This window comes from Rhizobium leguminosarum (assembly GCF_010668065.1).
GTDB classification, from domain to species: domain Bacteria; phylum Pseudomonadota; class Alphaproteobacteria; order Rhizobiales; family Rhizobiaceae; genus Rhizobium; species Rhizobium leguminosarum_S.
The window spans coordinates 446,298-502,992 of sequence record NZ_WUEN01000004.1; the positions used below are offsets into that span (position 1 = coordinate 446,298).

53 protein-coding genes (1 of these 53 running past the window's edge) are annotated in these 56,695 nt (G+C 61.3%); 22 read left to right on the forward strand and 31 right to left on the reverse strand.

Translation table 11 applies throughout. The features are described from left to right. Positions 1-117: 117 nt before the first annotated feature. The 3 genes from GR198_RS14340 to GR198_RS14350 all read right to left on the reverse strand — a co-directional run bounded on the left by GR198_RS14340 (position 118) and on the right by GR198_RS14350 (position 2,780). Positions 118-1,488, reverse strand: coding sequence for an NAD-dependent succinate-semialdehyde dehydrogenase (locus tag GR198_RS14340; protein ID WP_164022430.1), 1,371 nt, complete (start codon positions 1,486-1,488; stop codon positions 118-120). A gap of 88 nt (positions 1,489-1,576) precedes the next feature. Then, positions 1,577-2,317: an SDR family oxidoreductase gene (locus tag GR198_RS14345; RefSeq protein ID WP_164022429.1), complete on the reverse strand. Its 741-nt coding sequence runs from the start codon at positions 2,315-2,317 to the stop codon at positions 1,577-1,579. Positions 2,318-2,357: 40 nt separating this feature from the next. Further along, positions 2,358-2,780 (reverse strand): GlcG/HbpS family heme-binding protein, encoded by a 423-nt coding sequence (locus tag GR198_RS14350; RefSeq protein WP_164022428.1) that lies wholly within the window; start codon positions 2,778-2,780, stop codon positions 2,358-2,360. A gap of 213 nt (positions 2,781-2,993) precedes the next feature. Between GR198_RS14350 and GR198_RS14355 the strand changes: the two genes are divergently transcribed. Beyond that, on the forward strand, positions 2,994-4,805 hold the full coding sequence (locus tag GR198_RS14355) for an FAD-dependent oxidoreductase (protein WP_246705761.1): 1,812 nt from the start codon (positions 2,994-2,996) through the stop codon (positions 4,803-4,805). Positions 4,806-4,847: 42 nt separating this feature from the next. Here GR198_RS14355 and GR198_RS14360 read toward each other — a convergent pair whose 3' ends face one another. Both GR198_RS14360 and GR198_RS14365 read right to left on the reverse strand, forming a co-directional pair. Continuing rightward, positions 4,848-7,700, reverse strand: coding sequence for an ATP-binding protein (locus GR198_RS14360; RefSeq protein WP_164022427.1), 2,853 nt, complete (start codon positions 7,698-7,700; stop codon positions 4,848-4,850). A 219-nt stretch (positions 7,701-7,919) separates the two neighbouring features. Further along, positions 7,920-9,029 (reverse strand): NADH:flavin oxidoreductase/NADH oxidase, encoded by a 1,110-nt coding sequence (locus tag GR198_RS14365; protein ID WP_164022426.1) that lies wholly within the window; start codon positions 9,027-9,029, stop codon positions 7,920-7,922. 380 nt (positions 9,030-9,409) lie between these two features. Between GR198_RS14365 and GR198_RS14370 the strand changes: the two genes are divergently transcribed. The 4 genes from GR198_RS14370 to GR198_RS14385 all read left to right on the forward strand — a co-directional run bounded on the left by GR198_RS14370 (position 9,410) and on the right by GR198_RS14385 (position 13,322). Then, positions 9,410-10,909 carry a winged helix-turn-helix domain-containing protein gene (locus GR198_RS14370; protein WP_246705760.1) on the forward strand — a complete coding sequence of 500 codons (1,500 nt, stop codon included), beginning with the start codon at positions 9,410-9,412 and terminating at the stop codon, positions 10,907-10,909. A 340-nt stretch (positions 10,910-11,249) separates the two neighbouring features. Beyond that, complete coding sequence (locus GR198_RS14375; RefSeq protein ID WP_164022424.1) at positions 11,250-12,005, forward strand: alpha/beta fold hydrolase; 756 nt, start codon at positions 11,250-11,252, stop codon at positions 12,003-12,005. A 108-nt stretch (positions 12,006-12,113) separates the two neighbouring features. Beyond that, complete coding sequence (locus tag GR198_RS14380; protein ID WP_164069148.1) at positions 12,114-12,914, forward strand: type 1 glutamine amidotransferase domain-containing protein; 801 nt, start codon at positions 12,114-12,116, stop codon at positions 12,912-12,914. 108 nt (positions 12,915-13,022) lie between these two features. After that, complete coding sequence (locus GR198_RS14385) at positions 13,023-13,322, forward strand: putative quinol monooxygenase (protein ID WP_100001988.1); 300 nt, start codon at positions 13,023-13,025, stop codon at positions 13,320-13,322. Positions 13,323-13,531: 209 nt separating this feature from the next. Here the strand turns inward: GR198_RS14385 and GR198_RS14390 are convergent, their stop codons facing one another. Both GR198_RS14390 and GR198_RS14395 read right to left on the reverse strand, forming a co-directional pair. Then, positions 13,532-14,617, reverse strand: a complete 1,086-nt coding sequence (locus tag GR198_RS14390; protein WP_164069149.1) for an aldo/keto reductase — start codon at positions 14,615-14,617, stop codon at positions 13,532-13,534. 26 nt (positions 14,618-14,643) lie between these two features. Next, the gene (locus tag GR198_RS14395; protein ID WP_164069150.1) at positions 14,644-15,630 is read right to left on the reverse strand and encodes an MBL fold metallo-hydrolase; all 987 of its coding nucleotides are present in this window, start codon (positions 15,628-15,630) and stop codon (positions 14,644-14,646) included. A 48-nt stretch (positions 15,631-15,678) separates the two neighbouring features. Between GR198_RS14395 and GR198_RS14400 the strand changes: the two genes are divergently transcribed. After that, positions 15,679-16,656, forward strand: a complete 978-nt coding sequence (locus GR198_RS14400) for a LysR family transcriptional regulator (protein WP_164069151.1) — start codon at positions 15,679-15,681, stop codon at positions 16,654-16,656. Positions 16,657-16,906: 250 nt separating this feature from the next. Here the strand turns inward: GR198_RS14400 and GR198_RS14405 are convergent, their stop codons facing one another. The 5 genes from GR198_RS14405 to GR198_RS14425 all read right to left on the reverse strand — a co-directional run bounded on the left by GR198_RS14405 (position 16,907) and on the right by GR198_RS14425 (position 23,491). Beyond that, positions 16,907-19,039, reverse strand: a complete 2,133-nt coding sequence (locus GR198_RS14405) for a beta-galactosidase (RefSeq protein WP_164069152.1) — start codon at positions 19,037-19,039, stop codon at positions 16,907-16,909. Between the two features lie 17 nt (positions 19,040-19,056). Continuing rightward, positions 19,057-20,202, reverse strand: coding sequence for an ABC transporter ATP-binding protein (locus GR198_RS14410; protein ID WP_164069153.1), 1,146 nt, complete (start codon positions 20,200-20,202; stop codon positions 19,057-19,059). 58 nt (positions 20,203-20,260) lie between these two features. Further along, positions 20,261-21,112, reverse strand: a complete 852-nt coding sequence (locus GR198_RS14415) for a carbohydrate ABC transporter permease (protein ID WP_164069154.1) — start codon at positions 21,110-21,112, stop codon at positions 20,261-20,263. Beyond that, positions 21,112-21,996, reverse strand: a complete 885-nt coding sequence (locus GR198_RS14420; RefSeq protein WP_164069155.1) for a carbohydrate ABC transporter permease — start codon at positions 21,994-21,996, stop codon at positions 21,112-21,114. The genes GR198_RS14415 and GR198_RS14420 overlap by 1 nt, the downstream gene beginning before the upstream one ends. 223 nt (positions 21,997-22,219) lie before the next feature. Then, the gene (locus tag GR198_RS14425) at positions 22,220-23,491 is read right to left on the reverse strand and encodes an ABC transporter substrate-binding protein (protein WP_164022417.1); all 1,272 of its coding nucleotides are present in this window, start codon (positions 23,489-23,491) and stop codon (positions 22,220-22,222) included. Positions 23,492-23,690: 199 nt separating this feature from the next. On the opposite strand from GR198_RS14425, the gene GR198_RS14430 reads away from it, so the two are divergent. The 3 genes from GR198_RS14430 to GR198_RS14440 all read left to right on the forward strand — a co-directional run bounded on the left by GR198_RS14430 (position 23,691) and on the right by GR198_RS14440 (position 26,512). Continuing rightward, a complete protein-coding gene (locus GR198_RS14430; RefSeq protein ID WP_164069156.1) occupies positions 23,691-24,908 on the forward strand; it encodes an ROK family protein in 1,218 nt (405 codons plus the stop codon). Positions 24,909-25,340: 432 nt separating this feature from the next. Next, positions 25,341-25,727 carry a cupin domain-containing protein gene (locus GR198_RS14435; protein ID WP_029870443.1) on the forward strand — a complete coding sequence of 129 codons (387 nt, stop codon included), beginning with the start codon at positions 25,341-25,343 and terminating at the stop codon, positions 25,725-25,727. 257 nt (positions 25,728-25,984) lie between these two features. After that, positions 25,985-26,512, forward strand: a complete 528-nt coding sequence (locus GR198_RS14440; RefSeq protein WP_164069157.1) for a cupin domain-containing protein — start codon at positions 25,985-25,987, stop codon at positions 26,510-26,512. 76 nt (positions 26,513-26,588) lie between these two features. Here GR198_RS14440 and GR198_RS14445 read toward each other — a convergent pair whose 3' ends face one another. The 3 genes from GR198_RS14445 to GR198_RS14455 form a co-directional block, all read right to left on the reverse strand. Continuing rightward, positions 26,589-27,326, reverse strand: a complete 738-nt coding sequence (locus tag GR198_RS14445) for a phosphotransferase family protein (protein ID WP_164069158.1) — start codon at positions 27,324-27,326, stop codon at positions 26,589-26,591. A gap of 240 nt (positions 27,327-27,566) precedes the next feature. Next, complete coding sequence (locus tag GR198_RS14450; protein WP_029870439.1) at positions 27,567-28,148, reverse strand: TIGR00730 family Rossman fold protein; 582 nt, start codon at positions 28,146-28,148, stop codon at positions 27,567-27,569. Between the two features lie 36 nt (positions 28,149-28,184). Continuing rightward, complete coding sequence (locus tag GR198_RS14455) at positions 28,185-28,820, reverse strand: FMN-dependent NADH-azoreductase (RefSeq protein ID WP_029870438.1); 636 nt, start codon at positions 28,818-28,820, stop codon at positions 28,185-28,187. A 205-nt stretch (positions 28,821-29,025) separates the two neighbouring features. Between GR198_RS14455 and pdxR the strand changes: the two genes are divergently transcribed. The 5 genes from pdxR to GR198_RS14480 all read left to right on the forward strand — a co-directional run bounded on the left by pdxR (position 29,026) and on the right by GR198_RS14480 (position 32,792). Next, positions 29,026-30,447: a MocR-like pyridoxine biosynthesis transcription factor PdxR gene (gene pdxR / locus GR198_RS14460; protein ID WP_029870437.1), complete on the forward strand. Its 1,422-nt coding sequence runs from the start codon at positions 29,026-29,028 to the stop codon at positions 30,445-30,447. A 103-nt stretch (positions 30,448-30,550) separates the two neighbouring features. Next, positions 30,551-31,006 (forward strand): carboxymuconolactone decarboxylase family protein, encoded by a 456-nt coding sequence (locus GR198_RS14465; protein ID WP_029870436.1) that lies wholly within the window; start codon positions 30,551-30,553, stop codon positions 31,004-31,006. A gap of 94 nt (positions 31,007-31,100) precedes the next feature. Continuing rightward, entirely contained in the window at positions 31,101-31,421 is a 321-nt protein-coding gene (locus tag GR198_RS14470) for a DMT family transporter (protein WP_029870435.1), read from the forward strand. Between the two features lie 473 nt (positions 31,422-31,894). Further along, positions 31,895-32,206: a hypothetical protein gene (locus GR198_RS14475; RefSeq protein WP_155248886.1), complete on the forward strand. Its 312-nt coding sequence runs from the start codon at positions 31,895-31,897 to the stop codon at positions 32,204-32,206. Continuing rightward, positions 32,178-32,792 (forward strand): 3'-5' exonuclease, encoded by a 615-nt coding sequence (locus GR198_RS14480; protein ID WP_029870432.1) that lies wholly within the window; start codon positions 32,178-32,180, stop codon positions 32,790-32,792. The genes GR198_RS14475 and GR198_RS14480 overlap by 29 nt, the downstream gene beginning before the upstream one ends. Positions 32,793-32,819: 27 nt before the next feature. On the opposite strand, the gene GR198_RS14485 is transcribed toward GR198_RS14480, so the two are convergent. After that, positions 32,820-33,683: a DMT family transporter gene (locus GR198_RS14485; protein ID WP_029870431.1), complete on the reverse strand. Its 864-nt coding sequence runs from the start codon at positions 33,681-33,683 to the stop codon at positions 32,820-32,822. 90 nt (positions 33,684-33,773) lie between these two features. Between GR198_RS14485 and GR198_RS14490 the strand changes: the two genes are divergently transcribed. After that, positions 33,774-35,183 carry an aminotransferase-like domain-containing protein gene (locus GR198_RS14490; RefSeq protein ID WP_029870430.1) on the forward strand — a complete coding sequence of 470 codons (1,410 nt, stop codon included), beginning with the start codon at positions 33,774-33,776 and terminating at the stop codon, positions 35,181-35,183. 267 nt (positions 35,184-35,450) lie between these two features. Here the strand turns inward: GR198_RS14490 and GR198_RS14495 are convergent, their stop codons facing one another. Continuing rightward, the gene (locus GR198_RS14495) at positions 35,451-35,852 is read right to left on the reverse strand and encodes a response regulator (RefSeq protein WP_003560657.1); all 402 of its coding nucleotides are present in this window, start codon (positions 35,850-35,852) and stop codon (positions 35,451-35,453) included. A 10-nt stretch (positions 35,853-35,862) separates the two neighbouring features. After that, positions 35,863-37,608, reverse strand: a complete 1,746-nt coding sequence (locus GR198_RS14500; protein WP_050573635.1) for a sensor histidine kinase — start codon at positions 37,606-37,608, stop codon at positions 35,863-35,865. An 87-nt stretch (positions 37,609-37,695) separates the two neighbouring features. Between GR198_RS14500 and GR198_RS14505 the strand changes: the two genes are divergently transcribed. After that, positions 37,696-38,232: a GNAT family N-acetyltransferase gene (locus GR198_RS14505; RefSeq protein ID WP_029870428.1), complete on the forward strand. Its 537-nt coding sequence runs from the start codon at positions 37,696-37,698 to the stop codon at positions 38,230-38,232. A gap of 155 nt (positions 38,233-38,387) precedes the next feature. Then, the gene (locus GR198_RS14510; RefSeq protein WP_029870427.1) at positions 38,388-39,260 is read left to right on the forward strand and encodes a hypothetical protein; all 873 of its coding nucleotides are present in this window, start codon (positions 38,388-38,390) and stop codon (positions 39,258-39,260) included. 68 nt (positions 39,261-39,328) lie between these two features. Here the strand turns inward: GR198_RS14510 and GR198_RS14515 are convergent, their stop codons facing one another. The 3 genes from GR198_RS14515 to GR198_RS14525 form a co-directional block, all read right to left on the reverse strand. Then, on the reverse strand, positions 39,329-40,243 hold the full coding sequence (locus GR198_RS14515; RefSeq protein ID WP_029870426.1) for a phosphotriesterase family protein: 915 nt from the start codon (positions 40,241-40,243) through the stop codon (positions 39,329-39,331). A 216-nt stretch (positions 40,244-40,459) separates the two neighbouring features. Then, on the reverse strand, positions 40,460-41,116 hold the full coding sequence (locus tag GR198_RS14520; RefSeq protein WP_029870425.1) for a Vgb family protein: 657 nt from the start codon (positions 41,114-41,116) through the stop codon (positions 40,460-40,462). 49 nt (positions 41,117-41,165) lie between these two features. After that, entirely contained in the window at positions 41,166-42,386 is a 1,221-nt protein-coding gene (locus GR198_RS14525; protein ID WP_029870424.1) for a hypothetical protein, read from the reverse strand. Between the two features lie 119 nt (positions 42,387-42,505). On the opposite strand from GR198_RS14525, the gene GR198_RS14530 reads away from it, so the two are divergent. Together GR198_RS14530 and GR198_RS14535 are read left to right on the forward strand one after the other, a co-directional pair. After that, the gene (locus tag GR198_RS14530) at positions 42,506-43,315 is read left to right on the forward strand and encodes a DUF899 domain-containing protein (protein ID WP_029870423.1); all 810 of its coding nucleotides are present in this window, start codon (positions 42,506-42,508) and stop codon (positions 43,313-43,315) included. Positions 43,316-43,320: 5 nt separating this feature from the next. Continuing rightward, positions 43,321-43,671 carry a hypothetical protein gene (locus tag GR198_RS14535; RefSeq protein WP_029870422.1) on the forward strand — a complete coding sequence of 117 codons (351 nt, stop codon included), beginning with the start codon at positions 43,321-43,323 and terminating at the stop codon, positions 43,669-43,671. Positions 43,672-43,947: 276 nt separating this feature from the next. Here GR198_RS14535 and GR198_RS14540 read toward each other — a convergent pair whose 3' ends face one another. From GR198_RS14540 to GR198_RS14575, 8 genes are all read right to left on the reverse strand, one after another. After that, positions 43,948-44,589 carry a metallophosphoesterase family protein gene (locus GR198_RS14540; protein WP_029870421.1) on the reverse strand — a complete coding sequence of 214 codons (642 nt, stop codon included), beginning with the start codon at positions 44,587-44,589 and terminating at the stop codon, positions 43,948-43,950. Positions 44,590-44,764: 175 nt separating this feature from the next. Then, positions 44,765-45,718, reverse strand: a complete 954-nt coding sequence (locus GR198_RS14545; RefSeq protein ID WP_029870419.1) for an ADP-ribosylglycohydrolase family protein — start codon at positions 45,716-45,718, stop codon at positions 44,765-44,767. Positions 45,719-46,011: 293 nt separating this feature from the next. Further along, complete coding sequence (locus GR198_RS14550; protein WP_164069159.1) at positions 46,012-46,842, reverse strand: inositol monophosphatase family protein; 831 nt, start codon at positions 46,840-46,842, stop codon at positions 46,012-46,014. Beyond that, positions 46,839-47,669 (reverse strand): glycerophosphodiester phosphodiesterase family protein, encoded by an 831-nt coding sequence (locus tag GR198_RS14555; RefSeq protein ID WP_029870417.1) that lies wholly within the window; start codon positions 47,667-47,669, stop codon positions 46,839-46,841. The genes GR198_RS14550 and GR198_RS14555 overlap by 4 nt, the downstream gene beginning before the upstream one ends. Before the next feature lie 10 nt (positions 47,670-47,679). Further along, entirely contained in the window at positions 47,680-48,786 is a 1,107-nt protein-coding gene (locus GR198_RS14560; RefSeq protein ID WP_029870416.1) for an ABC transporter ATP-binding protein, read from the reverse strand. 2 nt (positions 48,787-48,788) lie between these two features. Continuing rightward, on the reverse strand, positions 48,789-49,706 hold the full coding sequence (locus GR198_RS14565; RefSeq protein ID WP_029870415.1) for an ABC transporter permease subunit: 918 nt from the start codon (positions 49,704-49,706) through the stop codon (positions 48,789-48,791). A gap of 4 nt (positions 49,707-49,710) precedes the next feature. Next, positions 49,711-50,601, reverse strand: coding sequence for a carbohydrate ABC transporter permease (locus tag GR198_RS14570; RefSeq protein ID WP_029870414.1), 891 nt, complete (start codon positions 50,599-50,601; stop codon positions 49,711-49,713). Positions 50,602-50,673: 72 nt separating this feature from the next. Next, a complete protein-coding gene (locus GR198_RS14575; RefSeq protein WP_029870413.1) occupies positions 50,674-51,981 on the reverse strand; it encodes an extracellular solute-binding protein in 1,308 nt (435 codons plus the stop codon). Between the two features lie 209 nt (positions 51,982-52,190). On the opposite strand from GR198_RS14575, the gene GR198_RS14580 reads away from it, so the two are divergent. Together GR198_RS14580 and GR198_RS14585 are read left to right on the forward strand one after the other, a co-directional pair. After that, entirely contained in the window at positions 52,191-53,342 is a 1,152-nt protein-coding gene (locus GR198_RS14580; protein WP_029870412.1) for an ROK family transcriptional regulator, read from the forward strand. A gap of 180 nt (positions 53,343-53,522) precedes the next feature. Further along, the gene (locus GR198_RS14585) at positions 53,523-54,401 is read left to right on the forward strand and encodes a transglutaminase-like domain-containing protein (RefSeq protein ID WP_029870411.1); all 879 of its coding nucleotides are present in this window, start codon (positions 53,523-53,525) and stop codon (positions 54,399-54,401) included. A gap of 64 nt (positions 54,402-54,465) precedes the next feature. On the opposite strand, the gene GR198_RS14590 is transcribed toward GR198_RS14585, so the two are convergent. Then, positions 54,466-55,248 carry a class I SAM-dependent methyltransferase gene (locus tag GR198_RS14590; protein ID WP_029870410.1) on the reverse strand — a complete coding sequence of 261 codons (783 nt, stop codon included), beginning with the start codon at positions 55,246-55,248 and terminating at the stop codon, positions 54,466-54,468. 223 nt (positions 55,249-55,471) lie between these two features. Here GR198_RS14590 and GR198_RS14595 point away from each other — a divergent pair, with 223 nt between their 5' ends. Further along, positions 55,472-56,494 (forward strand): LLM class flavin-dependent oxidoreductase, encoded by a 1,023-nt coding sequence (locus GR198_RS14595; protein WP_029870409.1) that lies wholly within the window; start codon positions 55,472-55,474, stop codon positions 56,492-56,494. Between the two features lie 40 nt (positions 56,495-56,534). Here the strand turns inward: GR198_RS14595 and GR198_RS14600 are convergent, their stop codons facing one another. Further along, positions 56,535-56,695, reverse strand: partial view of a potassium channel family protein gene (locus GR198_RS14600; protein ID WP_029870408.1) — the end only. 289 nt of this gene lie beyond the right edge of the window; 161 of the gene's 450 nt are visible here — the last part of the coding sequence; its start codon lies beyond the right edge, outside the window — the gene reads right to left on this strand; its stop codon occupies positions 56,535-56,537.

Below are 56,695 nucleotides of genomic sequence, written 5' to 3' on the forward strand. Positions count from 1 at the left end.
GTCCGATATCGTAAGACGGCCATAGTCTGCTCCTTCGGTTTTGACCGCACACTCAGAGTGCGATGAGCCGGCTGCGGCCCATCGTGACAGTGGTGCCTGTATGTGATGCGCTCGGCCTCAGTGCGCGACGAGCACCATCTTCTGGTTCACCAGTTCTTTAATGCCGGCGCCCGCGAGTTCGCGACCGTAGCCGGATTTCTTGACCCCGCCGAATGGAAGCTCCGGTCCGGTGAAGGAGGACGTATTGATCCAGACTGAGCCTGTTTCCACCTGCGAAGCGAGGGACTTGGCGCGCTCGACGTCCGCCGTGAAGATCGCCCCGGAAAGCCCGAAGTTCGAGTCGTTCGCGATCCTGACCACGTCGTCATCGCTCTTGATCACGTGCACCTGCGCGACGGGACCGAAGAACTCCTCGAAGTACGCCGGGTTGTCCCTTGTCACATGGGTGAGGATCGTTGGCTGATAATACGCGCCCGGCCCCTCGACCATTGACCCGCCGACCAGGACCCTGGCCCCGGCTTTGACGGCGCGCTCGACCTGCCCAGCAATATCGTCGCGAGCTCCGATCGAAGACATCGGCCCGAGTCCGACCGTCTCATCCATGGGGTCGCCGATCTTGGTGCTCGTGAACTTCTCCGCGAGCTTATTGACGAATTCGTCGGCGATCTTCTCATGGATGAGGAAGCGTTTCGCACCATTGCAGACCTGACCGCAGCCGCGCAGCCTGGCCTCGACGCCGGCGGCGACGGCCTTGTCCACGTCGGCGTCGTCGAGGACGACGAACACGTCGCTGCCGCCGAGTTCCATCACGGACTTCTTGAGGTTCTTGCCCGCGTTGGCCGCCACGATACTACCCGCGCCCTCGGAGCCAGTAAGAGCCACACCTTGAACCCGATCGTCAGCAATGAGTCTCGAAATCTGGTCGCCCGTCGCGAAGAGGTTCGTCCAGGCGCCTTCAGGCGCGCCCGCCTCGGTGAGCAGTTCTTCGAACGCGATCGCCGCCTGCGGAACCATGCTGGCGTGTTTCGCGAGCACGGGATTGCCAATCGCGAGATTGGGACCGGCCACGCGGATCAACTGGTAGAAGGGAAAATTCCAGGGCTCGACAGCGACTACGACACCGATCGGATGATATTCCAGCCAAGCGTCGCCCTTCGACGTCGCCACCTTCTCACGGGCGAGAAGGGACTCGGCGTTTCCGGCATAGTACTGGGCGATGTCGGCGGTGATCCGCACCTCGGTGCGGGCTTCGTTGATCCGCTTTCCCATTTCCAGGGTGAGTATGCGCGCCAGTTCCTCCAGGCGCTCATGCGCCAGGTTGGCAAAGCGGTTCAGAACCTTTAGTCGGGGACCCCTGTCGCCCTTGCACCACGGTGACTTGTAGAGGGAATGGGCTAGATTGAGCGACTTCTCGATCTCGTCGTCGCTATGGTTATTGAATGTCTTGAGGACCTTGCCCGTTGCCGGGTTTACGCTCTGATAAGCCATCTCATAGTCTCCTTTCGAGGTCAGGGCCGGAAACGGCCGGTCTTGGGAATATTCGACGCGTGCTCGCGCACCGGGTCCGATCCGTCGATCAGAATTCCTGTGCCGTCGGACGCAGCACGATCTCGTTGATGTCCACGTCGGCGGGTTGCTCGATTGCAAAGGTGATTGCCCTGGCAATGGAACTGGCGGGGATCGCCGACTTGTAGAATTCCATGACCGCGCCCTGCGATGTTCCACTGGTCGTGTGCTTGAGATCGCTCTCGACGGCACCCGGTTCGATTGATGTCACCCTGATCTTGCTTCCGACCTCCTGGCGCAGCCCCTCCGAGATCGCCCTGACGGCGAACTTGGTGCCAGAGTAGACTGTGCCGCCCGGTGCGAAGACCTTGACGCCCGCGACGGAGCTGATGTTGATGATGTGGCCCGCTTCCTGTTTGATGAACATCGGCAGGACTGCGGCGATACCGTACAGGGTACCCCTGAGGTTGACGTCGATCATCGCATCCCATTCGTCGGTGTTCACTTCCGCCATGGGGCGGATCGGCATCAGCCCGGCATTGTTGATCAGGACGTCCAGCCTTCCAAAATCGGACGCCACCGCATCCACAACCGATTTGAACTGGTCCTTGTTGGCCACATCCAGCTCATAGCCCTTTGCATTCCCGCCGGAGGAGGAAATCCTGGACGCGACTTCGTCGAGTTTGCCGCGCCGCCGTGCGGCGACCGCAATTTTTGCTCCTTTCGAGGCAAGCATCTGGGCGGTCTCTGCGCCAAGGCCGGTGCCGCCGCCGGTGATCAAAACGACTTTCCCTTCGATATTGGTCGTCATCTTTTCTGCTCCTTTGCTGAACTGTCGCTCTGCGTGTGCGCTAGAGATGGTCCATCGCGGACACGGCGGCTTGAGCCACTACTATGTCCTGCTCCACCGACCCGGCGCTTGCCCCAACGGCGCCGATCAATCGTCCCTCTTTGGCGACAGGGAGCCCGCCGCCGAAGATGATAACGTTGCCGTCATTGCTCTGGTCGATGCCGAAGAGCGGCTCGCCGGGTTGGGCCAGTGTTGCCAGGTAGTCCGTCCTCTTGTCGAAGAGACGCGCCGTGACTGCCTTCTTGATAGCCAGGTCGATGCTGCCGATCAGCGCATCGTCCTGCCGAACGAAGGCGACCAAGTGTCCTCCGGCATCGACCACGGCAACATTGTAGGCGATGCCAAACTCCACAGCCTTTGCTTCCGCCGCTGATAGCATCAGTTTGGCGTCGTCCAGAGTGAGTGTAGCGATAAGCCTGGTCATCTTGGATCCTCGAAACTCGATGGCAGCGGTTCGTTCGAGCGATCGTTCGTACCCACGGGACAGGCAGGAGCGCCGCACGATGCTCGTTTGAATTGGATAGAGGCTAGCATCTGGTCTCGGTGACGCGCGCTAAATGCCGCCAATGCGCGAGAAATCTGGCATATCATCGAACCCGCTTGTCCAACCGAGGCCGTCATACCGTCGTTTCCGCAGATGCCCAGAGGCGTATCCCTGTTCCCGGAAATTCGCGGTGATAAGCGCTGCTTAACAGGCTACAGTGAGCCGGCCCGGCTACACTCTTTTCCTGCGCGTCGCAGCGTGGGACGGATCGAGGTTACTCCAATGGCCGATAGAGGCGACTTCAGCACGCTCAGTAGCCCGACTTCCGTTGAGCTGCATGAAATCCCCGGGGAGGCATTTCCCTGCCTCACTCCCGATATGGTGGCGCGCATCGCCCCGTTCGGGCAGAAGGATCGGTTCGATGGTGGCGCGTACCTGTACGAAGTGGGCGATCGCGAGGTAGACTTCTTTGTCATTCTCAGCGGATCCGTCGATGTGTTCGAGAGCGACGGGCATGGCGGGCATGCGCTTATTGCCACGCATCGCGAAAACCAGTTCACCGGGGAATTGCATCACCTGAGTGGGCGTGCAGTCATTGTCTGCGGGAAAGCTGTCGTTCCCACCTCCGTCATCCGTCTTTCCCGCCCCGCGCTGCTGAATCTGGTCACCGCCGAACCGGATATCGGTGAAATCATCCTGCGCTCGTTCATTCTCAGGCGGGCTAGGCTGCTCGAACATGCCGAGGGCGGCACCGTCGTGGTGGGAAGTTGCCGCGCCGGCGCCACGGTCCGCATCCAGACGTTTCTGGAGAGGAACGGCTATCCTTATCGCTGCCTCGACACCGATTTCGACGACGACGCGCGAGTGGCCATGGCCACCTTCCATGCCGACGCCGACAGCCTGCCGATCGTTGTCCTCAACGGAGCCAGGGTACTTAGCCGGCCTGCCAATCGCGACCTTGCTGAGGCGCTCGGCATCACGGAGCGGCTGGATCCTGCGCATGTGTACGATGTAGTTGTCGTCGGCGCGGGGCCGTCCGGTCTCGCCGCCGCGGTCTATGCCGCATCCGAGGGCCTGGACACACTGGTCGTCGAGGCGGTCGGGCCGGGCGGCCAGGCAGGCACGAGTTCACGGATCGAGAACTACCTCGGATTTCCGATGGGTATCTCGGGACAGGATCTTGCCCGGCGAGCGCAGATACAGGCGCAAAGGTTCGGCGCGCGGTTTGCCGTCGCTGATGCTGCCGGGCGCCTGGAGTGCGCCTGCTATCCGTTTGCGGTGCATCTGGAAGGCGGCAATGCGGTGCTTGGCCGATCCGTCGTCGTTGCGACCGGCGCACGGTATCGAAGACTGGACATCGCAGAGGCCGAGCATTTCGAAGGCAAGGGAATTCATTACGCGGCCACCTCGATCGAGGCGCAGCTTTGTGAAGGCGCCGATGTCGCGGTGGTGGGCGGCGGAAATTCCGCTGGGCAAGCGGCGATCTTCCTTTCCTCGCGAGCCCGGCGCGTCCATCTCCTCGTCCGGGCCGATGGTCTTTCGACGACCATGTCAGACTATCTGGTCGGCCGCATCGTGCAGTCCCCGCGGATCACCCTGCATGCCCGCAGCGAGATCACCTCGCTTGTCGGCGAGAACTACCTTTCATCGGTGAAATGGCGACAACGCGGGGAATATGAATTCGAACATGCGATGTCGAACCTCTTTCTCATGATCGGGGCTGTTCCGAACACTGACTGGCTCAACGGTTGCGTCGAACTCGATGATCGCGGTTTCATCCTGGCCGGCTATGACCATGCTGGTGCCCCGAACGGTTCGCCCTATGCAACCAGCGTCCCAGGGATATTCGCGGTTGGCGACGTCCGTGCCAGATCCGTCAAGCGCGTTGCCTCCAGCGTCGGCGAGGGATCGGTCGTGGTCCACTCGATCCACGGCTGGCTGGCGAAGAATCCGATCGGCCTCTAAGCCACGGGGAGGTTGGCGGCCGTTTGAGGATGCACGTTGCAACTACGAGCCGGGGACTCGTCCAAAACCCCGCAACTCCGACAGAATATCTCCGGCTCTCTGCAAGTCGGGAGTATCGAAACCATCGATGAACCGGCCGTATACGGGCTCGATGACGCTCTTGGCGTCATCAATCTGCAAACGGTCTCTGAGCAGAACTGCTAGGTCGGTCGCACTGCGAATGTGCCATCCCCACGCACCGTTGTCCTCCGCGGCCTGGACCGATTGCCGAAGGGTGCGGAGCGCGTCGTCGTCCCGTCCAATCGATCGTTCCTTGATAGCCCTGAGACGTAGCAGTTCAGGAACCATCGAACGCTGGGGTCCTATCTCGAACAAATAGTCGAGAATCCGTACGCCCTCATCAACGTGTCCGATTGCATAGAGGGCGCGTATCAGGAGCGCATAATACGCATGCCGTCCCAACTGCCGAAGGCCGGTACGAAGTTCGTCGAACGCCGACATAGGCCCATCGGGATCATGTCGTGCTCCGGAAAGTACGTAAAGTGCTTCGGCGTAGCAGTTTGCGACGGGGATCCACGTCGGCATCCCGTGGCGATAAATCGTATCCTTCAGTTGCTCGACGTACTGCGTAGCCAGAGACCATTCCTGACATTCGCTTAGAGTAAAAAGCCCCCCGTGGGTGTAGCACGAGATGAGGGTCCAACCATGATGTAGTTCCAGGGCTTCGCGTGCGCAAATCTTTACTGTGTTCAGCCCCGTTCCGGGTCTGACAGAGCCCAGCCACTGAAGTGCGCCCAGTGTCGTTTCGCTCCTAATTTTCGGGTCTAGGTCAAAGCGAGAAGCAGTCCCATCGGGAAAGCGCCGCACCTCCTGGCTCAACCGCTCCATCCTGGCGATCGCGGGTGGGTATTGGCAGTGAATGATTTCCAATTCTGTAAGAAGAATCTCATGCTCCCACTGTGCCGGGCGATTTTTCGAGTTCGTTGCGACGCGTTTCAACTCCTTGAGGATTTTCCGGACCTCTGTCTGGTTGCCAGGCAGGAGCCGATATCTCGCCAGAGCGCCCAGTGCCTGGCACTCGGCATTGGTATCGCCGATCAGACGCGAAAGCCTGATGGCAGTTTCAATGGTCTTGATGGCTTCCCCAGCATCGGCTGACAGGTAGCTGTTTACGGCCGCAAGCCCCACGACCAGCTTGAGTTTCAACGACATGTCGGCGCAGCCCGTGCGATCAAACTCGGCGAGCGCATGTTCGCAGTTCCTCCGGGCCTCTTCGCTCAACGACAACTCATGCCATAGTGGTATGCCGGATGCGACCAGTTGCATGCCGAGGAGCGGATCTCCGTGACGAAAGAGCGCCCAGCCAATGGCCGAACGCAAATCGTCCGCATGACTGGCGTAGGCCGCATACCATTGTCGCGCTGGAAGTCTTGACTGATCGGCGTTCGCTCGGGCGAAGTTTCCCAGCATGAGACGAGCATGGGCCCCCGACACAGCGGGCATTTCCCCGGAGGTTTCCAGCAGATTCCCTGCGAACGCGCGAGTACTGTCGAGAAGGCGGTATCGCATTTCGCCTGCTATCTGCTCAACGCTCAGCATCGACTTAGCACGGAGCCCGGCGACGGCATCAAAAACGTCGGTCGGATCTAGGCAGTGATGAGCGACAACACTGACAACCGCATCCAAATCGAACGTACCCATGAAGATCGATATGGCGCGCAAAACGGCCGCCTCGCTCTTTGTGAGCAGCTCGTAGCTCCACTGCATGGTCGCGAGCAGGGTTTGTTGGCGAGGCGGTCCCTCCTGGTCACGGTCAACCAGTGTGTTGAACTGCTCGCCAAGCTCACCGAGTACTTCCGGAGCACTTAGGCCTGTCAGCCGGGACGAAATTAGCTCGATAGCGAGAGGCGACCCGTCGAGCCGTCTGCATATCTCGGCGACTGCAGAGGCATCTCCATCTTCCAATGTGTATTTCCCCTTCTCGGACGCTCGTTCGATGAGAAGTTGGGCTGCAGAGTAGCGAAGAACTTGTTCCGCCGTGTAGGTGCGGCGAGGCGGAGGAACTTCCAGCGGAGCGAGCCAGAACACCTCCTCTCGCTTCGCACGGAGAACTTGCCGGCTGGTCGCGACGATCTTGACATCCCTAGTGTTCGCGAGGATGACATCGCAAAGATGCGCGACGGCATTGAGTACATGCTCACAGGTATCCAATAGAAGCAGGGTCTTCCTTCGAGCGAGGATCGATGAGATCGCCTCGAGCCGATCCTGACTGCCGGAACTGATGCCGAGCGCCGTAGCAATTGAAGGGATGACGAATTCCTCGCTTGCCGCCCGAGCGAGATCGATGAAGGTGACGAGGCCGCCCTCATCGTCCTCCAGTGGTTGCACCGTCGCGATTGCAACTGTTGTCTTTCCAATGCCCCCGGGACCGACGATCGTCGTCAGTCGGTTGGCAGTGATCCTGCCTCGCAGTTCAGCGATTTCGGCATCCCGCCCGACAACGGTGCCCAATTCGGGAAAGCGTGTATTTGCCACGACAGGCAGATCCGCGATGCGCGGCATGTCTCCAACATCTACATGATCGCTCAGCCAATAACCGCGGCCCACGAAGGTGCGGATGTAGTCACCTCCGGGAGAATATTCCCTAAGTGCCCGCCTGAGCGAAGCGATTGTCACTTTCAGATTGGCTTCATGAACGAAGATGCCGGGCCACGCCGCGTTGTAGAGATCTTCCTTACTGACAACTTCGCCCTTGTTCCCGGCCAGCGTCGCGAGCATCTCCATGGCGCGACCGCCAAGCTGAACCTCTTCGGTACCGCAAAACAAGCGGCGATGCTCCCCGTGGAGACGAAAGGGGCCAAATGCGACTACATTGTCCGGCTCCGTCGAAGCCATTGTTCTCCCGTCGCGCATGATCGGCTCACAACGGCATCCAGGTCAATCACACTGGTGGTTGCGGCAATTTCAGGTGAGCACTTAGGGGCGTGTCATCGACGCCAAAATTGGACGGACGTACCCCAAGTTCGATGTAGTATGTCACAGCCATCGCCTGCCGACAAACATCACCCACAAGAATGCGCATTACGTCGACCGACGTCCTTAAGGCGCCGCAGATTACTCGTTCGCAAACAGGTCTCTGAAACGGCTGGGTTGGGAGCGCAGATATTGCGCAGCAACGCGCACCTTGCCGCCAAGCTCCGCTGCGGCATGCCATGGCCAGTTCGGGTCGAAGATGATTGTCCTACCGAGCGCCACCATGTCCGCGTCGCCCGTTCCAACAATAGCTTCGGCCTGATCGAAGCCTGTTATAAGTCCAACGGCGATGACCGGCATCTTGACCTCATTCTTGACAGTACGGGCAAACGGGACCTGATATCCTGGTCCGACCGGGATGCGCTGACCAGGATGCAAGCCGCCGCTGGAGACGTGAATGGCGTCGCAACCGCGCCGCTGCAGCTCGGCAGCGAATTGAAGTGTCTGCTCCAGGTCCCAGCCGCCATCAACCCAATCCGTGGCGGACACCCTGATCGAGACCGGCATCTCGGAAGGCACCTCCGAGCGGACGGCATCAAATACTTCAAGGGGAAAACGCATCCGATTAGCCAGGGATCCTCCGTACTCATCGCCACGGCGATTGCTCAACGGAGAGAGGAACTGGTGGAGGAGATATCCGTGAGCGGCATGGACCTGCACCAAATCCAAGCCAAGCTTGGCGGTGCGTCTTGCGGCGGTCGCGAATGCATCACGAACACGCTTCAAACCCTCCTTATCCAAGGATTCGGGGGGGAACGTCCCTTTACTACTGTACCTAAGCTCCGACGGAGCAACAGTCTGCCAGCCCAGTGCTTCGGTCGGTGGTATCTGTCCTCCGCCCTTCCAGGGAACTTCAGTCGATGCCTTCCGGCCGGCATGGCTGAGCTGTATCCCAATCGGCATGTCCGTCCAGCGACGTATGCTCTCAAGAACAAGTCCCATCGCCGCATAGCACTGCTCGTTCCACAAGCCGAGGTCGGCGTAGGTTATGCGGCCTTCCGGCACAACCGCGCTTGCCTCGATGGTCAGCAATGCGGCGCCCGACAATGCGAGCTTCCCAAGATGAATGAGATGCCAATCATTCATACAGCCATCCTCCGCAGAGTACTGGCACATCGGGGCGATTACGATGCGATTGACGAGATTTAGGCCCCTGATTTTGATGGGTTGAAAAAGAGCTGCTGTGGACATTAGCTTTACTCCATGTCCTTGGCGCACAATCTCGAGAAGCTTGACGTACGTTCAGGCAAGGCTCGAACGCAGAGCGGTTCGCTCGTATCGATTAACCACTAACGGCCGCATGATTGAAACTTACGCCTGAAGGGCGTCCCCAGCGCGCAAATTGTGGTCAAAGTCCGTGAAATTTCGGCCACCAGGACAAGGATCGTGCCGCGTCGCGAAAGAAGCCGCCCTACTATTTACCGGATTTTACCCTCCGTTGGCGGCCGGCTCCTGTAATATCAACGATGAACAGATGTGCATTTCACTGCTCCACCGAGGGCTTGCCATTGAGGGCAACTGAAATGGGATATCACGAGAGAGATGGCTGCTTCAGCTTTGGACCATATCGCTTGGACCCGGCTGCCAGGGTTCTTCTGCGAGGCAACGATCTGATTCCAATTGGAAGCCGCGCCTTCGACATCCTTGTTGCGCTCGTCCAGAACCACGGACAGGTTCTCTCGCACGCGGAACTCATGGCGTTCGCGTGGCCCGGCCTCAATGTCGAAGCCTCCAACATCAGAGTGCAGATGACACACCTCAGGCGAGAGATCGGCTGTGGCGAAAACGGTGATCGCTATATCGTCAGCATAGCGGGTCGCGGCTACAGCTTCGTCGCTCCGGTCACCTGGAAAGAGGCGCAGGAGTCGACGCAGGCCTGGAATGCACCGTTGAGCTATGGTCAGCCACCCTACGCGGTTCCTCGCATCGCAAAGACATTCCCGCCTCGCTTGAGCCATCCCGTCGGCCGGGACGAAAATATATCCAAGCTTTCGCAGATGGTGTCTGAACGCCGTTTTGTCACCATTGTAGGTACGGGAGGGATTGGGAAGACGACCCTTGCCGTCTTGGTCGCCCCTGACCTTCCCATGTTCGATCAAGTGCGTTTTGTCGATCTCAGCACCGTCGACGATGAAGCGGCTGTGTTAAGAACGATTGCCTTGGCCCTAGACATCGCCATTTCAGGGAATGATGTAGTCGAGGACGTCGTCAGCCACCTATCCACACAACATGCCCTCGTGATTCTGGACAATTGCGAACATGTTATCGACATCGCCGCTGATATCGTCGCTTCGCTATTGGGGCGGACGGCCAAGGTGCATATTCTCGCCACGAGTCGAGAAGCCCTTCGCTTGCCCGGCGAGGCCGTATACCTTCTGCGGCCGCTTGGCGTTCCTCCGCACACAGGGCACTTGACTGTGGAGCAGGCGTTACTTTGGCCCGCGATACAGCTTTTCGTGAGGCGTGCAGTTGATAGCGGTTATCTGGAGCCATTCGTCGACGGACAGGCAGCGACAATCGCGGCGATTTGCAGGAGATTGGACGGCAATCCGCTTGCGATTGAACTGGTGGCAAGCCGCATGGGACGATATGGCCTCGACCGGGTCGCGGAAATGTTGGACAACCAACTCGCCTTGAGATGGAGCGGTGGCCGACGCGCAGCCCCGCGGCACCAGACAGCGGAAGCGATGATGGATTGGAGTTATGCGCTTCTGTCCGACGTGGATCAACGGGTATTCAGGGCGCTGTCAGTATTCTCGGGCGAGTTCTCGCTGGATGCTGCCGTCGCCCTGATGGAGGACGACGACTTCGAGCAAAAAGATATTGTTGGATCGATCGGCAATCTAATCGACAAGTCCCTCCTTTCCCTGGCACCAGGAACCGGACCCGCACAACTCAAGCTGTCGGGCATCGCCAAGACCTATGCGGTGTTCAAACTCGCTGCTTTCGGAGAGTGCCCGCTTGTCGAACAGCGGCAGTCTCTCTACCGTGCCCAGTCTCCCCAACCGTGTCGTCCGAACATGGCTTTCTCCTCGGATAGCGGACTGTCAATGCAGATCCAGGCGTCTTGAACTTGCTCACGACTTCGAAGGCCGAGGCGCAGAAGGGTTACCTTTATACCACTGAGATCGATTGGCGATGGATTGGCGAACATTCCCTGTCCGATGCGTGTTTCCGACGTTCCACAGACTGGCCCGTTTCCTCGTGCAAATGGCTCTGCACGGCGCTCGACGGGACAGGCCCGGCCCCCTTCAGCAAGATTGCGTAGGGGGATGGCACTGAGCGGAAAGCCTGATAGCACCTGGCTTCACAGTCGCCGCCACGTCACAATCGCGGAATTTAGCGACAATTAACGTGCGTGGGTGGCCTTGCCGGATGAGTATACAGGGATCGTTCATCGGAGAGCATAACATGTCCCGAATCCTTCGAGTTATCTGTTCCGTCTTGGTGGCTCTCGCATCCACCTCCTCTTTCGCAATTGCGGCCGATCCCCGGGCCAAGACCGTCGTCCTCGTTCACGGCGCGTTCGCGGACGGATCGTCCTGGCAGAAGGTCATCCCACTCTTGCAAGATGCCGGGTTGAAGGTGCTCGCCGTCCAAAATCCGTTGGAGTCCCTGGAGGGCGACGTGGCTTTCACCAAGCGGGCAATCCGCGATGCCGAAGGCCCCGTCGTGCTTGTCGGGCATTCGTGGGGCGGTGTCGTCATCACCGAGGCGGGTAGTGACCCGAAGGTCAAATCATTAGTCTATGTGGCTGCCTACGCTCCTGATGCTGGGCAATCGCTGGTCGACGTCGCTTCCAAATATCCGGACCAGGAAAGCCGCACGACATACGTCAAGGACGAGGATGGGTACCTCAAGATAACCGATGACGGCATTTCGAAGTACTTTGCGGCGGGCCTGTCCCCGGAGGAAAAGGAACTCGTTGCAGTCGTACAAGGCCGATTCCACGTGCGCGCCACCACCGCGCCCGTCAGGCATCCCGCCTGGCGCGACAAACCGTCATTCATGGTTGTGGCGACGGACGACCAGATCATCTCCCCCGCGTTGCAGAGGGACCAGGTGAAGACCGCGAACGCCGAAATGGTCGAAGTGCCGTCTGGCCATGTCGCAATGCTGTCCCATCCTGGGGATGTTGCGGAGATCATTGTGAAGGCGGCCCGATAGATCGGGTAGGACGAGGACGTTTCTCCGTAGGGAATAACTCTTGGTGGGCTCTGACATCGTGACCCACCGGACTACGGCACCCAATTCACATCGAGTGAGGAGCATACTATGAGCAAGGGAAAAGTTCTTGTCGTCGGGTCAAATGCTACCCGGATTGAAATTCAGGGGGGCGATACGGGTCCGACCGGCCAATATCTCAACGAAACAGTGGTACCAGCCATGGCACTTGTTGACGCGGGATACGCGATTGTGCTGGCCACGCCCAACGGCACAAAGCCGCACATAGACCCCGTGTCTGACGTGGCGCAGCATTTCGACGACAACGACGCGGCTTATAGGCACGGCCGGGCTTTCTTCGACGACTATCCGGCGATGAACGACGTCAGGACATTGCGATCGGTAATGGTGGGCGGTCTCGATAGCTATGCGGGCGTCTTCGTGCCAGGCGGTCAAGCCCCGGTGGTCGATCTTATGCAGGACGCAGACCTCGGAGAGATCCTGCGCCACTTTCATTCCCGTCAAAAACCGACGGCCTTACTCTGCCACGGCCCCATAGCCTCTCTCGCCGCATTGCCGCGCGCAAAAGAGTATCGGGCTGCATTGATTGCCGGCGACGTTTCCAAGTCATCTGAACTCGCCAAGGGCTGGCAGTATGCGGGTTACAAGATGACGGTTTTCTCCGGGAGCGAGGAGAAACCAATCGAAGAGCAGGTCCTTCACGGTAAGCTCTATTTCACAATGCCCGATGCATTGGGGATGGCCGGCGGCGAGGTCACGACGAATCCCGTCGACTTCTCCCCCCATGTGATCGTGGACCGCGAGCTCATCACTGGCCAGAACCCGCGATCCGATCATCCCCTTGCGGCTAAGCTTGTCGAGGCACTCGACCGGGCGATTGTCTCTGCCTGATCTGATCAGAAGCTGCATTGAGGACGATGAAGCGTCGATAGTGCAGCTTCAACGCTCCGCAACTCGTGTCCACGAGTTCTCCCCTCGTGTATTCGCAGGAGTCATGGAATGACGCAGACCCCGACGAAAATCACTGCCATCCTCACTGCCCACCTTGGCAAGGCTGCAGAGCTACGAACATTGCTTGTGGGTATGGCACCGCTTTGCCGGGCTGAGCCTGGCAATCTGCGCTGGGATGTCTGGCGCGACCGAACACATGGCGAGCGCTATGTACTCGATGAACTCTATAAGGACGCCGCCGCCGTCGAGGCACACCGCATGACGTCCCACTATCAGTCTTACCTGGCCAAGATCCCCGAACTCGCGGAGCGAACAGCGTGGATACTAGAGGCGGTGGAAGTCGTATAGCGCGATCCGGCCTGAAGGAGCGGCGTCTCCTTTGGAATCAGTGGATGCAATACCAAACGGCCGGGCAGACACGCAGAAATCGCAATCGAGCCGTCCGGCCCTGTCTCTGGCGACGTCTGTTTTTGGGCAGCGGCCAAGCTTAGCTCTAAGGCCGGAATGAGGGCGCAAAGCAGCCCTATCGAACGGAACGTCTCGACGGGACCCCGACATCATTCTTCAAGCCGGTTCCTGGCTTTCGCCTGCGCATCGCGGATCAGACCCGAGTACAGTTGCTCCTTGCCGGGATACCATGGCATCGTGCTTATGGAGGAGAAGCCTGGGATAGCTTCCATGTGGGTAAACATACGTCGGCGCATCGCTTCGTCGGGAAGTGGGCCGTGCATCGCCTGAAGATTGTCACTCATGTGGTCCGGGTTGGAAGTACCACACAGGACACAGGTTACGGCGGGATGGGCCATGACCCACTTCAGAAAGAACTGCGTCCAGGTTTTCGCGCCGAACTCGCTTGCGAACTCCGGTAACGGCTGGCCTTCGACGACTTTGAGCAATCTGGCCTTTTCAAGCGGCAGATTGATCAGGATGGCGACACCGTTGTCTGCGGCCGATGGCAGGAGACGCCTTTCGGCATTCCTGTCGAAGATGGAATAGTTGGTCTGCACGAAGTCGACCTCACCGCTTTCGATGAATTTCGTGAGAGCCTCCTGGGCCGAAGCCTCGTGATGCGTGATACCGACGTGCTGAATTTTCCCTTCCTTTTTCCATGAACGAAGGAGCGGAACGACGACCTGCGCATTTGTGATACTGTGACATTGCATCAGGTTGATCGTGTCACGCCATGTCCGCAGCCTCGACTGCCGAAAGCTTTCCTCCGCATGGCTCTCGTCGCCCAGATATTCTCCCGTCGCCCAGATTTTGTTTGTCAGGAAGATTTCGGACGCCTCGGGCATCTCCGCCATGAACTGACCAACGCTGACCTCGGCAGACCCATACAAGGGCGAGGTATCAACGACGCGGCCGCCACCGGCGACATAGCGCCTGAACACCTCCCGCAGGTCGTCGCGCGCTTCACCCGGTCGACGGTCGAATGTCAGGAATGTGCCAAGTCCGAGGGCTGTGAGCCGCTCTCCGGTTTTCGGCACCGTGCGCGTCAGGACGGGCTCCGTTGCCGGCGTCGATGGGAGCGGCGCATCGCCTGTCGTGTCTTGTGCCTTTGTTTCTGCTGCGATCGCTGCGCTCGCGGCAGTCAGCCCCATCGCCCCCAGAAAGCGCCGCCGACCGATTGTCGTTCGGGTCATGAGAAAACCTCCAGTTGGATTTCTGGTCAAAACTGCCAGCCCGCCGGGACCCAGGCGTAACCCATGTCGGTCTTGAGCATTCGTCCCAGCCCCGGGAACGGGTAGTGAAACCCGAGAACGAGGAGCCTATCGGTCGCGGCCATATCGAATATGCGGCGGCGCGACGCGAGCGCGGTATCCTTGTCTCTGTCAGGTCCGGGTCGCCATGGATGGTCGATATTGACGACCGGGTGATAGGCAAGGTCCGTAGTGAGGAGCAGTTGGTCGTTTCCTGAGTGGACCAGGAATGTTGCCATGCCAGGCGTATGTCCGGGCGCAGCTATCGTGGTGAGGCCCGGCACGATTTCCGCACCTGCCTCGTAGAGCTCGATGTCCTTTGCGATCGGCTCGACACTCCGTTTGATCGCTGCTGCAAACCGGTCACGAAAGTCCCTTGATACCGGCATGTAGGAGAGATCGGGATCGTTGCGCACAAAAAAATCCCAGTCTGCCCGGGGTGCGTAGACGGTGGCATTGGGAAACGCTTTTTTGCCTTCGGAAGTGCTGAGATTGCCGACGTGATCAGGATGCGTGTGGGACACCACGATCGTATCGATATCGCCTGCATCGAGACCGATGGCGGCGAGATTGTCGAACACACGCCCCGCATTCGGTCCCATCGTGGCCCCGGCTCCCGCCTCAAGCAATATCAGCCTGTCGCCGACCTCCAGCAGCAGCGTGTTGAGTTGAAGGGTCATGTGATCGGTAGGAAGGAAAGCGCGACGAAGGACCTCCTGCAGCTCAGCCTCCGGAGCATCGTTGGCATAGACCGTCGGTGGGCCGCCGATCACGCCATCGCTCAAAACTGTCGCTTTGATCTGCCCGACCCGAAATCGATAATATCCAACATTACGGGCGTCCGGGCTCTGCACCTGCGCATTGCCTGATCCGGCTGAACCTCCGAGCAGCAGAGCGGCCGTTCCAGCAACCGCTGAAACCATGACCGTTCGCCGGTTCAATGTGAGTCGATCCATTGCTTTTCCTTTCAGTCGACAATCCGCATGTGCGGGTGAGGTATTTAGATGACCTCAAATCACTGCGCTGATAAGACGAGCAAATCTACGCAGCTTGATAAGGTAAGCTTCGCAATGGATCAGTTTCGCTTGGATAGCCTGGATGTTTTTGCGGCGATCGTCAGGTGCGGCGGATTCAGGGCCGCCGCCCTGGAGCGAGGCGTTTCATCATCGGCACTCAGCCAGACAATCAACGCTTTGGAAGAGGCGCTCGGCATCCGCCTGCTCAACAGGACAACAAGAAGCGTTTCGCCGACGGAGGCGGGACAGCGCCTCCTGCAGCGCCTCGGTCCAGCTTTGACGGACATCCGTCTCGCAGTCGATGACCTTAACCAGTTAAAGGAAAACCCGTCCGGCACCCTTCGCATCAATGCGCCAGGCCCCGCAATCGATCACCTGCTCTGCCCGGCAATGTTCACCTTTATGGACACATACCCCGACATCAAGGTCGAGCTCATCAGCGATGCAGCGGTCATCGACATCGTCGAGCAAGGCTTTGACGCGGGCGTTCGGTTCGGAAAGCAACTGGCACAAGATATGATCGCAGTACCGCTGGGGCCATCGCTTCGATACGCGATCGTGGCGTCGCCGGACTATATTGCAAAACATGGCCTGCCTCTGACCCCCAATGATCTCGCCGGCCACAACTGCATTCGACGACGATTTCCCGGCGGCACGCTGGTATCCTGGAAATTTGAAAAGGGCGGAGACGCCCTCGAAGTCTTGCCGGAGGGGCGATTGACGGTGAGTTCAGCACACAACGAATTGCAGGCCGCTGTCGCCGGATGCGGATTGGCCCATATCTTCGAGGACTACGCGACACCTTACCTGACGAACGGCCGGTTGACGGAGGTTCTGACGGACTGGAGCCCCCTTTTGCCAAGCTGGTATCTCTATTACCCGAGCAAAAGACACTCCAGCGCCGCCATGCGAGAAATGGTGAGCTTCTTGCGCTCCTACGATTGGAAGCTGTCCCGGATGCCGTAATTGAACAGTCATGACCTACGCCTGACTCGCTTCTCGACCTGAAAGGACAACGCCGACTTTGAAAGATCGTGATCGGCGTCTGCGCTATGAATGACTCCTTCCGCTGGCAGTCCTCTCCATCATGCTCGGGATCGACCGGAGCATCTACAATGGCACCCGTCAGCGGCCGTGATATGGATCCTCGGCTCAAGGCCGAGGACAACGGAGAATGCAGCAAGCCCTCGCCAAGCTTTCGCCTGGCGAGTGCAACTCACCCCGCGAGCTCGATGATCGCGCAGCCGTAGCCTTCGAGATCGAGCCTACCGGCAACCGGTTTTTCGTCATCGAGGAGATCACGGCCAGCGGGAACGCCGCCGATGGCGGCCGGCTGGTCGGTGTAGTTCTGGATGAACAGCAACTGGCGGTCATCATTCATCCGCATGGTCACCTCGACGCCCTCGGGAAGGTCGCCGATCAGCGGCTCGATGCCGACGGGCGCAAACAGCCGCTCGGCAAGCGCTGCCGTCAGATCCTCGGTGAGATAGGTGCCGACATAGACCACCTGCCCCTTGCCGAGCTTGCGCGACGTCGCCATCGGCTGGCCCTCGGCATAGCGGTTGGACCAGGCCGCAACCACCTCGACATCGCTTGCGATCGCCAGGTTTTCATAGAAATAGCCGCCGACCAGTTCGCGGTTGCCGATCTTGAAGCGGCGTTCGCGGCGACGCGATTCCGCCGGCTTGTTGGGCGGAATGACAAGCCCGCCCGAACGCTCCATCACATCGAAGAGCCCGTTGGCGCCGGGGGCGGCAAGGCGGCCGAAATCCTCGACACGTACGCCTGTGAGCTGCGACAGCGAGGTGCCGGGCGCGGTCTCGCGGATGACGTGGTTGTCTTCGTTGCGCGTGCCGGTGCGCGCGCCGATGACGACGGTGCCGCCCTGCTCGGCGAAGGATTTCAGCCTTTCAGTCCATTCGTCCTTCCACATCACCCAATGGGGCACATAGAGCAGCTTCAGCTTGGAAAGATCGTCCTCGGGATGAATGAAACCGCAGGCAATGCCGCGGTCGTAGCAATATTGGTGCAGCAGGATCGCATCGTCCTGTGGGCTCGGCAGGCCGATTGGGTAGGTCTTGTGGGCTTCCTGATTGTCGAAGTCGGATCCGGCGATGCCGACATCCATACGCACATAGGTGCCGAGGATCCTGGGCGCTAGCGCGGTCATCTCGGTGGCGAAGCGTTTCGCCTCGTCATAGCGATGGCGGGCGACGTCGTCGTGGTCGATGATGCCCATCCAATAGATCTCGGCGCCGAAGTGCGCGGGGCGCCAGCGGAAGAACATCAGACCGTCAGCGCCATGAGCGACAGAGGAAAGTGCCATGCGGCGCAGTTCGCCCGGCTCCGGCGTCAGCGTGCAGAAACCCGGCTGGCTGCCGAAGCCCGATTGCTGCTCGGGAACGATGTAGTTGCCGGAAAAACCACGGCAGATATCGAGGTGCAGCGCCTGGACCTTGGCGTGATTTCCGAGCCGCTGGAACTCGTCATAGAGCATCGGATAGATGTCGTAGCCGACGAAATCGAGATCGGTGGTGAACTGGCCGCGAAAATCGATATCCCTAAGGCCCCCGAGATTGTGGAAGACGAACCAGGAGGGTTTCACGGCGCGCAGGATCTCCACCTGGTCGTGCTGGAAGCGCGCCGTCGAAAAGGCGAGGAAACGGTGATAATCCTGCAGATGGCCGGGGCTAGGGAAGGTTGGGCCGAACTCGATCGGCAACACCACCTGGTCGAAGCTGTCATAGGCCGTCGCCCAGAAATCGCCGCCCCACGCCGTGTTGAGCTTGCCGATCTCGCCATATCTGTCGGCAAGGAACGCCTGGAATTCGGTGAGCGTCGCCTTCGAAAAGCTCTCCGGCATGCTGGTGTTCAGCTCGTTGTCGGTCTGCCAGCCGACGACAAAAGGATTGTCGCGATAATGCTCGGCCATCGCTTTGGTGATGCGCCGGCTGTGTTCGCGAAAGACCGGACTTGCTGTGTCGCAATGCTGGCGCGAGCCATGGCTCATCGGCCGGCCCTTGCCGTCGACCCTTAATATCTCCGGATGCGCCACGGTCAGCCAGCGCGGCGGCGTTGCCGTCGGCGTGCACATGATCGTGTCGATGCCGTAGCGCCCGAGCATGGCGATAGCGCGGTCGAACAGGTCGAAATCGTAGGTGCCGAGCTTCGGCTCGAGAATATGCCAGGCGAATTCGGCCATTCTGACCACGTTGAAGCCGGCCTTCGCCATGCGCTCGGCATCGCGCTCCCAGTAGCTTTCATCGACGTGCTCGGGATAATGCGGGGCGCCGACGAGGAAGCGGTCGGTGTTGACGGGGTTCCATACGGAGAGGGTCTTGTCGGACAAGGTGATGTTTCCTGTGATTATCTGTCGAGGGTCGTCTTGCGGGCGCTGATCGTGCGTCCGCCATCGGGTGAGAAGAGATAGAGTTCGTTGGCATCGAGCTTCAGCGCCACGTTCTGGTCGGCGGCAAAAGGCGCGACGTAGCTCAGCTGCACCGTGATGTTGCCGGTGCCGCTTTCCGAGGCGATGGTCCTCAGATTGCCGGCGTCGACATAGAGAATGGTTTCGCGCCCGAGATGCTCGACCAGTCGGACCGCACCATTGATCGCTCCGCCCTGCGCCCCGTCGGCGACCATCGTTATGTTTTCCGGCCTTACACCCAGCGTCAGGCTGGCGCCCTTCGCCAGCACCGTCGCCTCCGCCAGTTCCACCGTCACCGGCACGAGGCCCGGTGCGGAGACCGTGACATTGCGGCCGGACACTTCGTCGACGGTAACGCCGAGGAAGTTCATCCGCGGGGCGCCGAGGAAGCCCGCAACAAAGAGATTGTCTGGGTTGCGGTAGAGTTCGAGCGGCGAGCCGACCTGCTCGATCACCCCCTGGTTCAAGACGACGATCCGGCTTGCCATGGTCATGGCCTCGACCTGGTCGTGGGTGACATAGACCATGGTGGCGCCGAGCTCGGCGTGCAGGCTGCTGAGCTCGACGCGCATCTGGGTTCGAAGTGCCGCATCGAGATTCGACAGCGGCTCGTCGAAAAGGAAGACGTCGGGCGAACGGGTGATCGCCCGGCCGATCGCCACGCGTTGCCGCTGACCGCCGGAAAGCTGCTTCGGCCGCTTTTCCAGCTGATCGGTGATCCTCAGGATCTTGGCGGCGCGCGCCACGGCCGCCTCGATCTCGGCCTTCGGGCGCTTGGCCATGCGCAAACCGAAGCCCATATTCTCCGCCACCGTCATATGCGGATAGAGCGCGTAGGATTGGAAGACCATGGCAATGCCGCGGTCCCCAGGCTCCTGTTTGCTGACGTCGCGGCCATTGATCAGGATCTGGCCGGAAGAGATCTCCTCCAGGCCGGCGATCGTTTTCAAAAGCGTGGACTTGCCGCAGCCGGAGGGGCCAACCATGACGATGAACTCGCCTTGTGCTACGGAAAGATCGATGCCGCGCAGCGCGTGATAGGCGCCGTAATTCTTGTTGATCTGTCGGAGTTCGAGACTGGTCATGCGTCCTGGCTCTCTGCTGTTGAAATAGGAACTTCCAAGGACCTGTTGTCGAGATCGCTCATCCCTTCACCGCGCCCATGGTCAGGCCTGCGATGAAGTGCCGCTGCATCAGGAAGAACATGACGACGGGCGGCACGGCGACGACGATGGTGCCGGCGGAAATCAGGTTCCAGGCCGAGACCCACTCGCCGCGAAGATTGGCAAGGCCGGCGGTCACAGGTTTGACGGAGTCGCTGACGGTCAGCACCACGGCCCAGAAATAATCGTTCCAGATGAAGGTGAAGATCAGGATGGCGAGTGCGGCAAGCGCCGGCCGCACCAGCGGGATCGCAACATGCCATAGGGTCTGGAAGGGAGAGGCCCCCTCGGCGCGCGCCGCCTGGAACAGTTCATCGGGTAATGCCGCGATGAAATTGCGCATGAACAGCGTCGCAAAGCCGGTCTGGAAGGCCACATGGAAGATGATCAGCGCCGCCGTGGTATCGATCAGGTCGAGCCGGACCATCAGGTCGCGCACCGGGATCATCATGATCTGGTGCGGCAGGAAATTGCCGCCGACGAACAGCGCGAAGATCAGCATGTTGCCGGGAAAGCGGTAGCGCGACAGCACATAGCCGGCGAGCGTGGAGAGCACCAGCACGCCGATCACCGAGGGAATGGTGATCGTCAGGCTGTTGAGGAAGTAGCGAGCCATCGGCGTCTGCGTGAAGACATCAGTATAGTTGCCGATGACGCCGATCCCGGTCGGCCATCCCCACAGATTGCCGCCCATGACATCCTCGGTCGAGCGGAACGAGGTCAGGATGATCGCAAACAGCGGGCAGAGCCAGAGCAGCAGGACGATGACGACGGCGAGCACGTAGAGACGGCGCTGCCAGACGGCGGCATCGGAAATGGGACGAGGATACATCAGCCTCCCCTTTCTTCGGTATGGATGATGCGGCTGAGGTACCAGACGATGAAGGCGGCCATGATCACGAACAGCACCGAGGCGATCGCCGCGCCGTAACCGAAGCGGTAGGAGAAGATCGACTGTTCGAACATCTGGTAGGCGAGAACCGAGGACGAACCGAACGGGCCGCCGTTCGTCATCACCGACACCATGTCGAAGGACCTGAGCGCCCCGACAACGGTGACGGCAATGGCGATGAAGGTGACCTGGGTCAGCTGCGGCAGCACGATGTGCCACAACATGTTCAAGCCCCTCGCCCCATCGACGCGCCCTGCCCCGATCAGCTCTTCGCTCAAATTGTTGAGGCCGGCGAGATAGAGCACCATGCAGAAGGTGATCTGCGGCCAGAGCGCGGCAATCACGATCGCGAAAGTGACGAAATGCTCGTCGGAGAGAACCGCCGGCGCCGTCGCTCCGAATGCCCGGAAGATCAGCGCGAGCAACCCGAACTCCGGCGTATAGACCCAGGTGAAGACGACGCCGACCGTCACCGAGGCAAGCACCAGCGGAATGAAGAACAACGACTTCAGGAAGCGCATGCCGCAGATTTTCTGGTTGACCAGCAGCGCGATGGCGAGCCCGAGAGGGGGTGCCGCCATGAACATCACCAGCCAGATCAGGTTGTTCTTCAGCGACACGTAGAATTGCGGATCGTTATAAAGCTCGACGTAATTGCCGAAGCCGATCCAGACCATCGGGCCAAAGCCATCCCAGTCGTGCAGGCTGATCCAGAGGCTCCTGATGGCCGACAGCAGGATGACCGTGAAGAACAGCCCGATCGCGGGCGCGATGAGCAAAGTCGGGGTGAGCCACCAACGCTGGCGGCGCCATAACATCAACATATCAGGAGCCTCATATTATAGTACGGCGCTTTGCCACCCAGGCGAAGAGTAGGTTGCGGGCGCGCCTCAAGCTGCTGGCAAAGCCCGCCAACCTCTCTTTCGTCATGCTCGGGCTTGTCCCGAGCATCTGCCCACGTCGATGCGCAGCAGATCCTCGGCACAAGGCCGAGGATGACGTCGAGTGAAGGGCACAGCTTGCCAACAAACTGGGCCGACCCGCCCCTTAAATCTTATAGATCCGCTTGCGCGTGCCTTCGAGGCGCGTCAGGATGGCCTTGCGCCGGTCGGGCTTGGCCATGAACTCCTGGAAGCCGACGAGACCTGCCTGCGCCATGTCGGGGTCGCTGTCGCGGTCGTAATATTGCGACGTGCCCTGCACCGTCTTCATCGTCTCGACGGCGATATTGACGAGCGGATCCTTGCTCGGCGGCAGATCGCTGCGCGGCGGCACGTTGCCGGCCGGCTCCAGATAGGCCGCCAGGTTCTCGGGCTTGTAGAAGTAGGCGAGGAATTCGCGTGCGCCCTGCTTGTTCTTGGCCTTGGCGGGAATGTGGATCGAGTTGACCGAGAACTCCTCGTAGTGGCCGACCTTGGCGTCGAGCACCGGGAAGGTCGCATAGGAGAGCTGCGGCAGATCTTCGGCGGTGAAAGCCGAGCGCAGGAAAGCGCCGAGGTTCATCATGCCCGCCTTCTTCTGCGCCAGCAGCGCCGCGGCCTCCTGCCAGCCGAAAGAGGTGTGGTTTTCCGTGAAGAACCCCTTCGAAATCATCGCCTCCCACTGGTCGAAAACCGCCGTCAGCGCGGGATCGAGATAGCTCATCTCGCCGTTCATCAGCGCCATATGCTTGTCGAGGCCGTTGATGCGCAGGTTCATCTGGTCGAACCAGCCGGCCGCCGGCCACAATTCCTTGGTGCCGATCGCGACAGGCGTAATGCCCGCGGCCTTGCATTTGTCGCCATAGGCCATGAATTCTTCGGCCGTCTTTGGCACGGTCAGACCATGCTGCTCGAACACGTCCTTGCGGTAGAACATGCCCCAGAGCGTGCCGCCGGTGGGAAGGCCATATTGCTTGCCCCCGTCGGTGACGGCGCCGGCCGTGGCACCCAGCACGTCCTTGTACTTCTCCTTCTCGAAAAGGTCGGAGATGTCGTCAAACAGGCCGCGCTTGACGAAGGCGCGCATGCGGTTGCCCGAAAACCAGGAGCAAATGTCAGGCGCGCCGGCGACGAGATAGTTGCGAATGGCCGTCTTGTGGGCCTCGTGGTCCATATTGTTGATGACGACGTTGACGCCGGCTTCCTTGCTGAAGCTCGCGGCGATCGCCTTCAGCGCGTCGAGTGCGGCGCCATTGTTTTCGGCAGAGATCATCGTGACCTCTTGGGCCTGCGCGATCGCAGGGATCGGAAAACTACCGGTGACCGCAGCGGCAGACACCATGCCCGCACCCTTCAGGAAGCTCCTGCGGGTGGTTGACGGAAATTTTGAAAATGCCATTGAATTCCTCCCAGTTGATCGATCGACACCGCCTGGCCTAAGCGGCCTCCTCCTTGAAGCGCTCGATCAGGCATTCAACGCGCCGATCCATCCGTCGTCCAAGGCGTATAATCCGCTTGGCTCAGTTGATCGGCGGCCAAACTTATGCATAGATCGAACCAGCCCGCAATAATTAATTTACAAAATTAAGGAATGCATCGTGAAGTTAAAAGGCGACCAGACCACGGCGAGAGCCATGAACCGACGCCTCATCCTCAACCTTCTCCGGCGGGAGGGGCCGAGGAGCCGCGCCGATATCGCCACCGTGATTGGTTTAAGTCCCGCCGCCGTCACCTTCGTCGTCGCCGACCTTTTGGAGGAAGGCATCGTCAGCGAAGGGAAGACCGTGCCCGGCCTCACCGGCCGCCGCCCGATCCCGGTGGATATCAACTACGAGCACGCACTCGCCGTCGGCTTCAAACTGATGGTCGATTCGGTGGAGTGCGTCGCAACCGACCTTGCCACCAACCCCGTCGCCGCCATGCGGGTAAGCCTCGACGGCCACGACCCGCATAAGGTCGCCGACCTGCTGGCGAGCACGGTTCCCGAACTGGTGAAGCTCGCCGGCCGGCCCGACGCCAAGCTCGCCGGCATCGGCATCTCCATGCCCGGCGTCATCAACCACGAACAGACGGCCTGCGTGCGCAGCTACCGATTCAAGTGGGACAATGTCCCCCTCGCCTCGCTAGTCGCCAGCCGCGTCCATGTGCCGGTCTGGCTGGAAGACGACACCAACGCCTATGCCATCGCCCAGCAGCTCTTCGGGCTCGGCCGCCAGCATCGCAACATGGCCGTTCTCGCCATCGGCGTCGGCATCAGCTGCGCGCTTGTCATCGACGGCAAGCTCTATCGCGGCGCAAATGGCGCGGCCGGCAAGTTCGGCCACACTCTCTACGAGGAGAACGGCCGGCTCTGCGAATGCGGCAAGCGCGGCTGTCTGATGGCCTATCACTCCCAAATCTCGATGCTCCGGCGCTGGCGGGAGGCGACCGGCCGCGAGGAACTCGGTCTGCCGGAATTGTCGGGCGCGCTCGCATCAGGCGATGCCACCGCCCTCGCGCTCGTTGCCGATTCCGGCCGCGCCCTCGGCACCGCCCTTGCCAATCTCGTCAACATTACCGATCCCGAAGTCATCGTCGCCGGCGGCGAAGCCGTCTCCCTCGGCGACCCTTTCCTGACGCCGCTACGCGAAGCCCTCGCTGCCCGAACCTTCCGAACCGCCCCGCCCCTCTTGCCTGACTGGGAGGACAATTCCTGGGCCCGGGGTGCCGCGGCCCTTGTCACCCAGAAAATATTCGACTTCGAATCCTCCGGCGGCATCACGGACATTGCCAGCTTGGCGAGTGTCATGACCGCGGGCTCGTCGTCGGCGGCGTAAAGCCGTGAGAGATCGGTGGGATTGCTTGTCGGGTAAGGCGTGCCGTGCAAAGCCCCCCTCTGGCCTGCCGGCCATCTCCCCCACAGGTGGGGAGATTGGCTGGGCTCACTGGCCTCCCCAAACAATGAGCGTCCAGCACGGCGAAACGGTAGACGAGCAGGCAGTTCAAGCCACTTGTCATCTCCCCCCCTGTGGGGGAGATGCCCGGCAGGGCAGAGGGGGGCTCCAGGCCCACCCTGTCGCAAGCAACGTTGGCCCGAACCGATGCCGGCCCAATCTTGGACAGTATCTCACGCAGACCAATCCCGCCGCGCCGCAGATACACTGGCTTACAAAAATGCGGGTTTACCGACACATCCCTGGTTCAATCATCGACTTAAATCCCGATGCGGCCAACCGGTCGGAAATGGTCAATTCAGGAAGGATGACGACATGAAAATGATCCAGGCTATCGCGCTCGCCCTTGTTCTCGGCGGCGCAGCCGCAGCACACGCAGAACAGCCGATACAGCGCACCGATCTCATCAAGAACGATATCGATGTGCCCGGCCACGAGGTCGTTCAGGTGCGCGTCGATTTGGCTCCAGGCGTTCTCGCCCCCAATCACTCGCATCCCGGCGAGGAAGTCGCCTTCGTCATCGAGGGAACCCTGGAATATCAGCTCGAGGGCAGAAAGCCCGTTACCCTAAACGCCGGCCAATCCCTGTTCATCCCCTCGGGTGTCGTTCACTCGGCGAAGAACGTCGGCAACGGCAAGGCGTCGGAATTGGCAACCTACATCGTCCGCAAAGGGGCGCCGCTCGTCGTGCCTGCCAAGTGAGCCGTTCGTAGAAATTTCCGTCCGGATCGGGGGCTGCCGCGGCAGGGATCCTCGGATCAAGGTTCCGCCCTCGCATGGCAACTCCCTTCGCCCCGTTCACGGAGAGAGGGTTAGTGCGAAGGGCTCCCCCGAGCCGAATGGCGACGGACAGCCATGCTTGCGTTGGAGCCACCGTTTCGCCCTTGCGGTCGCCTTCCATTCACGGCAGCATGTCCGTGTCCTCAATCATCTGAACCTCTCAAATCAGGAGGATTGCCATGGCAACGTCGGAGCGCCCCTACTTTGTCGTCCACTGGAGCGAGATCGAACGGCCAGACGACTCGCATTATGACGATGACGACGAGCTGATGAGCATCGGCGCGCCTTTGGGGCGCCATTTCGGCCTGGCGAAATTGGGCATTCATCACGAGCGCTTGCCGCCTGTCCGGCGCACATCCTTTCCGCATGCCGAGAGTGCCGAGGAAGAATTCGTCTATGTCATCGAAGGCGCGCCCGACGTCTGGCTCGATGGCCACCTGCATCGGCTGAAGCCCGGCGACGCCGTCGGATTTCCTGCCGGCACCGGGATCGCCCATAGTTTCCTCAACAACACGCAAGCCGAAGTGCATCTCCTCGTCGTCGGAGAGCGCCACAAGGCCGAAAACCGCATTTTCTATCCACTCCACCCTCATCGCCGACCGCTGCATAATGATTGGTGGGATGACCATCCCACCCATGCCCTCGGTCCGCACGATGGAATGCCGGACCTGGTGCGGGAAGCAAAGGACCGAGGAAGCAGCGGATAGATCAGCCGGGCCGATAGCCGGCCGCAATAGCGCTTCGCGCAAAGCGGAGACCAACGCTTGGCTGGAACTTCGACGGTTATGGGCTCAGGCCAGCCAACCGCAACAGCTCGTCATTTTCGTTTGCAACGCCTTCCGTCAGCCGGGCGGCGGCAATCGGGGGAAGCCAGGCCAGAATGCTGCTGACCTCCGATCCGGTGACCGAGGCGTAAGCTTCGACATAGTCCATCGCCCGGTCCGGCATCGCATGGTGGAACAGCACGTATGTTCGGCAGACGTCGGCCAGAGGATTACCACAGCAGGCGTCGAGCCAGTCGACGATCATGAACCCCTGCCCTGAGCCGTGGATATTCCATGGGTGAAAATCGCCGTGACACACCCTGTCGCCATCCGGAAGCGAATCGAGTTGCGCCTGAAGCCGCTTTCTGGACGCAGCATCCAGCCTCTCGGCTCGCCGAATCCTGGCGGAAAGCCTGGCCATGAGAGACGGCAACCCGTCGCCGGGTTTTTCGTGAAGTCTTCGATGCAGTTGGGCCATGTCTTCAAGCGGCGCTCTTCCTGCCGTCGAGACGAATTGGTCGGCAAAACAGGAGCTGGGCGCGCGATCCATCAACACGCCCCAGCGCCCATCGAATTCACCGACCGCGTGAACCTTTGGCGCCGGCAGCGCGAGCCTCTCAAGGATCGACAGGTTGGCGGCTTCCCTGAATGACGATGCCTTGGAGGCGGCTGGTCTGTACAGCTTCAGCGCCAAGGCCCCATATTCGAAGACCTCGGCCTCTTTACCCGAACCAAGGAGCCGACCGATTTCGGTCATTGCAGAACCTCCATCTGAAGTCAGGACAGCTCGCGGCAGAGCTCTATTCCCCCAATAAAGGCCCAAACCGTGCTGTTGGAGTCATAGAAGTCTTTATGTTTTTGCTGCGGCAAAACTCACATGCCTCGCAGAGTTTAGTGGAGGAATTAAAGCCCCATCAGCATCGCGGCTCGCTGCGGCGTACCTATCGCGTTTGCCCAACAACACCAATAACCGGCCTGCGGCATCGTCGGATGGAAGCTATAGCCATTTCGGCACCTCGACGCGCGTATAGCTGCGCAGCTTGTCGACCAGGGCGCTCGCATCCGTGTCGACAGAGATCGATTGCCTGTGCGCGGACGGCAGGAACTTCGTCTCGACCATATGGTCGATGAAGCCGAGGAAGGCGTCGAAGAACCCGGCGGAGTTTAGGAGCCCCACGGGTTTGTCGATCTCCGAGAGCTGGTTCATGGTCCAGACCTCCATCAGTTCCTCGATCGTGCCGATACCGCCCGGCAGCGCGATGAAGGCATCGGAAAGCTCGACCATGCGTTCCTTGCGGCTGCGTAGCGTGACGACGATCTCATGCCTGGTCAGGCCGGCATGCGATTGCCCGCGCTGATGCAGGCTTTCGGTAATGACGCCATGCACGCTGCCGCCGGCTTCCAGGGCGGCGTCGGCGACGATGCCCATTAGGCCCTTGACCGTTCCGCCATAGACAATGGTTATCCCAGTCTCCCCCAGCGCCCGGCCCAGCGCGCGGGCGCCGTCGGCAAAGGCCTCCGATGCGCCGAAATTGGAGCCGCAGAACACCGCGACGGACTTGATTGAACGCATCGTCATCTGAACCTTCTATCTCCAACAGGCATTCGCATCCATCTATCCGATTCCAAGCTGGAGATGAGCGCAGGGCGAAGAGAAATGCTCCTCCAGCGCCCGATGTGTACTGATTCTGGTTTCCGCTGTGGCATCGGGGCCGGCACCTGTGCCCTGCACGGAGAAGAAGGTCAGGTCATGCAGCCCGATCGTGGCGAGGATGGCTTTCAGATAAGGCGTCAGGAAATCCGGCTGGCGGGCGCGCTCCCCGGAAAACCGCCCGCCCGAGGCGATGGCGATGAAGACGGGGCGGTCGCGTAGCGTGCCGACCTTTCCGGCCGGGCCGATCGTGAAGGTTCGCCGCGCCCGCACGACATGATCGATCCAGGCCTTCAGCGCCGAGGGGACGGTCAGATTGTGCATCGGCGTTCCGATAACCACGAAGTCCGCAGCCTCCAGCTCGCGGATCAGTTCCTCGGACTGGGCCATCGAGCCCTCGCGCGAGACATCCGCCGCCGATGCCTGGGAGATCGCATAGGCCGCGTCGACATGGGCAATCGTGCCATTGCCGATCACCCTCTCGACGACGGTCGCCCCCGGCTCCCTCTGCAGGAGAAAGCCGATAATCTTTCGAGAGAGCCTGTAGCTCTCGGCCGCCTGCCCGCGCGGGCTGCAGCTCACATGCAGGATTGTCTTCATTGACCCACTCCGAGGTTCTGTCCAAATCCCTTCGCCGCGTTGAAAGAGCGCGATCCGATTTGAAGCGTGGAATTGGCAATGGTTTACGAATCTTATGGTCTATCCCCAAGGTCCATAAAGAGAGTTTGCAACTGAGCCATGATTGTGCCGACCGGGCCGATATGGCATCATCAACCGTCCATCCATGTGAGAGGTTGACCAGTCCATGACCGGCGCAAGGCCTGGCAATATCCCGCCGCTGGATCCAGCGGCGGCCACGCCGTTTTACCGGCAGATCTACGATCGCTTCCGCGGCGCCATCGCTAGCGGTGTGCTGAAGCCCGGCGACCGGATACCTTCGGCACGGGCGCTGACCAAGGAGTTGGGTCTCGCCCGGGGCACCATCGAGGCCGCCTATTCCCTGCTTGCCGCCGAAGGTTATATCCAGGCCCGCGGCCAGGCCGGCACCATCGTCACGCCGGATCTCAAACCGCAAATGCCGGCTCCGCGCCCGATCCCGCCGGCCGATAGCGGCATCGCGCCGACGAGTTTTCGTCCCGACTCGATCCTGCCGTTCCAGATGGGCCTACCCGCACTCGATGCCTTTCCCCGCAAGATCTGGGCGCGGCTCGGCGCGCGTGGTGTGCGGGCCATGCTGCCGGCTGACATGGTTCACCCTGCCGTTTCCGGCCTGCCGGCCCTTCGCGCCGAGATCGCCGCCTATCTGCAGGTCTCGCGCGGCATCGACTGTTCGCCATCCCAGGTGTTCGTCACCTCAGGTTATCGCCACACCATCGCGCTGATTGTGCACACCTTGCTGAAGGCTGGCGATCAGGTCTGGCTTGAAAACCCCGGATATCCGCCGACCCGGGAGCTGTTCCGGCATATGCAGATCGAGAGCATTCCAGTGCCGGTCGATCGCGACGGTTTGGTCGTCTCCGACGGCATCAGGCAGGCGCCTCGCGCCAGTGCGGCGGTGGTGACGCCGGCGCACCAGAGCCCGCTCTGCGTCTCGCTCTCCCTGCCGCGGCGCCAGGCGCTGCTGGACTGGGCTGCCGGAAACGAGGCATGGATCATCGAGGACGATTACGACGGCGAATACCGCTATGTCAGCCGTCCCCTGCCGGCCTTGAAGAGCCTGGATCGAGAGGGCCGCGTGCTCTATGCCGGCACCTTCAGCAAGGTGCTGTTTCCGAGCCTCCGGCTTGCCTATCTCGTCGTGCCGGAAGCCGAGGTGGCGCGGTTCGAAGAGATAACCGAGGCGATGGCCGCCGGCAGTCCCGAGCTGACGCAGGCAATCGTCACCGCCTTCATCACCGAGGGTCACTTCGCCAGGCATATCCAACGTATGCGCAGGCTCTATGCCGAGCGCCGCGAGATGACGGCAGCGGGCCTGGAAAGCGTCCTCGCCGGCCATATGCGCATCGATTCACAGCCCGGCGGCATGCACCTGATCCTGCGGTTGTTAGGCGAGCATTCGGACCGCGAGCTCGTGGCGCGTATGCGCAGAGAAGGCCTCTATGCGGAAGCACTGACCGACTGGATGATCGAGGGCGAAGCCGCCCCGGCCCTGCTGCTCAACTTCACCAATATCGACTCTCAGCGCACAGCCGAAACGCTGGCAAGGCGGATTTTAAAACTGCTGTAACCACCCGACATCATGGCCTAACGTAGAATACCATTCATGGACCTTCTGATGTAGGCCAAGATGCACGACGATGAAGTCCTTCAATCAGAAAGGAACAATCGTCATGACCAATCGCATCGACTACGCAAAGGTTTCTCCCGAGGGATACAAAGCTTTTGGCGGCGTCTACGTCACCGTCCAGAAAAGCGGCCTGCTGAAGGACCTGATCAACCTCGTCTATCTCCGGGTGTCTGAGATCAACGGCTGCGCCTTCTGCATCGACATGCATTCTCGCGATCTGCTGAAATCAGGCCTGACGGTGGACAAGCTGGTATTGGTCGCGGTCTGGCGCGATGCCGGCAACCTGTTCAGCCCCCGCGAACGCGCAGCCCTTGCCTGGGCGGAAACGGTCACGCGCGTCGCCGAAACCGGTATTCCCGATGCGGATTATGCCGCCGCTGCTGCCGAATTCGACGACAAGGAACTTGCCGATCTCACCTATGCGATCGGCCTGATGAACGCCTTCAACCGCTTCGGCATCGCCTTCCGCTCGACACCGGCGGCTGTCGCCAAGGCCTAAGATGTCAGGCGGGCGCTCACATATGCGGGCGCCTGCTCCCCTCAGAATAAAGCTCGCCGGCCGCAAGGTTCGGCCCATCAAGGGATTCACAACTATGGCTTGGGCGCTCCTCGGCATCGCCGGCATCCTCGAAATCGGCTTTGCCTTCTTCATGAAATCATCGCTAGGCTTTACCCGGCTGATCCCCACTTTGCTGACCGTCGCAACCGGCCTGTCGAGCGTCTTTCTCCTGTCGATGTCGCTCCGCACCCTGCCTGTCGGCACCGGCTACGCGGTCTGGACCGGCATCGGCGCGGCCGGCACCGCGATCCTCGGCATGGTCGCACTGGGCGACGCCGCTTCACCGATGCGACTCTTCTGCATCACTCTCATTCTGGCCGGCGTGATCGGCCTCAGGCTGGTCTCGGGAAGCTGATCGTCGTGCCGGGTCGAAACCGATCCGAGCGGGCGCGATGTCGTAGGGACCGCCGTCGCAGGCATAGCTCTTGCTGCATCATCGAAGATGTAGCTTCCGGAGGTTTGGTCCGAGCAGCGGTCGATTTGGTCGTTGGCGATGAACCCCGACCAACCGATGAGTCCGCGGCTGGCGACAAAGACCAGTCCGGCCGCAATTCCCAGCGCCTCGAGAACCCGTCGCACCATCCCGCCTGACACTTTCGCTCACTCTTCCACCGTCCGGCCCGCCAGGCGCCGGTAGCGGCCTTTGCCTCGTTCCTGCGGCTTGCGCTGGTCGATGTCAATTCGCAGCCGGCACCGGGCAGTTCCTGTTGCAGGGTGCCACCTACGACAGCACTGCACTGGCCGCCTCGGCCAAAGTCCCGTCATTTGCATAGTCAGGCTGGTTGGATAAACTCCACGCTCGGGACCACTATCCAGGAGGGACAGTTCGTGATTTGGCTCATCGTGTTGCCCTTCGCAGGAGTCTTTATCGCCGCCTTGATCATGAAGCGAGGGATCAGACTTTGGATATCCATCGCAATCGCGAGCTTAGCAATATTGGTTGGGGTGATCTGCCTACACACCTTCGCCGTCGAGCCAAGCTGTCGGATTAATGAACAGGAATGTGTGGGAGCGACGGCGATTGCGTGGCTCATAGCCTTTATTTGGAGTGCTCCATGTGTTGGATTCCTCCTTAAACTTATCGGCCAAATTCGTGAGGGTAATGTCGCCGATGAAAACCGCCATCATATTCGACTGTGAATTTCTTTGCCTGGAAGGCTCACAACGCAGATTTTGGTGCGCGGCCCGCGATCCCGATCCTGTCATTGCGCAGATCGGAGCCGTCAAGCTCGGCCTTGAGGGCGAGTTTCCGATCCTCGATACGTATAAATCCTACGTCCGACCCATCGATCGCTTCGGCGAGAGGTATCCACTCGATCCTTATTTCACCAATCTGACCGGTATCACCGAAGAGGATATCGACGCCCATGGCGTGGCGTTGCAGGATGCCCTTTCCGGCATCGACAGCTTCTCGGGCGGCGCCCGGTTTTGGTCGTGGGGCAAGGACGAGCTGAACATGTTGGCCATTAGCTGCTATGTCGCCGGCATTCAGCCTTCCATCCCGGCCCGCCGCTTCGACAACGCCGTCAAGCTTCTCGTCGCTGCGGGCATGCCGATCGAGGATTTGGCAAAGACGCCCAGCAACAAGCTGGCCGACTACTACAACGTCGACCATCCTCCGCTTCAGGCGCATGATGGGCTCGATGACGCTCTGTCGATATCATACACGCTGCAGCATCTGATGAAGATCGGGAAATTGCAGCCCGAGGTTTTCGACCGAACCTGAGGACAGAGAGAGCTTCACGATCTTCCCCTACCGCGCAAACCTGCGGGCGCCGGCGACGCAGAGGATGACGGCAACGGTCACGGCGAGCATGGCCCAGGTCACGGGCTCGTGCAGCAGGGTTGCCGCAAGCGCCAGGCCGAAGAACGGCTGGAGCAGCTGCAATTGCCCGACGGCGGCGATGCCGCCCTGCGACAGGCCGCGATACCAGAAGATGAAGCCGATCAGCATGGAAAACAGCGAGACATAGGCAAGACCGAGCAGCGCCGGTGCTTCGATGCCGGAGAAGGTTGCCGGCCGATGGAAAAGCGCGACCGCGACCGTCACCGGCAGCGACAGCACGAGCGCCCAGGAAATCACCTGCCACCCGCCGAGCGTGCGTGACAGCCTGCCGCCTTCGGCATAGCCGAGGCCGCAAACGATGACCGCCGCCAGCATCAGCAGATCGCCGACCGGCGAGGCTGTCAGGCCCTGCGTCAATGCGAATCCTGCCACCAACGCGCTGCCGAGAACCGAAAAGACCCAGAATGCCGGCTTCGGCCGTTCTCCGCCACGGATCACGCCGAAGATCGCCGTTGCGAGCGGCAGCAGGCCGATGAAGACGATTGAATGGGCGGATGTGACATGCTGCAGCGCCAACGCCGTCAGCAGGGGGAAGCCGACAACGACGCCGAGCGCAACAACCGCCAAGGAGAGAATATCGCCTCGGCTCGGTCGCTTCTCTCTGAAAGCGATCAGCAGGCCGAGCGCGAGAAAGCCGGCGATCGCCGCGCGCGCCACGGTGAGGAAGACGGGATCGAACTGCATCACCGCCACGCGCGTCGCCGGCAGCGATCCGCTGAAGATCACCACCCCGATAAAACCATTGATCCATCCCGATGCCATGCGGTCCATGATGCGCTGCACTCCTTCATTCTCTGACTCTTATCGGCCAACACGGATGGTCATGACAGTGACAGTCTGATACGATTTTGAGAAACTGTAATGATTCAGAAAGCAATACGGATGAACGAGGGACGCACACGCGTGGAGATGGTCGTTGCAACAATCAGACAGCGCATCGCCGGGCGCAGCCTGACACCGGGCGCAAGACTGCCTTCCGTCCGGGGGCTGGCCGCGACGTTGAAGCTGTCGACTTCGACCGTCGTCGACGCTTATGAGCGGTTGGTCGCCGAAGGCGCGATCCTGGCAAGACCAGGCTCGGGATTCTACGTCGCCAACCAGGCAGCGCCCTTTGCGCTTGCCGAGGCCGGGCCGAAGCTCGACCGCGCGGTCGATCCGTTCTGGATATCGCGGCAATCGCTGGAGGCCGACGAAGCCGACCTGAAGCCCGGCTGCGGCTGGCTGCCGCCTTCCTGGCTGCCGGGGGACGGCATGCGCCGCGGGCTCAGAACACTTGCCCGCGCTGACGGGCCGGCGCTTGCCGACTACGGCTCGCCGCTCGGCTTGCCGCAACTGCGCCAGCTGATTTCGCGGCGGATGGGTGAACGGGGGATCGAAGCCTCCCCGGATCAAATCATGCTGGCCGATTCCGGCACGCAGGCAATCGATCTGCTCTGCCGCTTCCTGCTGGAACCCGGCGACACGGTGCTGGTCGACGATCCTTGCTATTTCAATTTCCATGCGCTGCTGCGCGCCCATCGGGCAAAGATTGTCAGCGTGCCCTACACCGCGTCCGGTCCCGATATCGAACTGTTTGCGCAAGTCGTCGCCGATGAGCGTCCACGGCTCTACATCACCAACTCCGCCATCCACAATCCGACCGGCGCAACCTTGTCTCCCGTTACGGCTCACAGGGTTCTAAAACTCGCCGACCAGTTCGACCTGACCATCATCGAGGACGATATCTTCGCCGATTTCGAGCACACGCCGGCACCCCGCCTTGCCGCCTTCGACGGGCTCGAGCGGGTCATTCACATCGGCAGTTTCTCGAAGACCCTGTCGGCCTCGGCCCGCTGCGGCTTCGTCGTGGCGAAATCGGAATGGATCGACGGCCTGACAGACCTGAAGATCGCCACCTCCTTCGGCGGCGGCCGGCTGACGGCGGAACTGGTGCTGAACGTCTTGAGCGACGGCAGCTATCGCAAACACATGGAGACGCTGAGGCACCGGCTCTCCCGGGCGATGAGCGAAGTCTCGGCCCGGCTGAAGAATCTCGGCATAACGCCCTGGCTGGAGCCCCAGGCCGGGATGTTCCTCTGGTGCCGGCTGCCCGATGGCATCGATGCGGCTGATGTGGCGCGGGCAGCATTGGAAAGGAGGATCGTTCTGGCTCCCGGAAACGCATTCAGCCTGTCGCAATCGGCAACGAATTTCATGCGCTTCAACGTGTCTCAGACGCTCGATCCAAGGGTGTTCGAGGTGCTGGGCGATATCCTGGCAGGAAGAGGATAATGGAAGGTGGGCCGTCGCGGATCGAGCGCGCTCTTCTCGCGTCGTCCAACCCCTCTTTTGAGGGCGTCATCCACCAAGGCTGACTGTTTAGGAGCGGCATTCACCGACGACCCTCATCCTGAGGCGCGTAGCCCACGGGGCGAAGCCTCGAAGGACACGTCGCAGCGCCGCTCCTTGCATCCATCTGACCTTTGCGCCCCCGCCTCGCCCTTCGAGGCCCCTGCGGGGCGCCTCAGGGTGAGGCTCTCTTGATCCTGTCATCAACCATCAGAACGACCGGTGAACCGCCTTGTCGTTGGCAAGGCGCGTCACGCAGCCTTCGAGCTTGGCGAGCAGCAGATCGAAGTCGAGCGGCTTCGTCAGATAGTCCGCCGCTCCGCCGCGCAGGCCGGCCAGCGTGTTTTCCCGATCGGTCAGCGCTGTCAGCAGGATGAAGGGAATATTGGAGAGCTCCGGGTGATTGATCTGAATTTCCGCCAGAAGCTGGTGCCCGTCCATGACAGGCATCGAAATGTCGCTGATGACGATATCGGGCCATTTCGACAGGATCATTTCTAGCCCTTCGGCGCCGTTCGAGGCCTCGAGCGTCTTGTAGCCGGCTTCGCTCAATTCTTCGACGAGGAGGTTCCGGATCTCGACTTCGTCTTCAATGCACAGGACTGTAACCATGAGCTCTTCCTTAAGCTGCGACTTGTTGATCCGACAATTGAAACTCTATTGGCAGAAGAATGGTGAATGTTGTGCCTTTGCCGAGCTCGCTCGTCACTTCGACGGTGCCGCCATGCAGCTCGACGACCTGCTTGACCACGTTGAGGCCGATGCCGGTTCCGGCAATACCCGTCGCGCTGCGGGCGCGATAATAGGGTTGGAACAGCTTCGGCAGATCCTCCGCATCCATGCCGATGCCACTGTCGGAGATGGCAATCTCAACCGTCTTCTCGTCGGCTCTGGCGCGAACATGAATGTCGGGCGCGTTGGGCGAATATTTGACGGCGTTCGAAATCAGGTTGGTGAAGACCTGTTCCATCGCGCTGCGGTCGAACGTCAATATGTCAGGTATGGGCTCAAGATCGAGATGGAACACATGCGTGCGGCTGAGATGGCGCTGCCTGTCGCAGCAGGTGACGAGCAAGGCTTTCAGATCGCCTTGGCTGCGCTTCAGTGTGATCTGTCCGGTTTCGAGCCGGCCGCTGGCGAGGATGCTCTCCATCAGGTCGACCATGCGTACGACAGCGCTTCGGATCACGCCGGCTTTTTCGTGAACGTAATCGCCGCTGACGTTGGTCGTCGAGCGGCAGAGCCGCTGGGCAGCGGCGTCGATGATGGCGAGCGGCGTGCGAAACTCGTGCGAGGCCATGGCGACGAACTGCCGCTGGAGCGCATTCACCTGGCGTTCGTGCACCAGCAGGCGGTCCAGTTCCTCTCTCTGCCTTTCGATCTCAGCCGTTCGATCGGCCACCATCTCCTCCAGATGGTTGCGGTGATGGGTGAGCTGCGCCTGGCTGTCCAGCAGGGTCAGCGAGGTCCGATGCAGACCTCGTCCGAGCCAGGACACGACGGCGATCAGCAGCGCCAGGCAGCCGAGCCCCGCCGGCGCGATCTGCCGAAGCAGCATGAATCCGGGCAGGATAGGCGGCCACACGAGGTAGCCGATCGTGCTGCCGTCATGGGACGACACAGGCACCTGCGCCCGCTCGTCCTCCCCTTTCGAAGGCGCGAAGTGCAAGCCTTCGAGCAGCGCATGATGGGCGATGCTTTCGGCAGCCTTTCCATCGAGGAACTTGACCGAGACGGCGATGAACTCCTGGCCCACCTCGATCTGCATCCGGGCCGAGCTCGGCAGAATAGGACGCGCGCTTGCTATCGCCGGCCTGTTGCCGATCATGATCGTCCGAACCGCGGCCAGTTGACCGAGCGCTTCGGCGCCGGGCTTTGCAGCCGGCTCGACGAGAACGGCGCGCATCTCACCGGCGAGAGCGGTCACTTCTCGGCCGTCGTCGTCACCGAGCCGCGGCGGCACGGCATCCGCGCCGTCGCGGAACGCAAACATCAGGCGATTGGTATCGTCGAAGATATAGGTCCTGTCGTGCCCGAAATACCGGCTCGTCCATTGGCCGACATTGTCGAGCAGCCATTCATGGTTCCGCTGCTTGGCATAAAGGAAGGCATCGTCCCATTTGGTGACGCTTTCCTGCTCCCGGGGAAGTGCCGCGATCTGCTCTTCCAATCCTTGGCCGACGAAGTCGGCCTGCCGGCGCAACGACAGATCATCGACCTTCACCGCGGCGAGCCACGCAAATCCGCATAGCAACGCAGCCGCCGCGCAGGTGAGCGTCACCAAGACGAATGTAATGTGGGATGTGAGCCCGACCTTCAATACCTGCAACCTTTTGATGGCGCCCGCTACCGAGAAATTGACACGCAAAGGTTGACGGACCGTGAATTATGCGCTCCCGTGCGGGTCTGCAGCAGGTCTCCGATGGGCATTCCGCAATCGTTGAAGGAGAAGCACATGGATGCAGCAGCATCGTCGGATACATCAGGCATCAGGATCGAGCCGATCGCTGCCGCCCATATCGACAGCTTTCATCATGCGCTCGACGTGGTCGCGCGGGAGAAAAAATACCTGTCCATGCTGGAAGCAACTCCCCTGCCGCAGACGCGTGAGTTCGTGATGGGCATGATTGCGAAAGGCAATCCGCAATTCGTTGCCGTCGCGCAGAACCAGGTCGTCGGTTGGTGCGACATCAGTCGGCATTTTTTCCCGTCGCACGCCCATCGCGGTAAACTCGGAATGGGAATCCTTCCCGCCTATCGGGGCAAGGGTCTCGGACGCATGCTCATCAAAACCACATTGAGAGCCGCGCAGAAAAGCGGTTTTGCCAGGGTTGAACTCGATGTTTATGAAGACAACACCCGCGCTATCGCTCTCTACGAAAAGATGGGATTTGCACGCGAAGGCACCGTCCGGCGTGCGGCACGCATCGACGGTCGGTTCATCGATGCGATCAGCATGGCGCTTTTGTTCGACGAGCGCGGCGCGGCATAAATCCCTGGTATCGCCGAGAATTCTTGAACGAGTCCAGCTGACTCCCGGCCCCTGGACGCTCATCACTTCCACCGGGAGTTGGAACAAATGTTCTTTCACGCGATTAGTCCGATGCGAATTCGCCGCCATGCATCGGGCTCAGCGAGGAGGCAGCCATGCATATCACCCGCCGGCATTTTGCAGCGCTTGCAGCCGTAGTTTTCCTGCCGGGGATGCCACGAGCGGCAGACGAGGAAAACGCTCTTTTCTGGCGCGCCAAATCCCCCGCGAATGACCACGTGCTTTTTGGCTACGTGCGCATCCGCGCCGACACTTTTCCTGACATCGTGGCCGAGGGAAAACGCCTGATCGATCAATCGAAGACGGTGCTGATCGACATCAATCCCGGCCTCACCCTGTCGACCGCCAAGTTCAAGAACAGTGATATCAAGCCTGTCTTTGCAGGTTTGACGCCATCCGGTCAGGATGAGTTCAAGACCATTCTCTCGACATCCCCGGCAAAGGGAGCGATCGAAAAGCTTTCCGGTTTCGAGGCGAGCCTGCTTCTTATCGGCGAAGGGCAGCATGCCTTCGGGCCTGACGCGCCGAGCATCGGCCTGGCGCTTGCGAAATACGGCGTATCGATCGGGCGCGATGTGAAGACGCTTGCCGCCGACGGGGAAATGCAGGCCATGCAGAAGCCATTGACGCTCGAAACGGTCAATTCCGTCGGTCCCGCCTCGATCACCTATCTTCTCGAGCTGCGCCGCCGGATCGGACCGATCGGCGCCCATTTCGACGAGCTCTATAAGTCTCGAAAGAGCGCAGAGATTGCACGCCTCGGAGAGGAAATCACTGCCCGGGGTATCGTGACGCCCACCGATCTCATCGATGCGGACAAGTTACGCGCACTTCTGATCGAGCGGATCGCGAACCTGCCGGCAGGCACGAACGCTTTCATCATCCTGCCGATCGGGCTTTTGAACGGTCCCCACAGCATTGTCGATGAACTCCGCTCCGGCGGCGCCGAGGTGACGACAATCGGCTAAACCCGATTTTGAGCAATTCCAGGTATCGCGACATGATTGTCGCAGGCTCCTTTCGCCCGGCCACTCTCCTATCGGGCGAAAGCCTCGAACGGATTGTCGTGTGTCAGGCGCACCAGGGTGTCGTCGTCTATGCCCCGCCGTTTCAACTCGGGCAGCAAAACCATGGAAAGATGCGTATACGGTTTGGGTATCCCGCCCATCGGCTGCGCCGGATCGAACCAGCCGCGGTCATGACTCAACAACAGGCGATCACCGCATCCCGCCTCCAGCGCCTTGATCACCAGCTCCGCCACCTCGTTGTCCCCGGCCCGGCCGACATGGTCATACTCGATCCAGGCGCCGCGCTCGGCGACGGCGACATTAAGGGCGAAGTCCTGTTCTTCCTGCGTGTGGATCGAGATGAACCTGTCGGCCCTGTAGCCCTCCGCCTCGATGACATCGAGCTGGTCCATGACGACCCGTCCCCTGATCGTATGACTGCCGATGACGGCGTCTGTCTGCGCCGCAGCGCGCGCGGCTGCCCGCAGGATTTTCGTCTCGAGCGCCGTCATCCCGTCATCGCCGGCGCTGAGCTTGATCCAGCCCGCCTGGAACCCGGTTTCGTCGATCTGCTCCGTCAGCTCGCGAAGCATCCACGCCTCCAGCTCTTTCTCGGAAGCCTCGCGGACCCATTCGGGAATCCAGGGCTCACGGTAATTGCCGGTGGGCACGACGATCGGAAAATCCGTCGCAAGCGACACCGCAAGATCGATATCCGCACGGCGTCCGACGCCGCCTGTCGAGCATTCGACCAGTGCCGTCACCCCGAGCTTCTTGATCCGCTCGATTTCGGGGGCCATCAGCCGAACGACGTCTTCGATCTCTGCTTCGGCATAACCGGGCTGGTCGGGCGTCCTGAGGTCGACGAAGACGTGCTCGTGCGGGAGGATCATCCCAAGTTCGGATTTGCTCTTAGGCCCGAGCGTCGTGCGCAGATGTTTCAAAGTCTTTCCCCCGCGATCATACCGGCTTTGCGTAAAGGCCTCGACCGACACAGCCGCGAAAGTAGCTCGTCACGTACCGAAATCAATCTCCCACTCGGTGAAAATTCCAACAACTTGACCCTTGATATCGACTTCCAACTTGGCGCCCGAATTGCTGGCGAGCTGACTGTCGCCCGGGAGAGATATGTCGTATCGGCCTCTTCGGCGTCGCATCGGCTACTTCCCCTTCCCCTCCTTGCCCTGCGCCGGTCGGCTGATCGCGCGGACCTTGCCGCTGGCGCCGCCACCGCAAAAGAAACAGTCGGCGCCGTCGGATTCGAGGCCGGAGACGCCGGTTCCCTCGGGCATCTCCAGCCGCTCCAGCACCTCTCCGGTTTCGGGGTCGATGCGCCTGACGTCGCTGTCATCGCCCTCCCAGGTGCCGTGCCAGAGCTGGCCGTCGACCCAGGTGACGCCTGTCACGACGCGGTTGGATTCGATGGTGCGGAGGATCTTGCCGGTTTCCGGGTCGATCTGATGGATCCTGCGGCCGCGATGCTGGCCGACCCAGAGCGAGCCTTCGGCCCAGGCAAGGCCGGAATCGCCGCCATTGCCGGGCGCCGGGATGGTGGAAACGATACGTCCGGTCTTCGGGTCGATCTTGTGAATGACATTCTCGGCGATCTGATAGAGGAACTCGCCGTCGAAAGCCGTTCCGGCATGGGACGCAACCTCGATCGAGCGCACCACCTCGCCGCTTGCGAGATCGAGCGCATTCAGCCGGTCGCCCGAGGCGAACCAGACATGCTCACCGTCGAAGGTGACGCCGTTGACGCGCTCGGCGCCGGGAAAGGGTCCATATTCGCGGATGATCGTCGCAGCCGATTTTTTCATCTCTTCCATCCTGTTCGCCCCTAGGGCCATCTTCATCAGTCAGACCATACTAGTCGCTTGGCAAAGGTCCCGGGAGTAACAAGATCGTCGGGAAACCGGGCAGCGGCGGGCTCATCCAACGCCGCGCCCGCCCGCGCCCGAAGGATTGCACCTTGCCCTCCCCGGCAAGCGAATCCAGCGCCCGCTGCACGGTGCGCGGGCTGGCGCCGAGCGCGATCGCCAGCGCCGAGCTCGACCACGCCTCGCCATCGGCGAGAAAGGCGAGCACCGCCCCATGCTGGCCTTCGACGAGCGGCGCCAGCACGACGGTCTCGCCGGCGCGCCGCGGCGAAAGCGCAAAGCCGCGTTTCGTCGCCGAAACCTCGGCGAGCGCCCGCAGTTCGGCGCGCAGCCGGCCCATCTCGACGCGCAGCCGGGCGCGATGCGATTCATCGGCATGTTTACCGCGGAAGGCGCGCGCGACCAGCGTACCCCTGGCCATATCCCCAGGACAGGCTTCGGCAAGCGCGCGGGCGAGCGCGAAGAGCACCGGCCGCGTTGCCAGCGACACGGAAAGCTGATCGTCGCGCACGACATGGCGGCAGGCATCGACGACGAGCGCGCCCGAACCTAGCAGCTCTTCCACCTCTTCGAGCAGCAGCGGGCTTTCCCGCCAGCGCGAGATCAGCCGTGCTACCGGCGCGCTGAGCACAGCGGCGGCATTTTCCACCTCCGCCGTCAATACGGGCATACCGGCCTCGCGCGCCGCCTGCCTCGCCCGGTCAAGCGCCGCACGCGCCGCTTTCGTCTGCAGGCGCCGGATCGCGATGCCCGCGACCACGAGCTCATGGGCAGCCCTTGCCGCCGGCGGCAGTGGCGTCGGGTCGAGTGTTTCGAGCGCCCGCTCGGCCTCGTCGAGCCGGCCGATCAGCACCAGCCGGCGAAGCTCGACATTCCTGGCATGGGCGGCATTGACCCTGTCGCCATGCGCTTCGAGCACCTTGCGCGCCGCCTCCAGTGCCTTGGGCGGCCAGGCAAGATCGCGCGAGACCAGTGCGATCTCGGCCTCGGCGACCACGCAGCGGGCTCGCGCGACCGCCTCCCGCGGGCCGAAAGCACGCGCCGCACTCTTCAGCAGCGCCTTGGCGCGGACGAGATCGCCGAGCTGCGCCATCGCAATGCCGCGCAGCGCCAGCGCCGGCGCATCGTCCCGCAGCGCCACCCGCTTCAGCGCGCCGAGCGCATCTCCCACTGCCAGCGCCTGCGCCGCTGCCGTGATCAGCGAGTCCATTCAAATCCCGTCACACTTGTCACTCCCACCATTTCCCCACCCGGCCTTAGATTTATCGTCGACCGGCAAGCAAGCCTGCACCGGATGCTACGACGAGAGACAGGCAAAGGAGAAGACCCATGACGAGACAGCTGAACGCAACACGCCAGCAGTGGCTGGCGGCTCGCCTCGATCTGCTCGAGGAGGAAAAGGAACTGACCCGGCAGAGCGACGCGCTGGCGATCAAGCGCCAGCAATTGCCGCGTGTCAGAATCGACAAGCAATACCGCTTCGACACCGACGGCGGCAACATCTCGCTGAAAGACCTCTTCGGCGGCCGCTCGCAGCTTCTCGTCTATCACTTCATGTTCGGACCGGATTATACCGCGGGATGCCCCTCCTGCTCGTCGATCGCCGATGGCTTCAACGGCTTCTTCGTCCATCTTGAAAACCACGATGTCGCCTTTTGGGCGGTCTCGCGCGCGCCGCTCGCAAAACTTGACGCGTTCAAGCAGCGCATGGGTTGGAGTTTTCCTTGGGCCTCCTCCTTCGGCAGCGACTTCAACGGCGATTTCAGCGTCTGGTTCTCGGCCGAGCAGCAGCACCAGGGCGACGTAGACTATAATTACCGCCGGGAGCCGCCCGCCCCCGAACCCGCCTTAGAACCGCTTGCCGCCAAGACTGTCCCGGAATGGCAGCCGCGCGACAGCGAGGCCCCAATCACCCAGATCGCCGCCATGACCGGCACCGATGTCCCCACCTATACCCGCGACCGGCCGGGTGTCAGCGCCTTCGAACTCATCGATGGCGCCGTTTACCACAGCTATTCCAGCTATGCGCGGGGGCTGGACGGGTTATGGGGCATGTACCAATGGCTCGACCGCGCCCCCAAGGGCCGCAACGAAACCGGCATCTGGTGGCGCCACCACGACCGGTACGGCAAGGAGTGACGCCGATGCTGCTTTCCGCCCACACTCCAGAGCGGGGCGACGGCAATGTCGCTTTCAACGCCGCCGAATGGCTCTCGCTGGCTGCCGCCGCGGACGGATCAGCTGCTAAGCCGAGCAGTAACATCGCTAGCCCGGCCGGCCGGATCGCCACCCACACCGCCGACTGGCTATCACTCGCCGCCGCCCCGACATTCGCGGTCATGGCGCTGCTGACGGCCACGACCGGCAGCGCCGACATGATCTGCATGACAGCGCCGGATGCCTTCCCGATCGGCGGAATGGTGCCCATGTACCTGCTGATGAGCGGCTTCCACCTGGCGCCCTGGCTGCGGCTCGCCGCCGGCTGGCGGGCCTGAGTGGGCGGCAGCGTCGCGCCATCTTCTCCCCAGCGGGGAGAAGATGCCCGTCAGGGCAGATGAGGGGGTGAGCGGCAAAGCCGCGAATGCGGGGAGCGTTAGCGAAGGGCAATCAATGACATAGTGCCGTGCGGCCCGCCCCCTCATCCGACCCTTCGGGCCACCGACCGGGGTCGAGCCGCGGGTCTCGACCCGTCCTTCGGACCCCGCTGGGGAGAAGAGGGAGCAAGCCGCACTGCCCCCTCCCGTAATACCTCCCCGCCGGCCCTCCCAAGTTCATGCCCTCACCTCGATAAAGTCGATCGGCCCGCCGGCAACATCGTCGTCGAAGACCGCACAGGAAAGCTTGCCGCCGAAGACGCAGGCGCTGTCGATGTTGGTGCGGTTTCCTGTCGTCATGGGATTGGACATCGATGGGGTATGGCCGTGGACGAGGTGCTTGCCCCAATATTCGCCTGGCTCACCGGCCACGAACCGCATCCATAGAAGATCGTCCTGGCTCTGCCGGTCCAACGGAAATGCCGGATCGACGCCGGCATGGACAAAGATGCGATGCCGATCGACATGCATGAGCGGACGATCGGCCGCCCATTGCAGATGCTGCGGCAAAACCCTGCCGCCATAGGATATTTCGGTCTCCAGCCCGCCGTTGCCGAGCCAAACGGCTCTGCTCTGACCGTCGGCATAGGCAGCGACCATCATATCCTCATGATTGCCTTTCAGGCAGATCCATCTCCACGGGTCCGATGGACCGGCGATGATCCGGTCGAGGACACTTTTGCTGTCAGGCCCGCGATCGACATAGTCGCCAAGGAAGACGACCGTGCCTTCAGCCGCATAGGCTTTGATCCGATCGATCATCCTCTTCAGCGGATCGATACAGCCGTGGATATCACCTATGGCGAACGTGTAGCGCATGCTTCATTTTTAGCGCCTGTCGGGGGCCAGGTGAAGTCCGGATCGCCGCGGCGGATCTCAATACTGCCGACAGAAAATCCGACTCATTTCCTGGCACTTACGGCGATTGCTTCGCCTTTGGCTTGAGGTCACATATTGATCGCCGATCCGCGGATGGGTATGGCATTGGGCATTGCTAGCCAGCCCTCTTCAACAACTGGCCGGCCAGCTCGATGCAATCAACCGGCCAATATAGTTCGGGCCTTGGATGCGCGACCTTTGGGTTTCCCTCGTGTGGTCGGCAGGAAAGTATCGATTCACGCCATCGGCTGGGAATTGCGCACTCCCCATGAATCGCACCGAGTAGAGCTCCGGCAATCGCTGCATTCGTATCCGTATCGCCACCATTTGAGACGGCGCTCACTACGCCGTCCTCCAAGGAATTCGAATGCAGCAATTGAAAAATGGCATTCTGAAACGCGATCAGGACCCAGCCTTGCTGATTCACGAAGTCCTTTGGCGGTTCCTTTTCGGCGGCGGCTATTGCATCACGAATGCTGTGATCGACACCAAGCTCATCGGACCATTTTCTGATCGTCTGATAAACATCTCGAGGCGTCGGGCCTTCGGCAATTGCGTACGATAGCGCGCGAGCAAAGAGATTGTTGATCTGCCGGCACACAAGGTTCGGATGTGTGATGATGGCGTCCTGTTCCGCCCACAACCCGACCTGTTCGGTTGGAAACTGAGATCCAAAAATGCCGAGAGGTGACACACGCATGAGCGCACCGTTGGCTTGGCTTTGGTGGTCAGGCTCGTAGCGAATTCCATTATATACCGTCCGGCCAATGTCGAAGGGCTTGGATGCCAGCCAATCTTCATAGGCCCGTCGGGCAGCGTCCTGAACATATGCTCCTTCCGCGACAATCGATCTGGCCAAAGCCAGCGCCATCTCGGAGTCATCAGTTGGTTGACCGGCAATGGTGTTCCATGCGCCGCCATCATGAATTTCGCGAACGCCATGGGGATATTTCTGGCGTATTTCCTGGGGCGTCTGAAACTCTACCAGCGAGCCGAGTGCATCCCCTGCCAGTTGACCGAGAATACAACCGATTGCACGGGACGTTGTTGTATTATCTATGATTTTCATACCGCCTCTGGCGAGTCGTGAAGCGCCCTGATGCAATCACCCTGTCATGCGAGTGGCGCAACGCCGCAAGCGACGATACTAATCCGCTCAGGTTTCCGCTAGTCGTTACGACGTTTGAGCGACCGCTATCGGCACAAAATAAAGTCCCTCATCCGCCTGCCGTGACCTCGCTCCTTCCATTCACGTGTCGCATGGCAAGTCCCCCCGCCCCGTTAGGGTGAGGGGTAGTGTCTTGCGGCTCGTCTGCTTTGAGTGAGTGCCCTTGCCAGACTTTCCGCCAACGCGCCGAGCTATCACCCCTCGACAAAACCCCGCCGGATCGCCTCCCAGCTTTCCACATCCGGCGCCAGCAGCAGCCGGCCCTTGGTCATCGCAGGACGATAGGCTTCGCCGCTGAGCAATGCCCCATAGCCGCCGGCTTCGTGATGGATCAGCACGCCGGCGGCGTGGTCCCAGGGTTTGAGCTCGGCGTTGAGCGAAAAACTCATAGCGCCTGATGCCACCGCCCGGTATTCATAGGCCGAGCAGCGCCATGTGGTGGTGCGGGCAAAGTGCAGCAGGCTCCGAGCGTAGACCGGCTGCTCCTCGGCGGGGAACATATGCAGCGGCACGAAGCCGTGCATTTCCCCGATCGGCCCTGGCGGCGCGACGCTGAGCCGGGTCCGCGTGCCATCGCGGGCGATGTGCCATGCGCTCTGCCCCAGCCGGGCGGCAAGGAAATCACCGGTTACGGGATAGTGGATCAGCCCGGCCACCGTCTCGCCGCCCGAGACGATCGCCACGATCATGCCGAACAGCGGCACGCCATGGGCGAAATTCCAGGTGCCGTCGACAGGATCGATGATGACGGCGAGATCGGCGTCGCCAAGACGCGTCAGAATCGACGGATCGGCGGAGACCGCTTCCTCGCCGACCAGCAGCGCCTCGGGAAAGTGCGCCGACAGCGCTTCGGTGAGCCGCCGCTCGGCACCGATATCGGCATCGGTCACCAGATCGTCAGGCGCGGTCTTGGTGCGAATGCCCTCGGCGGTGACGCCGAGGAAGCGGGGCAGGACTTCCGCCTCCGCCGCCCGGCGCATATCCTCCATCACGGCGAAGAATATGTCGTCCGACACGTCCCTCATGCGCGGCGCGCCTCGATATAGGCCTTAAGCGCGGCGGGCTGGTCGGTCTGGATGACGCTGATGCCGGCCGCCATCATCCGACCCCAGATCGCATCGGGATCTTCAAGGGCCGCACTATCGGTCAAGCCGCAGCAGGAGACCGGATCGAGCGTGTTGACCCAGAGGGAGATCCCGGCGTTGCGCAGACGCGCGTGCTGGCCGGCCAGGGTCTCAAGCGCATCGAACTTGGCTTCGCACATGAAGGGGCGCGCCGCGATGATTGCCTTGGCGGTCTCTTCGGCGCTCCCGACCCTGAAGAACGCCTGGCCCATGAACGGAATGCCGTCGATCCCGGGCTGCCTGGCGAGCCAAGCCAGCGCCTCCGGCGTGTCGGCGCGAGCCTTGAGATCGACCTGGTCGGCCATCCCCATCTCTTTGACCTTGGCCGCGACGATGCTCATCATCTCGAGGTCCTTGAGGTCGAGATCGACGAAGATGCGGCCACGTACGGTTTCGAGCACCTGTTCCAGCGTCGGAACGGTCTGCGTCGTGAACGGCTGGTCCGGCCCGCCATCGGCCATGCGCAGCCGCAGGCTGGTGATCTCGGCGATCGTCATCTCCTCGGGGATGCGATCGATGCCGGCCATGCGCTCAAGCGTGTCGTCATGCAGGATGAACAGCACGCCATCGGCGCTCTGGCGGATATCCACCTCGACGATGTCATAGTCGCCGGCGATCGCATTCTCGATCGCGGCAAGGCTGTTTTCGGGAGCATGATGCCAGGCGCCGCGATGGGCGACGATGGCGCAGGGGCGCGACGGGTCGGCAATGTGGTCGATGTATTTCATGGGACTTCCTTTAGTTTGCGCTGAGAGCGCCGGGTATGGCCCTGCCGCTCGCTGCATCGAAGAGATGCAGGCGGGAAGCCGGGAGATTGAGAAAGAGTTGGCTGCGGTCCGATATCTCGACGCCGAAGGGCGTCGCGATCCTGACGACCGAGCCGCCGAGCTCGGCTGCCAGGATCGCGTGCGAGCCGAGATCCTCGCGAAACCGCAGGGCGGACGTGAGCACCTGTCCGTCGACCCCGCCACCGATCAGGATATCCTCGGGCCGGATGCCGAGCTGATAGGCGCCGGTAAGCCGGGCTTGCGCCACCACCTGCCCGTCGGCGAGCCTGAGCACCGTGCCGTCGCCGATGACCGGCAGAATGTTCATCGGCGGCGCGCCGATGAATTTGGCGACGAAGACCGAGGCCGGCTGGTGATAGATCGCTTTCGGCGTGTCGAACTGTTCGATCCGCCCCTTGTTGAGGATGAGGATGCGGTCCGCCAGCGTCATCGCCTCCACCTGATCGTGGGTGACGAAGACGGTGGTGGCGCCGATGCGCCGGTGCAGTTCGGCAAGCTCGACACGCATGTCGTGCCTGAGCTGAGCGTCGAGGTTGGAGAGCGGCTCGTCGAATAGAAGCACGCCGGGCTCGCGTACGATGGCGCGGCCGATCGCGACGCGCTGGCGTTGGCCGCCGGAAAGCTGCCCGGGCTTGCGGCCGAGGAAGTCCGACAGCCCGAGCATCTTCGCCACCGCGCCGACCCGCTCGATGCGCTCGGCCTTCGCCATGCCTGATACCTTGAGGCTGTAGGCGATGTTGTCGAAGACGCTCATATGCGGGTAGAGCGCATAGTTCTGGAACACCATGGCGCAGCCGCGATGTTTCGGCTCCAGATCCTGCACCTGCCGGCCGCCGATGACGATCGTGCCGCCGCTCACCCGCTCCAGCCCGGCGATCATCTGCAACAGCGTGGACTTGCCGCAGCCGGAGGGACCGAGCACGACGGTGAATTCGCCGGCTCGGAGTTCGACATCCATCGGCGGGATGACGACGGTCTCGGCGTCATAGGCCTTGGTGACGCCTGATAGCGTGATGTTGGCGGCAGCGGCGCGGATGGCCATGTCGATGGCGTTCATGCCTATTTCTCCGTGAGAGCGAGGCCCTGGACCAGATAGCGCTGCAGGAGCGCGATCATCGCGAGCGGAATGATGGAAACGATGACGGCGCCGGCCATGATCATCGGAAAGTCGGGGATCTCTCCGTCCGAATCCGGCACGAGCCGCGCCAGCCCGACGACGGCGGTCTGCATGTCTGACGTCGAGGCGGCGACCAGCGGCCAGAGATATTGCGTCCAGCCGCTGAGGAAGGTCAGCACGAAGAGCGCGGCGAAGCTGGTGCGCGACAAGGGCAGCAGGATATCGAAGAGAAAGCGGATCGGCCCTGCCCCATCCATGCGCGCCGCCTTGAACAGATCCTTGGGCAGGGTGAGGAAGAACTGGCGGAACAGGAAGGTACCGGTGCCATGCGCCACAAGCGGCGCGATCAGGCCGAAATGCGTGTTCAGCACGCTCCATTCGAGCTTCACCGGCGCGCCGAAATAGTCGGCGATCAGCCCGTTCAGGCCGGTGATATCGAGCAGCGCGTTGACCGGCGAAAACACGTTCGACGCCACCTGGTAGGTGGTGATGACGCGGATCTCGATCGGCAGCATGATGGTCACAAGGATGAGCGCGAAGACCACGCCCGCCCAGCGAACCCTGAAATAGACGATGGCATAGGCCGACAGAAGCGACAGGACGCAGGTCGCGAATGCATCGCCAAAGGCGACCACCAGACTGTTCAGCATCTGAACCGGGATGTGCGTCTCGGTGAAGATGTGCGCCGCATTGGTGAAAAACTGGTCGCCGGGATACCAGGCGAGCCCGTTGCGCAGGATGAATTCATAGGACTGCGAGGCTGTCGCCAGCGTCAGATAGAGCGGCCCGAGGATATAGGCGATGCCGACGATGAGCACGAAGCCGGCAGCGATGTTGAGGGAACGTGCGTTTTCGATCATGGGGTCACCGCTCGTAGTTGATGCGCCGGCCAAGGAAGAGGAATTGGGCGGCGGTGAGGAGGACAACGAAGACCATCAGGATCGCCGTCTGGGTCGAGGCGCCGGAGAGGTCGTAGCCGCTGAAGCCGTCGGTATAGATCTTATAGACCAGCAGCGTGGTGGCGCCGCCGGGACCACCATGGGTGATCGTATCGATCAGCGCGAAAGCCGAGGTGACGCTTTCGGTGAACTCGAGCACCAGCGTCAGGAAGAGTTGCGGCATGATGAGCGGCAGTTGCACGTCGAAGATGCGCCGCCACGGCCCTGCCCCATCCATTGCGGCTGCCTGGTGCATGGTCTTCGGGATCGACTGCAGGCCGGCGAGCAGGATGACGAAATTGAACGGGATGCCGCTCCAGACATGCGCGGCGATCAGCGTGATGAAGGCATCCGTGCCGTTGATGCCAGGCGCCCAGATGCCGGGAAAGGCTGAGTTGAGTGGCGCGAGCACGCCGACGAAGGGATTGAAGATGAAGGCGAAGACGACGCCGATCGAGGCGCCGGCAACCCCCTTCGGCCAGACGAGCACATTACGCGCCGGCAGCGACAGGCGAATCTTCCGGTCGGCCGCGACCGCAAGGATCAGCGGGACCACCACCGCAAGCGCTGAGGCAGTGACCATGAAGACGATGGTGCGCCAACAGCTCTTCCAGAACTCCGGATCGGAGAACACGCGGGCAAAATTATCCCAGCCGACAAACATCGAGCCGCCGCCGAAGGGGCGCTCGAGGAAGAACGACCAGTAGAAGGCTTGAAAAACCGGCACGTAGAAGAAGAGCGCAATCAGCAGCATGAGCGGCGCTACCAGCAGAAGCGGCAGCCAGCGATGGCTGAAGAGAGAAGATTCCGACGTCATGGAGAAGCCCTGCATTGGAAGACCGCACGGGAGCGCGGGACGTTCAAACGTCCCGCGCGTGAGATGTCGGGATCACTGCATCCTCACGCCCTTGTAGGTCTGCTCGAAGCGGCGCAGCAACTCGTCGCCGCGCTTCTTGGCATTGTCGAGCGCCGCCTGCATGGTCTCCTGGCCGGCAAAGGCCTTCTGCGTCTCTTCCATGAACACCTGGCGGAACTGCACGTAGAAGCCGAGACGGATGCCGCGGGTATCCGGCGTGCGCGGCTGGTTCATCGACTCGATGCCGACGGCGGCCGTCGCATATTTCGGCGCGTTCGCCTCGCCGCTCTTGGCGATCGCATCCATCACATCGTTGGTGACGGGGACGTAGCCGGTGGCGGCGGTGAGGAACATCTGCTGTTCGGGACGACGCAGGAAGTCGAGGAAGGCCTTGGCGCCTTCGACCTCGGCCTTGTCGTGACCCTTCATGATGTAGATCGAGGCACCGCCGACGAGCGTGTTGTGGCGCTCGTAACCCTCATACATCGGCGCCATGCCGACTGACAGTTCGTATTTGCCTTCGAACGCCTTGGCCGAGGCGGTATAGGAACCCGAGGAATTCTCCATCATCGCGCATTCGCCGGTGTTGAAGGCGGCGGTGAAGTTGCCGGCCTTGGTATCGGCATTGAGCTTGACGAGGCCTTCCTTGCGCCAGTCGATCAGGTTCTGGAGATGCTTGGCGGCGAAGGTGGTGTTGAACACATATTCGGCGTCGAGACCATCATAGCCGTTATGCCGCGAAGCAATCGGCAGGCCATGGCGGGCGGAAAACTGTTCGAGCACGCGCCAGGTGTCGCCATCGGTGGTGAAGGGGCAGGCATGACCCGAAGCCTTCAGCTTGCGGGCGGCCTCGATGATCTCTTCCCAGGTCGCAGGCGTCTTGGTGACGCCGGCTTTCTGCAGCTCGGTCTTGTTGGTGTAGAACAGCAGCGTCGAGGAATTGTAGGGCTGGGCGAAAAGCTTGCCGCCGGAGGTTTCGTAATAGGCCCGGGCGCCGGCGATATAATTGTCCCACTTGACCTCGGGCAGCACGTCCTGGACCGGAACGACGGCATCCGACAGCATCAGGTCGAGCGTGCCGGCGTCGAAGAACTGGATGAGGACGGGATGCTTGTTGGCGCGGAAGGCGGCAATCGCCTTCTGCATCGACACTTCGTAGCTGCCCTGGCCGACGCAGGTGATGCGATGCTCGGATTGCGCGGCATTGAAAGCGGCGCACTGGTCCTGGATCGCCTTTTCGACGACACCCGTATTGCCGTACCAGAATTCGATATTGGCGGCCTGCGCAGAACACGCGCCCGCCATCAGCGCGGCAGCAGCCGCCAGGATGGAAATCTTCATCATTGCCCTCGCCTGTTTTGATAGCCGGGTTCGAGCCCGGCTCCGTGACGGCGCATTTATTACACATTGCGTGTAACAATTTAGTGACGAGCACGTGACACTTGATGCGAAGAGAGGCCGCTGATAAAGCGTGAACGCACCCGACAGCCGGAAGCACCAAAAATTATTACTACACCTCTGTAGTAATTTTTAACGAGGGAAGTGTTGATATGGCCTACTTTCCGGAGACACTGATCGCGATGCGCTTCCTGCGCGAAGGCGGCGGCGTCGTCTCGCCGAACGAACGAGACCTGCTAAAGCTGATCTGGCGTCATCCCGGCCTTTCCCGATCGGAAGTCACCGCCCACACCGATCTCACCCAGCAATCCGTCTACCGCATCATCGACCAGCTGGAGGAACGCGGCATCGTCTCCTTCGGCTCGCCGAAACCCGGCACCGGCCGCGGCCAGCCGAGCCCGACACTCCGGCTCGACGGCCGCTACGCTTATTCCTGCGGCATCTCGGTCAATACCGACATCATCGGCATCTGCTTGATGGATATATCAGGCAATGTGCTCGCCGAAAGCAGCGTCGCCTTGCGCGAACGCACCATGGCCCAGTCGCTCGATCTGGTTCGCGAGCAGCTGATCGAACACCAGAGGGTGAACAATCTTTCCGAAGAGGCCTTCTTCGGTATCGGCTTTGCCATTGCCGGCTTTCACATCAGCGGCACCCGCTACAATGCGCCCCTCCCGCTGCATGAATGGTCGCTGATTGAGCTCGGCCCGCTGCTCACGGAATTTTTCGGCAAGCCCGCCTGGGTGCGCAACGGCGGCAAGACGGGAGCCATCGCCGAATCCATGTTCGGCGTCGGCCGCTATATCAAGCACTTTGCCTATCTGAGCTTCAACTACGGCTTTGGCGGTGGCCTGATCAGTGACGGCGAACTGCTGCTGGGCGGCATCGGCAATGCCGGCGAATTCTCGGGGATGTACGACGCCGAGGAAACCAAACGCCGGCCGGCCTTGCAGTGGCTGATCGAAAAACTCAACCGCAACGGCGTAGACGTTCCCTCGATCAGCTACATGCGCAAGCATTTCGACCCGAAATGGCCAGGTGTCGCGGAATGGGTGGACGAGGTCACGCCCGCCTATAGCCGCCTGATCAATGCGATCTGGGCCGTTTTCGATCCGCAGGCAATCGTCTTCGGCGGCCAGGTTCCCACCGCTCTGGCACAGATGCTGATCGACCGGACCGAGAATTTCGATCGGCCACGCTACGGCGTGCAGCGCCCGCGCCCGAAGCTGATCATCTCCGAGATCTCAAGCGACGCCTCGGCCATGGGCGCGGCAATCACCCCGTTCAAGTCGGCCTATTATTGATTTCGGGCGCTTCGACGGCTCCGCCGAGCCAGAAACTGACTCCCGCTCAGCCGCTTACGGCTATTCCCTCTCCTTCCGCTTGAAGCTGCGCGATAAGGACCTGCCATGATCCGCTCGCGGGCCTCACGCATGGCCCGCGGGACCTTGCTCCGCTGGTCTGATTTTATCATACTGCCCGGCATGAGTGGATATGAGAGCCCTGTCGATTTCTACACGCGCCCCGGCCAGATGACATCGGCCGGGCCGCATGCCCCCGTCCTTGCAGCGCTCAAGGGCGTCGAAACCGTTGCCGCCGTCGTGCACGGCGCGCTGCTGCATGATGCCTGGGCGCAACACTACGATCAGGTGCTGACCCCGGAGCGAAGGGCGCAGTCACACACGCGGCCGACGCGAGAGATACTCGACACGATCATGGGGATCGATCCCGCCCCGCTCGACATCCCGCGCCCACCGGAGAAGCGCAGCATCGGTGTGTGCCGCCATTTCACCGTTCTCGCCTGCGCGGCACTCAAGGCCCAGGGCGTCCCGGCACGTGCCCGCTGCGGCTTCGGCATGTATTTTGAGGCCGGCAAGGGCATCGATCACTGGATCGCCGAATATTGGGATGGAGCGCGCTGGGTCTCTGCGGATTTCCAGATCGACGATCTCCAGCGCGCCGCCTTGAAACTCGATTTCGATCCCCTCGACCAGCCGCCGGGCAAATTCCTCAGCGCCGGCGAAACCTGGCAGCGCTGTCGCGCCGGCGCCGCCGACCCCGGGAAATTCGGCATCTTCGACGAGTCCGGTTTGTGGTTCATCGCCATGAACCTCGTGCGCGATTTCGCCGCCCTCAACAACATGGAGATGCTTCCCTGGGACAATTGGGGAGCGATGCCGCAGCCCGAGGAAGAAATATCTCCGGATGGCTTGGCGCGCTTCGATCGTCTCGCCGCGCTGACGGTCGACGTAGACCAACGCTTCGGCGAGCTGCAGGCCCTCTACCAGGACGATGCCGGGCTGCACGTGCCGGCGCAGGTCTTCAATGGCGTGCGGCAGCAGATGGAGAATGTTGGCGCGTGATTCCCTCTTATCCGAGCGGAGAGAAGACTGAGTGGCGCCTTGGTCCCCCTCTTCTCGTCTCTTCTCAGATCAGCTTGATTTCGCCCCAGACAATCCTGGTGCGTACGACAAAGCTCAACCGATCATCATTCGAATAGGCGCGTAGCAATTCAGAGAGTTCCGCGTCGAAGGTCGCGATACGATCGCCGAGTTTCGAAGGTGCGAAGGTGTCGCGCGAATGCTGGCAGGATACGAAATCCTCGACGCTCTGCTCGAAGGGATGCTCCGATACGAAGTCCTCGCTGCCATGCAGGTCAAGATAGCTCTGGTAGCTTCGCATGCCCTCGGACCATCGGCCGTGATCGAAAGGCTGGCCGGTCACCTCAGGGACCCACGTCCCCAGGAATGAATGCCAATCCGATTGCCACGCAGGCTCGAACGGGTCGTCGCCGGAAACCACCGCCATGACATGGCCTGGCGCGGCATTCGCCAGAATATGCCGAAACAGCCTGGCATGATCCATCCAGTGAATACTGGCTGCTGCGACCGTCAGATCGAAGCGTTGGCCATCGGTCGGGAAATCCTCGGCGAAACTTTCGATCCAGCGGATATTCTCAGCGTCGCCGCCCGGCAACGATCTGCCCAGCGCAATCATATGCGCGGAAGGATCAACCGCCGTGACTCTCCCAAACGAACCCGACAGCGGGCGGGAGATTTTCCCCGGTCCGCAACCGATATCCAGCAGATGCTCCGACCGCGAAGCGATCGCCAAAAGCTTTCGAAAGACGGCATCGGGATAAGGCGGACGGTACCGATAGTTTGCGACGACGTCGATTTCCCCGAAGGAGGAGCCCTTGCGCTGGTCCATCAAAACTCCATGCTCACGCCGCAGCCGACGGAGACTGTAGCACGCGTTTATGTCAGGGGTTTAGCGCGGCGTAACTATCTCTCTGTGGGTTATAGCGGCGGATAGCACGCCAAATGCCGGATAAGTGATACGCCGCAGCCATCCGGTTCCGATTGTCTTCCAGACCGAAACTGTGCCATGACCGATCGACCCCAGATACAACAGATCAAGGTGCGGCATCGGCATGAAGAAGATCGGTTTCCTCTCGTTCGGGCACTGGACGCCCTCACCCCAATCGCAGACGCGCTCAGCCGGCGATGCGCTGCTGCAGTCGATCGAGCTTGCGGTGGCGGCCGAGGAACTCGGGGCTAACGGGGCGTATTTTCGCGTGCATCATTTCGCCCGACAGCTGGCCGCACCCTTCCCGCTGCTATCAGCCGTCGGCGCTAGAACCAACCGGATCGAGATCGGCACCGCCGTCATCGACATGCGCTATGAGAACCCGCTTTATATGGCCGAGGATGCCGGTGCGGCCGACCTCATCGCCGGCGGCCGCCTGCAGCTCGGCATCAGCCGCGGTTCGCCCGAACAGGTGATCGATGGCTGGCGCCATTTCGGCTATGCCCCGCCCGAAGGCCAGAGCGAGGCCGACATGGCCCGCCACCATGCCGAAGTTTTCCTCGAAGTGCTGCGCGGCGAAGGGTTTGCCAAGCCGAACCCGCGGCCGATGTTTCCCAATCCGCCCGGCCTCTTGCGCCTCGAGCCGCATTCCGAGGGCCTGCGCGAGCGGATCTGGTGGGGCGCAAGTTCCAACGCCACTGCCGTCTGGGCGGCCAAGCTCGGCATGAACCTGCAGAGTTCGACGCTGAAGGATGATGAGACGGGAGAGCCCTTCCACGTCCAGCAGGCAGACCAGATCCGGGCATACCGCGCGGCCTGGAAAGAAGCCGGCCACACGCGCCAGCCGCGCATCTCGGTAAGCCGCAGTATCTTCGCGCTGGTCGATGATCGCGACCGCGCCTATTTCGGTTACGGCAACGACGGTGAGGACAAGATCGGCTTCATCGACGAGAAGACCCGCGCAATCTTCGGTCGCAGCTATGCCGCCGAGCCCGACGCCCTGATCAAGCAGCTCGCCGAAGACGAGGCGATCGCCGAGGCCGACACGCTGTTGCTCACCGTCCCCAACCAGCTCGGCGTCGATTACAACGCCCATGTCATTGAAGCGATCCTGACCCATGTCGCGCCTGCGATGGGTTGGCGCTGATGTTCCTTCCCGGCAAGCTGTCTTCGCCGGCTACAGCACTCTACGGCTCATGCGCGGTTTGATTTGCCGCAGCCAATTTCCCCATGGCCTGCTGGATGGCCGAGAAGAAGAGCGCCGTCGTGATCCCGAACATCATCAGCCCGTTGGCTGCCTGCAGGGGCGCAAGCAGCCGGATACGGCCATTGAGCACGACATCGCCAT

Excerpts from the sequence above, each read along its gene's own strand:
- GR198_RS14340 (WP_164022430.1), bottom strand. The coding sequence starts at position 1,488 with ATGGCTTATCAGAGCGTAAACCCGGCAACGGGCAAGGTCCTCAAGACA.
- GR198_RS14345 (WP_164022429.1), bottom strand. The coding sequence starts at position 2,317 with ATGACGACCAATATCGAAGGGAAAGTCGTTTTGATCACCGGCGGCGGC.
- GR198_RS14350 (WP_164022428.1), bottom strand. The coding sequence starts at position 2,780 with ATGACCAGGCTTATCGCTACACTCACTCTGGACGACGCCAAACTGATG.
- GR198_RS14355 (WP_246705761.1), top strand. The coding sequence starts at position 2,994 with ATGCCCAGAGGCGTATCCCTGTTCCCGGAAATTCGCGGTGATAAGCGC.
- GR198_RS14360 (WP_164022427.1), bottom strand. The coding sequence starts at position 7,700 with ATGGCTTCGACGGAGCCGGACAATGTAGTCGCATTTGGCCCCTTTCGT.
- GR198_RS14365 (WP_164022426.1), bottom strand. The coding sequence starts at position 9,029 with ATGTCCACAGCAGCTCTTTTTCAACCCATCAAAATCAGGGGCCTAAAT.
- GR198_RS14375 (WP_164022424.1), top strand. The coding sequence starts at position 11,250 with ATGTCCCGAATCCTTCGAGTTATCTGTTCCGTCTTGGTGGCTCTCGCA.
- GR198_RS14380 (WP_164069148.1), top strand. The coding sequence starts at position 12,114 with ATGAGCAAGGGAAAAGTTCTTGTCGTCGGGTCAAATGCTACCCGGATT.
- GR198_RS14385 (WP_100001988.1), top strand. The coding sequence starts at position 13,023 with ATGACGCAGACCCCGACGAAAATCACTGCCATCCTCACTGCCCACCTT.
- GR198_RS14390 (WP_164069149.1), bottom strand. The coding sequence starts at position 14,617 with ATGACCCGAACGACAATCGGTCGGCGGCGCTTTCTGGGGGCGATGGGG.
- GR198_RS14395 (WP_164069150.1), bottom strand. The coding sequence starts at position 15,630 with ATGGATCGACTCACATTGAACCGGCGAACGGTCATGGTTTCAGCGGTT.
- GR198_RS14400 (WP_164069151.1), top strand. The coding sequence starts at position 15,679 with ATGACCTCAAATCACTGCGCTGATAAGACGAGCAAATCTACGCAGCTT.
- GR198_RS14410 (WP_164069153.1), bottom strand. The coding sequence starts at position 20,202 with ATGACCAGTCTCGAACTCCGACAGATCAACAAGAATTACGGCGCCTAT.
- GR198_RS14415 (WP_164069154.1), bottom strand. The coding sequence starts at position 21,112 with ATGTATCCTCGTCCCATTTCCGATGCCGCCGTCTGGCAGCGCCGTCTC.
- GR198_RS14420 (WP_164069155.1), bottom strand. The coding sequence starts at position 21,996 with ATGTTGATGTTATGGCGCCGCCAGCGTTGGTGGCTCACCCCGACTTTG.
- GR198_RS14425 (WP_164022417.1), bottom strand. The coding sequence starts at position 23,491 with ATGGCATTTTCAAAATTTCCGTCAACCACCCGCAGGAGCTTCCTGAAG.
- GR198_RS14435 (WP_029870443.1), top strand. The coding sequence starts at position 25,341 with ATGAAAATGATCCAGGCTATCGCGCTCGCCCTTGTTCTCGGCGGCGCA.
- GR198_RS14440 (WP_164069157.1), top strand. The coding sequence starts at position 25,985 with ATGGCAACGTCGGAGCGCCCCTACTTTGTCGTCCACTGGAGCGAGATC.
- GR198_RS14445 (WP_164069158.1), bottom strand. The coding sequence starts at position 27,326 with ATGACCGAAATCGGTCGGCTCCTTGGTTCGGGTAAAGAGGCCGAGGTC.
- GR198_RS14450 (WP_029870439.1), bottom strand. The coding sequence starts at position 28,148 with ATGACGATGCGTTCAATCAAGTCCGTCGCGGTGTTCTGCGGCTCCAAT.
- GR198_RS14455 (WP_029870438.1), bottom strand. The coding sequence starts at position 28,820 with ATGAAGACAATCCTGCATGTGAGCTGCAGCCCGCGCGGGCAGGCGGCC.
- pdxR (WP_029870437.1), top strand. The coding sequence starts at position 29,026 with ATGACCGGCGCAAGGCCTGGCAATATCCCGCCGCTGGATCCAGCGGCG.
- GR198_RS14465 (WP_029870436.1), top strand. The coding sequence starts at position 30,551 with ATGACCAATCGCATCGACTACGCAAAGGTTTCTCCCGAGGGATACAAA.
- GR198_RS14470 (WP_029870435.1), top strand. The coding sequence starts at position 31,101 with ATGGCTTGGGCGCTCCTCGGCATCGCCGGCATCCTCGAAATCGGCTTT.
- GR198_RS14480 (WP_029870432.1), top strand. The coding sequence starts at position 32,178 with ATGAAAACCGCCATCATATTCGACTGTGAATTTCTTTGCCTGGAAGGC.
- GR198_RS14485 (WP_029870431.1), bottom strand. The coding sequence starts at position 33,683 with ATGGACCGCATGGCATCGGGATGGATCAATGGTTTTATCGGGGTGGTG.
- GR198_RS14490 (WP_029870430.1), top strand. The coding sequence starts at position 33,774 with ATGATTCAGAAAGCAATACGGATGAACGAGGGACGCACACGCGTGGAG.
- GR198_RS14495 (WP_003560657.1), bottom strand. The coding sequence starts at position 35,852 with ATGGTTACAGTCCTGTGCATTGAAGACGAAGTCGAGATCCGGAACCTC.
- GR198_RS14505 (WP_029870428.1), top strand. The coding sequence starts at position 37,696 with ATGGATGCAGCAGCATCGTCGGATACATCAGGCATCAGGATCGAGCCG.
- GR198_RS14510 (WP_029870427.1), top strand. The coding sequence starts at position 38,388 with ATGCATATCACCCGCCGGCATTTTGCAGCGCTTGCAGCCGTAGTTTTC.
- GR198_RS14520 (WP_029870425.1), bottom strand. The coding sequence starts at position 41,116 with ATGAAAAAATCGGCTGCGACGATCATCCGCGAATATGGACCCTTTCCC.
- GR198_RS14525 (WP_029870424.1), bottom strand. The coding sequence starts at position 42,386 with ATGGACTCGCTGATCACGGCAGCGGCGCAGGCGCTGGCAGTGGGAGAT.
- GR198_RS14530 (WP_029870423.1), top strand. The coding sequence starts at position 42,506 with ATGACGAGACAGCTGAACGCAACACGCCAGCAGTGGCTGGCGGCTCGC.
- GR198_RS14535 (WP_029870422.1), top strand. The coding sequence starts at position 43,321 with ATGCTGCTTTCCGCCCACACTCCAGAGCGGGGCGACGGCAATGTCGCT.
- GR198_RS14540 (WP_029870421.1), bottom strand. The coding sequence starts at position 44,589 with ATGCGCTACACGTTCGCCATAGGTGATATCCACGGCTGTATCGATCCG.
- GR198_RS14545 (WP_029870419.1), bottom strand. The coding sequence starts at position 45,718 with ATGAAAATCATAGATAATACAACAACGTCCCGTGCAATCGGTTGTATT.
- GR198_RS14550 (WP_164069159.1), bottom strand. The coding sequence starts at position 46,842 with ATGAGGGACGTGTCGGACGACATATTCTTCGCCGTGATGGAGGATATG.
- GR198_RS14555 (WP_029870417.1), bottom strand. The coding sequence starts at position 47,669 with ATGAAATACATCGACCACATTGCCGACCCGTCGCGCCCCTGCGCCATC.
- GR198_RS14560 (WP_029870416.1), bottom strand. The coding sequence starts at position 48,786 with ATGAACGCCATCGACATGGCCATCCGCGCCGCTGCCGCCAACATCACG.
- GR198_RS14565 (WP_029870415.1), bottom strand. The coding sequence starts at position 49,706 with ATGATCGAAAACGCACGTTCCCTCAACATCGCTGCCGGCTTCGTGCTC.
- GR198_RS14570 (WP_029870414.1), bottom strand. The coding sequence starts at position 50,601 with ATGACGTCGGAATCTTCTCTCTTCAGCCATCGCTGGCTGCCGCTTCTG.
- GR198_RS14575 (WP_029870413.1), bottom strand. The coding sequence starts at position 51,981 with ATGAAGATTTCCATCCTGGCGGCTGCTGCCGCGCTGATGGCGGGCGCG.
- GR198_RS14580 (WP_029870412.1), top strand. The coding sequence starts at position 52,191 with ATGGCCTACTTTCCGGAGACACTGATCGCGATGCGCTTCCTGCGCGAA.
- GR198_RS14585 (WP_029870411.1), top strand. The coding sequence starts at position 53,523 with ATGAGTGGATATGAGAGCCCTGTCGATTTCTACACGCGCCCCGGCCAG.
- GR198_RS14590 (WP_029870410.1), bottom strand. The coding sequence starts at position 55,248 with ATGGACCAGCGCAAGGGCTCCTCCTTCGGGGAAATCGACGTCGTCGCA.
- GR198_RS14595 (WP_029870409.1), top strand. The coding sequence starts at position 55,472 with ATGAAGAAGATCGGTTTCCTCTCGTTCGGGCACTGGACGCCCTCACCC.